The 56,017-nt window shown below is 41.1% G+C and carries 66 protein-coding genes (2 of these 66 only partly in view); 21 read left to right on the forward strand and 45 right to left on the reverse strand.

The genetic code is table 11. The features are described from left to right. The 4 genes from AC3WTB_RS10660 to AC3WTB_RS10675 all read left to right on the forward strand — a co-directional run. Nucleotides 1–1,352, forward strand: partial view of an aldehyde dehydrogenase family protein gene (locus AC3WTB_RS10660; protein WP_039179283.1) — the 3' portion only. The gene continues 133 nt to the left of window position 1, outside the view; the window shows 1,352 of its 1,485 coding nt (coding positions 134–1,485); the start codon falls outside the window, past its left edge; its stop codon occupies nt 1,350–1,352. A gap of 300 nt (nt 1,353–1,652) precedes the next feature. Then, a complete protein-coding gene (locus tag AC3WTB_RS10665; protein WP_126681688.1) occupies nt 1,653–3,527 on the forward strand; it encodes a terpene cyclase/mutase family protein in 1,875 nt (624 codons plus the stop codon). Next, a complete protein-coding gene (locus tag AC3WTB_RS10670; protein ID WP_492333710.1) occupies nt 3,520–4,341 on the forward strand; it encodes a superoxide dismutase in 822 nt (273 codons plus the stop codon). The genes AC3WTB_RS10665 and AC3WTB_RS10670 overlap by 8 nt, the downstream gene beginning before the upstream one ends. Before the next feature lie 149 nt (nt 4,342–4,490). Next, a complete protein-coding gene (locus AC3WTB_RS10675) occupies nt 4,491–5,441 on the forward strand; it encodes a bile acid:sodium symporter family protein (protein ID WP_039179291.1) in 951 nt (316 codons plus the stop codon). Between the two features lie 35 nt (nt 5,442–5,476). Here the strand turns inward: AC3WTB_RS10675 and odhB are convergent, their stop codons facing one another. From odhB to cdaS, 7 genes are all read right to left on the reverse strand, one after another. Continuing rightward, complete coding sequence (odhB, locus tag AC3WTB_RS10680; protein WP_039179294.1) at nt 5,477–6,733, reverse strand: 2-oxoglutarate dehydrogenase complex dihydrolipoyllysine-residue succinyltransferase; 1,257 nt, start codon at nt 6,731–6,733, stop codon at nt 5,477–5,479. 14 nt (nt 6,734–6,747) lie between these two features. Then, nucleotides 6,748–9,582: a 2-oxoglutarate dehydrogenase E1 component gene (sucA, locus tag AC3WTB_RS10685; protein ID WP_039179296.1), complete on the reverse strand. Its 2,835-nt coding sequence runs from the start codon at nt 9,580–9,582 to the stop codon at nt 6,748–6,750. Between the two features lie 224 nt (nt 9,583–9,806). Further along, nucleotides 9,807–11,723 (reverse strand): vWA domain-containing protein, encoded by a 1,917-nt coding sequence (locus tag AC3WTB_RS10690; RefSeq protein ID WP_064497476.1) that lies wholly within the window; start codon nt 11,721–11,723, stop codon nt 9,807–9,809. An 11-nt stretch (nt 11,724–11,734) separates the two neighbouring features. Further along, nucleotides 11,735–12,613: an ATP-binding protein gene (locus AC3WTB_RS10695; RefSeq protein ID WP_492333711.1), complete on the reverse strand. Its 879-nt coding sequence runs from the start codon at nt 12,611–12,613 to the stop codon at nt 11,735–11,737. A gap of 89 nt (nt 12,614–12,702) precedes the next feature. Next, a complete protein-coding gene (locus tag AC3WTB_RS10700; RefSeq protein WP_492333712.1) occupies nt 12,703–13,281 on the reverse strand; it encodes a superoxide dismutase family protein in 579 nt (192 codons plus the stop codon). A gap of 78 nt (nt 13,282–13,359) precedes the next feature. Then, nucleotides 13,360–14,682 (reverse strand): C40 family peptidase, encoded by a 1,323-nt coding sequence (locus tag AC3WTB_RS10705; protein ID WP_492333713.1) that lies wholly within the window; start codon nt 14,680–14,682, stop codon nt 13,360–13,362. Nucleotides 14,683–15,086: 404 nt separating this feature from the next. Then, entirely contained in the window at nt 15,087–15,713 is a 627-nt protein-coding gene (cdaS, locus tag AC3WTB_RS10710; RefSeq protein ID WP_044332896.1) for a sporulation-specific diadenylate cyclase CdaS, read from the reverse strand. Between the two features lie 82 nt (nt 15,714–15,795). Here cdaS and AC3WTB_RS10715 point away from each other — a divergent pair, with 82 nt between their 5' ends. Together AC3WTB_RS10715 and AC3WTB_RS10720 are read left to right on the forward strand one after the other, a co-directional pair. Then, nucleotides 15,796–15,921 (forward strand): hypothetical protein, encoded by a 126-nt coding sequence (locus AC3WTB_RS10715; protein ID WP_008359993.1) that lies wholly within the window; start codon nt 15,796–15,798, stop codon nt 15,919–15,921. A 59-nt stretch (nt 15,922–15,980) separates the two neighbouring features. Next, nucleotides 15,981–17,342 carry an MATE family efflux transporter gene (locus AC3WTB_RS10720; protein WP_048239424.1) on the forward strand — a complete coding sequence of 454 codons (1,362 nt, stop codon included), beginning with the start codon at nt 15,981–15,983 and terminating at the stop codon, nt 17,340–17,342. Nucleotides 17,343–17,385: 43 nt separating this feature from the next. Here the strand turns inward: AC3WTB_RS10720 and bshB2 are convergent, their stop codons facing one another. The 4 genes from bshB2 to rarD all read right to left on the reverse strand — a co-directional run bounded on the left by bshB2 (nt 17,386) and on the right by rarD (nt 19,688). Beyond that, nucleotides 17,386–18,051 (reverse strand): bacillithiol biosynthesis deacetylase BshB2, encoded by a 666-nt coding sequence (gene bshB2 / locus AC3WTB_RS10725; RefSeq protein WP_039179311.1) that lies wholly within the window; start codon nt 18,049–18,051, stop codon nt 17,386–17,388. Nucleotides 18,052–18,069: 18 nt separating this feature from the next. Continuing rightward, nucleotides 18,070–18,420 (reverse strand): YojF family protein, encoded by a 351-nt coding sequence (locus AC3WTB_RS10730; protein ID WP_008359999.1) that lies wholly within the window; start codon nt 18,418–18,420, stop codon nt 18,070–18,072. Continuing rightward, complete coding sequence (gene yoyC, locus AC3WTB_RS10735) at nt 18,417–18,698, reverse strand: protein YoyC (RefSeq protein WP_492333714.1); 282 nt, start codon at nt 18,696–18,698, stop codon at nt 18,417–18,419. Before yoyC ends, AC3WTB_RS10730 begins: the two co-directional genes overlap by 4 nt. A 78-nt stretch (nt 18,699–18,776) precedes the next feature. After that, complete coding sequence (gene rarD / locus AC3WTB_RS10740) at nt 18,777–19,688, reverse strand: EamA family transporter RarD (protein ID WP_059375535.1); 912 nt, start codon at nt 19,686–19,688, stop codon at nt 18,777–18,779. 86 nt (nt 19,689–19,774) lie between these two features. Between rarD and AC3WTB_RS10745 the strand changes: the two genes are divergently transcribed. Continuing rightward, the gene (locus tag AC3WTB_RS10745; protein ID WP_039179316.1) at nt 19,775–20,248 is read left to right on the forward strand and encodes an Hsp20/alpha crystallin family protein; all 474 of its coding nucleotides are present in this window, start codon (nt 19,775–19,777) and stop codon (nt 20,246–20,248) included. A gap of 40 nt (nt 20,249–20,288) precedes the next feature. Here AC3WTB_RS10745 and AC3WTB_RS10750 read toward each other — a convergent pair whose 3' ends face one another. Together AC3WTB_RS10750 and AC3WTB_RS10755 are read right to left on the reverse strand one after the other, a co-directional pair. Then, complete coding sequence (locus tag AC3WTB_RS10750; RefSeq protein WP_024422697.1) at nt 20,289–20,507, reverse strand: hypothetical protein; 219 nt, start codon at nt 20,505–20,507, stop codon at nt 20,289–20,291. 75 nt (nt 20,508–20,582) lie between these two features. Beyond that, nucleotides 20,583–20,915 (reverse strand): winged helix-turn-helix transcriptional regulator, encoded by a 333-nt coding sequence (locus AC3WTB_RS10755; RefSeq protein WP_024428324.1) that lies wholly within the window; start codon nt 20,913–20,915, stop codon nt 20,583–20,585. Between the two features lie 138 nt (nt 20,916–21,053). On the opposite strand from AC3WTB_RS10755, the gene AC3WTB_RS10760 reads away from it, so the two are divergent. From AC3WTB_RS10760 to AC3WTB_RS10770, 3 genes are all read left to right on the forward strand, one after another. Beyond that, the gene (locus tag AC3WTB_RS10760) at nt 21,054–21,671 is read left to right on the forward strand and encodes a nitroreductase family protein (protein WP_041085726.1); all 618 of its coding nucleotides are present in this window, start codon (nt 21,054–21,056) and stop codon (nt 21,669–21,671) included. A gap of 237 nt (nt 21,672–21,908) precedes the next feature. Beyond that, entirely contained in the window at nt 21,909–22,112 is a 204-nt protein-coding gene (locus AC3WTB_RS10765; protein WP_024422700.1) for a DUF3311 domain-containing protein, read from the forward strand. Then, the gene (locus tag AC3WTB_RS10770; protein WP_039179321.1) at nt 22,112–23,599 is read left to right on the forward strand and encodes a sodium:solute symporter family protein; all 1,488 of its coding nucleotides are present in this window, start codon (nt 22,112–22,114) and stop codon (nt 23,597–23,599) included. Before AC3WTB_RS10765 ends, AC3WTB_RS10770 begins: the two co-directional genes overlap by 1 nt. Before the next feature lie 95 nt (nt 23,600–23,694). On the opposite strand, the gene AC3WTB_RS10775 is transcribed toward AC3WTB_RS10770, so the two are convergent. Together AC3WTB_RS10775 and AC3WTB_RS10780 are read right to left on the reverse strand one after the other, a co-directional pair. Beyond that, on the reverse strand, nt 23,695–24,609 hold the full coding sequence (locus tag AC3WTB_RS10775) for a class I SAM-dependent methyltransferase (RefSeq protein WP_492333715.1): 915 nt from the start codon (nt 24,607–24,609) through the stop codon (nt 23,695–23,697). A gap of 303 nt (nt 24,610–24,912) precedes the next feature. Continuing rightward, entirely contained in the window at nt 24,913–26,298 is a 1,386-nt protein-coding gene (locus AC3WTB_RS10780; protein WP_268474792.1) for a S41 family peptidase, read from the reverse strand. Between the two features lie 150 nt (nt 26,299–26,448). Here AC3WTB_RS10780 and AC3WTB_RS10785 point away from each other — a divergent pair, with 150 nt between their 5' ends. Both AC3WTB_RS10785 and AC3WTB_RS10790 read left to right on the forward strand, forming a co-directional pair. Next, nucleotides 26,449–27,147 carry a class I SAM-dependent methyltransferase gene (locus AC3WTB_RS10785; RefSeq protein WP_492333716.1) on the forward strand — a complete coding sequence of 233 codons (699 nt, stop codon included), beginning with the start codon at nt 26,449–26,451 and terminating at the stop codon, nt 27,145–27,147. Between the two features lie 92 nt (nt 27,148–27,239). Then, nucleotides 27,240–27,491 carry a hypothetical protein gene (locus tag AC3WTB_RS10790; protein ID WP_268474789.1) on the forward strand — a complete coding sequence of 84 codons (252 nt, stop codon included), beginning with the start codon at nt 27,240–27,242 and terminating at the stop codon, nt 27,489–27,491. A gap of 50 nt (nt 27,492–27,541) precedes the next feature. Here the strand turns inward: AC3WTB_RS10790 and AC3WTB_RS10795 are convergent, their stop codons facing one another. From AC3WTB_RS10795 to AC3WTB_RS10815, 5 genes are all read right to left on the reverse strand, one after another. Next, nucleotides 27,542–28,372, reverse strand: coding sequence for a M15 family metallopeptidase (locus tag AC3WTB_RS10795; protein ID WP_268474788.1), 831 nt, complete (start codon nt 28,370–28,372; stop codon nt 27,542–27,544). Nucleotides 28,373–28,440: 68 nt separating this feature from the next. Further along, entirely contained in the window at nt 28,441–29,136 is a 696-nt protein-coding gene (gene deoD / locus AC3WTB_RS10800) for a purine-nucleoside phosphorylase (protein WP_012010274.1), read from the reverse strand. A gap of 112 nt (nt 29,137–29,248) precedes the next feature. Further along, on the reverse strand, nt 29,249–29,566 hold the full coding sequence (locus AC3WTB_RS10805) for a YodL domain-containing protein (protein WP_039179333.1): 318 nt from the start codon (nt 29,564–29,566) through the stop codon (nt 29,249–29,251). A 54-nt stretch (nt 29,567–29,620) separates the two neighbouring features. Next, nucleotides 29,621–30,229, reverse strand: a complete 609-nt coding sequence (locus AC3WTB_RS10810; RefSeq protein WP_492333717.1) for a phosphatase PAP2 family protein — start codon at nt 30,227–30,229, stop codon at nt 29,621–29,623. Between the two features lie 48 nt (nt 30,230–30,277). Then, nucleotides 30,278–30,448, reverse strand: a complete 171-nt coding sequence (locus AC3WTB_RS10815) for a YozD family protein (RefSeq protein WP_064497481.1) — start codon at nt 30,446–30,448, stop codon at nt 30,278–30,280. A 119-nt stretch (nt 30,449–30,567) separates the two neighbouring features. On the opposite strand from AC3WTB_RS10815, the gene AC3WTB_RS10820 reads away from it, so the two are divergent. After that, nucleotides 30,568–30,702 (forward strand): hypothetical protein, encoded by a 135-nt coding sequence (locus tag AC3WTB_RS10820; protein ID WP_492333718.1) that lies wholly within the window; start codon nt 30,568–30,570, stop codon nt 30,700–30,702. Here the strand turns inward: AC3WTB_RS10820 and yodN are convergent. The 7 genes from yodN to cgeC form a co-directional block, all read right to left on the reverse strand. Next, nucleotides 30,699–31,379: a germination protein YodN gene (gene yodN, locus AC3WTB_RS10825; protein WP_039179337.1), complete on the reverse strand. Its 681-nt coding sequence runs from the start codon at nt 31,377–31,379 to the stop codon at nt 30,699–30,701. The two genes, AC3WTB_RS10820 and yodN, sit on opposite strands and share 4 nt — an antisense overlap. Nucleotides 31,380–31,523: 144 nt before the next feature. Next, complete coding sequence (locus tag AC3WTB_RS10830) at nt 31,524–31,748, reverse strand: YozE family protein (protein ID WP_024422709.1); 225 nt, start codon at nt 31,746–31,748, stop codon at nt 31,524–31,526. A 79-nt stretch (nt 31,749–31,827) separates the two neighbouring features. Further along, entirely contained in the window at nt 31,828–32,109 is a 282-nt protein-coding gene (locus AC3WTB_RS10835) for a YokU family protein (RefSeq protein WP_012010281.1), read from the reverse strand. A 2-nt stretch (nt 32,110–32,111) separates the two neighbouring features. Further along, on the reverse strand, nt 32,112–33,512 hold the full coding sequence (kamA, locus tag AC3WTB_RS10840; RefSeq protein WP_151284360.1) for a lysine 2,3-aminomutase: 1,401 nt from the start codon (nt 33,510–33,512) through the stop codon (nt 32,112–32,114). Between the two features lie 117 nt (nt 33,513–33,629). Further along, nucleotides 33,630–35,006 carry a sigma-54 interaction domain-containing protein gene (locus tag AC3WTB_RS10845; protein WP_492333719.1) on the reverse strand — a complete coding sequence of 459 codons (1,377 nt, stop codon included), beginning with the start codon at nt 35,004–35,006 and terminating at the stop codon, nt 33,630–33,632. Between the two features lie 144 nt (nt 35,007–35,150). Beyond that, on the reverse strand, nt 35,151–36,446 hold the full coding sequence (locus AC3WTB_RS10850) for a glycosyltransferase family 2 protein (protein ID WP_492333720.1): 1,296 nt from the start codon (nt 36,444–36,446) through the stop codon (nt 35,151–35,153). A 17-nt stretch (nt 36,447–36,463) separates the two neighbouring features. Beyond that, complete coding sequence (gene cgeC, locus AC3WTB_RS10855) at nt 36,464–36,784, reverse strand: spore maturation protein CgeC (RefSeq protein WP_041085753.1); 321 nt, start codon at nt 36,782–36,784, stop codon at nt 36,464–36,466. 207 nt (nt 36,785–36,991) lie between these two features. Between cgeC and AC3WTB_RS10860 the strand changes: the two genes are divergently transcribed. Together AC3WTB_RS10860 and AC3WTB_RS10865 are read left to right on the forward strand one after the other, a co-directional pair. Beyond that, entirely contained in the window at nt 36,992–37,393 is a 402-nt protein-coding gene (locus AC3WTB_RS10860; protein WP_268465529.1) for a hypothetical protein, read from the forward strand. 15 nt (nt 37,394–37,408) lie between these two features. Next, nucleotides 37,409–38,371, forward strand: a complete 963-nt coding sequence (locus AC3WTB_RS10865) for a CgeB family protein (protein ID WP_058838904.1) — start codon at nt 37,409–37,411, stop codon at nt 38,369–38,371. Between the two features lie 29 nt (nt 38,372–38,400). Here the strand turns inward: AC3WTB_RS10865 and AC3WTB_RS10870 are convergent, their stop codons facing one another. After that, a complete protein-coding gene (locus AC3WTB_RS10870) occupies nt 38,401–39,123 on the reverse strand; it encodes an acylneuraminate cytidylyltransferase family protein (RefSeq protein ID WP_492333721.1) in 723 nt (240 codons plus the stop codon). 251 nt (nt 39,124–39,374) lie between these two features. Here AC3WTB_RS10870 and AC3WTB_RS10875 point away from each other — a divergent pair, with 251 nt between their 5' ends. Then, nucleotides 39,375–40,403: an SDR family NAD(P)-dependent oxidoreductase gene (locus tag AC3WTB_RS10875; protein WP_492333722.1), complete on the forward strand. Its 1,029-nt coding sequence runs from the start codon at nt 39,375–39,377 to the stop codon at nt 40,401–40,403. Between the two features lie 51 nt (nt 40,404–40,454). Here the strand turns inward: AC3WTB_RS10875 and msrB are convergent, their stop codons facing one another. Together msrB and msrA are read right to left on the reverse strand one after the other, a co-directional pair. Further along, nucleotides 40,455–40,886: a peptide-methionine (R)-S-oxide reductase MsrB gene (gene msrB / locus AC3WTB_RS10880; RefSeq protein ID WP_024422719.1), complete on the reverse strand. Its 432-nt coding sequence runs from the start codon at nt 40,884–40,886 to the stop codon at nt 40,455–40,457. After that, nucleotides 40,886–41,419: a peptide-methionine (S)-S-oxide reductase MsrA gene (gene msrA, locus AC3WTB_RS10885; RefSeq protein WP_024422720.1), complete on the reverse strand. Its 534-nt coding sequence runs from the start codon at nt 41,417–41,419 to the stop codon at nt 40,886–40,888. The genes msrB and msrA overlap by 1 nt, the downstream gene beginning before the upstream one ends. Nucleotides 41,420–41,557: 138 nt before the next feature. Between msrA and AC3WTB_RS10890 the strand changes: the two genes are divergently transcribed. The 3 genes from AC3WTB_RS10890 (at nt 41,558) to AC3WTB_RS10900 (ending at nt 43,092) form a co-directional block, all read left to right on the forward strand. Beyond that, nucleotides 41,558–41,989 (forward strand): MarR family transcriptional regulator, encoded by a 432-nt coding sequence (locus AC3WTB_RS10890; RefSeq protein WP_007500780.1) that lies wholly within the window; start codon nt 41,558–41,560, stop codon nt 41,987–41,989. A 54-nt stretch (nt 41,990–42,043) separates the two neighbouring features. Continuing rightward, nucleotides 42,044–42,304, forward strand: coding sequence for a hypothetical protein (locus AC3WTB_RS10895; protein ID WP_024422721.1), 261 nt, complete (start codon nt 42,044–42,046; stop codon nt 42,302–42,304). A 119-nt stretch (nt 42,305–42,423) separates the two neighbouring features. Next, entirely contained in the window at nt 42,424–43,092 is a 669-nt protein-coding gene (locus AC3WTB_RS10900; RefSeq protein WP_492333799.1) for a DUF4397 domain-containing protein, read from the forward strand. A gap of 30 nt (nt 43,093–43,122) precedes the next feature. Here the strand turns inward: AC3WTB_RS10900 and ypmT are convergent, their stop codons facing one another. The 7 genes from ypmT to ilvA all read right to left on the reverse strand — a co-directional run bounded on the left by ypmT (nt 43,123) and on the right by ilvA (nt 47,953). Further along, nucleotides 43,123–43,320 carry a protein YpmT gene (gene ypmT / locus AC3WTB_RS10905; protein WP_024422723.1) on the reverse strand — a complete coding sequence of 66 codons (198 nt, stop codon included), beginning with the start codon at nt 43,318–43,320 and terminating at the stop codon, nt 43,123–43,125. 24 nt (nt 43,321–43,344) lie between these two features. Next, complete coding sequence (locus AC3WTB_RS10910; protein WP_041085768.1) at nt 43,345–43,911, reverse strand: YpmS family protein; 567 nt, start codon at nt 43,909–43,911, stop codon at nt 43,345–43,347. 10 nt (nt 43,912–43,921) lie between these two features. Continuing rightward, complete coding sequence (locus AC3WTB_RS10915) at nt 43,922–44,683, reverse strand: SGNH/GDSL hydrolase family protein (protein ID WP_058838922.1); 762 nt, start codon at nt 44,681–44,683, stop codon at nt 43,922–43,924. A 69-nt stretch (nt 44,684–44,752) separates the two neighbouring features. Continuing rightward, nucleotides 44,753–45,343, reverse strand: coding sequence for an SCO family protein (locus AC3WTB_RS10920; protein ID WP_492333723.1), 591 nt, complete (start codon nt 45,341–45,343; stop codon nt 44,753–44,755). Nucleotides 45,344–45,366: 23 nt separating this feature from the next. Continuing rightward, nucleotides 45,367–46,209, reverse strand: coding sequence for a DegV family protein (locus AC3WTB_RS10925; protein WP_024428148.1), 843 nt, complete (start codon nt 46,207–46,209; stop codon nt 45,367–45,369). A 187-nt stretch (nt 46,210–46,396) separates the two neighbouring features. Next, a complete protein-coding gene (locus tag AC3WTB_RS10930; RefSeq protein ID WP_024422728.1) occupies nt 46,397–46,648 on the reverse strand; it encodes a YpmP family protein in 252 nt (83 codons plus the stop codon). A gap of 36 nt (nt 46,649–46,684) precedes the next feature. Next, nucleotides 46,685–47,953, reverse strand: a complete 1,269-nt coding sequence (ilvA, locus tag AC3WTB_RS10935; protein ID WP_025093104.1) for a threonine ammonia-lyase IlvA — start codon at nt 47,951–47,953, stop codon at nt 46,685–46,687. Nucleotides 47,954–48,134: 181 nt separating this feature from the next. Between ilvA and AC3WTB_RS10940 the strand changes: the two genes are divergently transcribed. Then, a complete protein-coding gene (locus tag AC3WTB_RS10940; RefSeq protein ID WP_492333724.1) occupies nt 48,135–49,088 on the forward strand; it encodes an AAA-type ATPase lid domain-containing protein in 954 nt (317 codons plus the stop codon). A 14-nt stretch (nt 49,089–49,102) separates the two neighbouring features. After that, nucleotides 49,103–49,741: a PAQR family membrane homeostasis protein TrhA gene (trhA, locus tag AC3WTB_RS10945; RefSeq protein ID WP_024428144.1), complete on the forward strand. Its 639-nt coding sequence runs from the start codon at nt 49,103–49,105 to the stop codon at nt 49,739–49,741. Between the two features lie 37 nt (nt 49,742–49,778). Here trhA and AC3WTB_RS10950 read toward each other — a convergent pair whose 3' ends face one another. The 8 genes from AC3WTB_RS10950 to ilvD form a co-directional block, all read right to left on the reverse strand. After that, a complete protein-coding gene (locus AC3WTB_RS10950) occupies nt 49,779–50,402 on the reverse strand; it encodes a lysophospholipid acyltransferase family protein (RefSeq protein WP_492333725.1) in 624 nt (207 codons plus the stop codon). Between the two features lie 19 nt (nt 50,403–50,421). Continuing rightward, nucleotides 50,422–50,907 (reverse strand): dihydrofolate reductase, encoded by a 486-nt coding sequence (locus AC3WTB_RS10955; protein WP_024422733.1) that lies wholly within the window; start codon nt 50,905–50,907, stop codon nt 50,422–50,424. Beyond that, on the reverse strand, nt 50,904–51,698 hold the full coding sequence (locus AC3WTB_RS10960; RefSeq protein WP_492333726.1) for a thymidylate synthase: 795 nt from the start codon (nt 51,696–51,698) through the stop codon (nt 50,904–50,906). Before AC3WTB_RS10960 ends, AC3WTB_RS10955 begins: the two co-directional genes overlap by 4 nt. Nucleotides 51,699–51,799: 101 nt before the next feature. Further along, nucleotides 51,800–52,327 (reverse strand): phosphatidylglycerophosphatase A family protein, encoded by a 528-nt coding sequence (locus tag AC3WTB_RS10965; protein WP_047203262.1) that lies wholly within the window; start codon nt 52,325–52,327, stop codon nt 51,800–51,802. Between the two features lie 18 nt (nt 52,328–52,345). Then, the gene (locus AC3WTB_RS10970; RefSeq protein ID WP_330545230.1) at nt 52,346–52,963 is read right to left on the reverse strand and encodes a YpjP family protein; all 618 of its coding nucleotides are present in this window, start codon (nt 52,961–52,963) and stop codon (nt 52,346–52,348) included. Between the two features lie 285 nt (nt 52,964–53,248). Next, nucleotides 53,249–54,037, reverse strand: a complete 789-nt coding sequence (locus AC3WTB_RS10975) for a class I SAM-dependent methyltransferase (protein WP_492333727.1) — start codon at nt 54,035–54,037, stop codon at nt 53,249–53,251. Between the two features lie 66 nt (nt 54,038–54,103). Continuing rightward, entirely contained in the window at nt 54,104–54,538 is a 435-nt protein-coding gene (locus tag AC3WTB_RS10980) for a BrxA/BrxB family bacilliredoxin (RefSeq protein ID WP_039179382.1), read from the reverse strand. Nucleotides 54,539–54,619: 81 nt separating this feature from the next. Beyond that, nucleotides 54,620–56,017, reverse strand: partial view of a dihydroxy-acid dehydratase gene (gene ilvD / locus AC3WTB_RS10985; protein WP_024422739.1) — the 3' portion only. Its footprint extends 279 nt past the window's final position; the window shows 1,398 of its 1,677 coding nt (coding positions 280–1,677); the start codon falls outside the window, past its right edge — the gene reads right to left on this strand; its stop codon occupies nt 54,620–54,622.

Below are 56,017 nucleotides of genomic sequence, written 5' to 3' on the forward strand. Positions count from 1 at the left end.
GCGAAACCCTTATTGATGTATATGAAGCAGGTGAAAAAGATATTGATGAGGCAGTAAAAGCTGCAAAAAAAGCCTTTCATGGTCCTTGGCGCTCAATGTCTGCCGCTGAACGCGCCCGCCTCATGTTCAAGCTTGCTGATTTAATGGAAGAAAATCAAGAAGAGCTTGCACAGCTTGAAACTTTAGATAATGGAAAACCAATCAATGAAACAACAAATGCAGATATTCCCCTCGCTATTGAGCACATGCGCTATTATGCGGGCTGGACGACAAAAATGAATGGACAAACCATTCCTGTCAGTCAAGGATATTTTAATTATACCCGCCATGAGCCGGTTGGCGTTGTAGGACAAATCATCCCATGGAACTTCCCGCTGCTCATGGCCATGTGGAAAATGGGTGCCGCACTTGCAACAGGATGCACCATCGTTTTAAAGCCAGCCGAACAAACTCCACTCTCTGCTCTTTATTTAGCAGAATTAGTGGACAAAGCCGGCTTCCCAGAAGGCGTCATTAACATCGTTCCTGGATTTGGCGAAACAGCCGGAAATGCCTTAACTGAACATCCTGATGTGAACAAGCTTGCCTTCACAGGGTCAACAAGCGTTGGAAAATTAATTATGGAGAAAGCGGCTAAAACTATTAAAAGGGTCACATTAGAGCTTGGCGGAAAATCACCGAATATTATTTTACCTGATGCCGATTTAAAGAAAGCCATTCCAGGTGCTTTAAATGGCGTCATGTTTAACCAAGGCCAAGTATGCTGCGCGGGCTCCAGAGTCTTTGTTCACCGGAGCCAATATGATGAAGTGGTCGATCAAATGGCCAAATATGCAGGATCCCTCAAGCAAGGCGCTGGTCTTCATCAAGATACACAAATTGGACCTCTTGTAAGTAAAGAACAGCACGAACGCGTATTAGGCTATATTGAAAAAGGTAAATCCGAAGGGGCAACAGCCGTTGTCGGTGGCGATTGCCCTTATGAGGCTGGCTATTTCGTCTCCCCTACTATTTTTAAAGATGTAGAAGATGAAATGACCATTGCCAAAGAAGAAATCTTCGGACCTGTTTTATCTGCAATTCCTTACGATTCCATTGATGAAGTGGTCGAACGGGCCAACCAGTCTGAATATGGATTAGCAGCAGGACTTTGGACAGAAAACTTAAAGCATGCCCACGATATTGCTGCACGTCTTGAAGCAGGAACAATTTGGGTCAACTGCTATAATGTCTTTGATGCCGCCTCCCCGTTTGGAGGATATAAGCAATCAGGTCTTGGCAGAGAAATGGGGTCATATGCCCTTAACAACTATACAGAAGTTAAAAGTGTATGGATTAATCTCCAAGACTAATGACGCCAAGAAAGCCTTTGACCCTGTCATCGGCTCAGATCGTTGACAAAGTGCTAAAATGATTTTTATTTTAGCACTTTGTCTTCTTTTCAGCGTGATAGAAAACCTTTGCAGTCTAGGAAGGACGAGCACTGGCGCGGAGCGAATTGACATTCGTGAGCACCAGCGCACAGACCTGACACCGAATGCGAGGGTTTGTCTACACGCTGAGCCGGTGACCCTGTCATCGGCTTTTTTTGTGTTTGCATGTGACAGGCCGGCTCCTGAATATAGTATGAAAGGAAAGGAGCATGGCCGCATATGCAAGATTTTCAATTGAAAGTAAACGAATTTATCGAAGAATTGCACATACAAATGCAGCGAAGACAACGAGATGATGGCGCCTTTGTTTTCTGCTTTGAAGGTCCTATGATGACAAATGCTTTTTTGATTATGCTGTTAAAGGCTGTCGGTGATTCGGATCAGGCGTTGGTTCATCAATTAGCAGAAGCGATACGCGAAAAACAAAATGAGGATGGGTCTTTTTCTTTGTATCATGATCAAACAGGACATGTAACTGCCACTGTGCAGGGCTATTGCGGAATGCTCGTATCAGGCAGGTTTCAACAAGATGAGCCTCATATGGAAAAAGCAGCGCAATATATACGTTCAAAAGGCGGATTAAAGAACGTTCACTTTATGACAAAGTGGATGCTCGCTGTCAACGGCATGCACCCTTGGCCGTATTTCTATGCACCACTTTCCTTTTTACTCATCCCTACATACTTTCCGCTGCACTTTTATCATCTTAGTGCATATGCAAGAATTCACTTTGTACCAATGATGATTGCACTCAATAAACGATATACCTCTCATGAGACATTTCCAAGTTTGGCACACCTTGATGCAAACATGTCTAAGAATCCATTTGACTGGTTTATGGCAAGAGAAGAACGTTCCGCTCAACACTTTCTGACTTACATGCGGTCGTATACAGCACTCGACAGCCGGCTGGACTTTTTCGGATATGAAGCAGCAAAGCGATATATGTTTGATCGCCTTGAAAAAGATGGCACGCTGTACAGCTATTTAAGTGCCAGTATTTTTATGGTCTATGCACTTATGAGTCTTGGGTACTCCCCGGGACATCATCTCATTTTAAAAGCAGTCAAAGGCATGAAAAAGCTAGTCACTGTCTGTCAGGGCAGAATGTATGCAGAAAATTCCACATCCACAGTTTGGGATACAGCGCTTGTCAGTTATGCTTCTCAAAAAGCTGGCAAAAAACAAGAAGACCCAGTCATCACTAAGTCTTTCTCATACTTGCTGAACCGGCAGCAAATGAAGAAAGCAGATTGGGCGATTCATAACCGTCATGCTGCCCCGGGAGGCTTTGGTTTTTCAGATATCAACACAAATAACCCTGATTGTGATGATACGCAAATTGTCTTAAAAGCCATTCCGCGAACATACGCACCAGTTCAATGGAAACGAGGATTTCATTGGCTTCTTTCCATGCAAAACCGTGACGGCGGATTCTCTGCTTTTGAAAAAAATCAAGATCACTTCCTGCTTCGACATCTGCCGCTTGAATCTGCGGAGGATGCAGCGATCGATCCATCGACTCCCGATATTACAGGCCGGGTGCTTCATCTCATTGGTCTTGAAGAGAAAAACATGTCACCACCCGTTCACAGGCAAAAAGATCAATGTGTCAAGTGGCTCCTAGATCATCAAGAGAAAAATGGATCATGGTTTGGCAGATGGGGTGTTTGCTATATTTATGGAACGTGGGCAGCATTAACAGGACTAAAAGCTGCCGGCATCCCCTCCACCCATCCTGCTGTTCAAAAAGCGTGCCAATTTTTAAAGCAGATTCAACGAGAAGATGGCAGCTTCGGAGAATCGTGTAAAAGTGCAGAGGTAAAAACGTATGTCCCCCTCCCGTTTGGCACAGTGGTTCAGACGGCTTGGGCAGCAGAGGCACTTTTACAATATGAGAAGCCAGATGACAAAGCGATTTTAAAAGCCATCTCATTTTTGATCCATCATCAGCACACGAGTGAAGCCTTGCACTATCCAGTGGGCATTGGCCTGCCAAAGCAATTTTACATCACCTATCATAGCTACCCATTTGTCTTTCCCATGATGACTTGTTCTACATTTTTAGATGAAATGAGGCGTAAGAATGAATAAGGAACAGTATCGAATGCAGCTCAAAGAGTGGCTTAGCTCCATTCAACCCGCGATTCAAGATGACAACATCCGTCAAAAAGTAGACCATTTATGGTTTTCAATGGATGATGAACATTCCAGTGAACAAGAGTGGTACGAACTGGCAGAACGTATTTCTGAGGACATGAAACCACAAGAAGACATGCGAGAGGTAGCAGCGGGAAATCATAAGCTACCTCCTCTCCCTTACCGGTATGATGCACTAGAACCGTTTATTTCAAAAGAAATTATGTATTTGCATCACCAGAAGCATCATCAATCATATGTTGATGGTTTGAACCAAGCTGAGCTTGCATTAAAAAATGCAAGAAGAACCAATGATTTTAAAATGATCAAGCATTGGAAAAGAGAGCTTGCCTTCAATGGTGCGGGGCACTATTTACATTGTATTTTTTGGTTTTCCATGAGTCCTTCAGGAAAACGAAAGCCCACTGGACAAATGCTTCGTCTCATTGAACAATCATTTGACAGCTATGACGCATTTAAATCTCAATTTTCAGCAGCGGCCAAACAAGTAGAGGGTGTCGGCTGGGCCATTCTCGTTTGGGCGCCCAGATCCCAGCGATTAGAGATTTTACAAGCAGAACGCCATCAATTTTTGTCACAATGGGACGTAATCCCTCTTTTAGCCCTTGATGTATGGGAGCACGCCTACTATCTTCAATATCTGAATGAAAAACCGAAATACGTAGATCGTTGGTGGAATGTAGTTGACTGGCGTGAGCCAGAAGCAAGGCTTAAGCAAGCACAGCAAGTGAAGTGGACCCCTTTTTAAGACGATGCTCCATATAGGCTCATGCTTATATGGGGTATTTTTAGTTTACATAATTAAATTATCAACACCTTTATAAAGAACGGGTTGTTTTTTCAGAAAATTCGTTTAAAATAGGAAAGATATGTGAGGAAAGTGAGATGAAGCAATGAATGAACATTCTTTTAACCATTAGTCAATTTGCAGGAAGAACCTTCGCAATCTGGGTCATTATCTTTGCATGTCTTGGATTTGCTTTTCCTGACGTATTTTCTCAGATTGGACCGTATATCCCTTTTTTACTAGGAATCATTATGTTTGGGATGGGGCTTACGTTATCAGGTGAAGATTTTAAGGAGCTTTTTCGTAAACCTCTCTATGTGCTAATCGGGGTTTTGGCGCAGTACACACTCATGCCGCTGATCGCCTTTCTATTAGCTTACGGATTACGGCTGCCATCTGAAATTGCAGTAGGCGTTATTCTTGTGGGCTGCTGCCCAGGCGGTACTGCATCCAATGTCATGACCTTTTTAGCAAAAGGCAATATGGCCTTATCCGTAGCGGTCACAACTATATCGACCCTTCTTGCTCCCTTTTTAACGCCTCTTTTTATTTTTATCTTTGCAAGATCATGGTTACCTGTATCACCGGAGGCATTATTTTTGTCGATTGTCCAAGTTGTGCTTATTCCTATTATCTTAGGGGTTATTGTTAAGGTGTTTTTCAAAAAACAAGTAAACTATGCGGTTCAAGCATTGCCGCTTGTATCTGTTGCTGGAATTGTGGTGATCATTGCAGCGGTTGTCAGTGCAAATAAAGAGCAGATTCTTCAATCTGGTTTGCTGATATTGGCCGTTGTCATTTTACATAATGGGCTCGGTCTTTTATTTGGTTACCTGATCGCAAAATGGTGCAAAATGGATATCCCTTCTCAAAGAGCGATTTCGATTGAAGTAGGCATGCAAAACTCCGGGCTTGGTGCAGCCCTTGCAACAGCACATTTCTCGCCGCTCGCAGCCGTACCAAGTGCGATTTTTAGTGTGTGGCATAACTTATCTGGTTCCTGGCTTGCGACGTATTGGTCAAAACGAGGACAACCTGACAGTGAAAAGAAAAAAAGCTAGCACCTTAACAGGTGCTAGCTTTTTATAATAGAAGATTATCCTTCAAGCAATAGCTGCTCTGGATCTTCAAGCAGGTTTTTAATCGTAACGAGGAATCCAACTGCTTCTTTACCATCGACAATACGGTGGTCGTAAGAAAGAGCTAAATACATCATCGGACGGTTCTCAAAACGTTCTTCATCAATCGCCACCGGACGAAGCTGAATTTTATGCATTCCTAAAATTCCAACTTGCGGGCTGTTTAAAATCGGTGTTGAAAGCAGAGAACCAAATGTTCCGCCGTTTGTGATCGTGAATGATCCACCTTGTAACTCACTAAGAGCCAATTTGTTATCTCTTGCTTTTTTTGCAAGATGACCAATTTCTTTTTCAATTCCCGCAAATGACAATCTGTCTGCATCACGGACAACCGGTACAACAAGTCCTTCGTTTGCAGCAACAGCGATGCCGATGTCATAGAATTTCTTCAAGACAAGCTCATCACCTTGAATTTCTGCGTTAAGCAGCGGATATTTCTTCAGTGCTGCTACAACTGCTTTTGTAAAGAAGGACATGAAGCCAAGCTTGACATCATTTTGTTCTAGGAAGGCATCTTTACGACGCTTTCTTAAATCCATCACAGCTGTCATATCGACTTCATTAAATGTCGTCAGCATCGCAGCCGTTTGTTGAACTTCAACTAAACGTTTTGCAATTGTTTGTCTGCGGCGTGACATTCTTTCACGTTCAACTGGCTTTCCTGGTTGTTCAGTTTGCACCGCCGCATTTGCTTTTGGCGCGGCTTTCGGTGCACTTGCAGGTGCTTCATTCTTTTGATAAGAAGCGACATCCTGCTTTCGTACCCTGCCCAGCGGATCTACGGTTGGAATCTCAGATAAGTCTAATCCCTTCTCTCTCGCTAGTTTTCTAGCTGCAGGAGAAGCGATGGTTCTGCCATTACCAGCTTTCGGCTCTTCTTTCACTGCTTCTTCTTTTTGAGCAGCTGCCGGTTCTTCTTTCGAAGCTGGTGCAGAAGCTTGCTCAGGTGCTGGAGCTGCGGACTCGCTTCCGCCAGCTTCACCTGCTGCAATTGTTCCGATGACCTCTCCAACTTGTACAGTGTCACCAGAATCTTTGAGCACTTCTTTTAATACACCAGATTCTTCAGCAGTCAGTTCGACATTGACTTTATCTGTTTCAAGTTCCAGCAGGTACTCCCCCTGCTCCACATAATCGCCCGGCTGCTTTAGCCATTGAGCAATCGTTCCTTCCGAGATTGATTCCGCTAATTCAGGTACTTTAATTTCCGCCATTTTTCATTTCCCCCTTAGTTTTTGCGAGTCAAGCTATCAGATACAATTCGTTCTTGTTCTTTTTTATGCACAGTTGGATCACCCTCAGCCGTACTTGAACGTCTTCTTCGGCCGATGTAACGTACTTTTACTTTTTCAGGCGCAATTTCACGTAAATATGGCTCAATGTATCCCCAAGCTCCCATATTTTGCGGTTCTTCTTGCACCCATACGATTTCTTCTAAGTTTGTCAGCTTTGTTAAAATTCCTTTAATATCTTTGGCTGGGAACGGATACAGCTGTTCCACTCTTGCAACGTGAAGCCAATCTTTCGGCTCTTCCATTTGAGTAAAACGATCACTAATATCAATGGATACCTTCCCGCTAGATAGCACGAGACGCGATACTTTTTCGTGATCATGTACAAGACCTGGCTGTTCAAGAACTGGACGGAACTGTCCATCCGTTAATTCTTGGACCTCAGACAATGTGTTCGGGTTACGAAGCAGACTCTTCGGTGTCATAATGACAAGCGGACGAATCTCTTCACGAAGCAGCATTTTCGCCTGTCTTCTAAGAATATGGAAATATTGCGCTGCACTTGTCAGATTCGCAACTGTCCAGTTATTCTCAGCAGCTGATTGCAGGAAGCGCTCTGTTCTTCCACTTGAATGCTCAGGACCTTGTCCTTCATATCCATGAGGCAGCAGCATCACTAAACCTGATTTTTGTCCCCATTTTGCACGGCCAGCTGAGATAAATTGATCGAAATACACTTGAGCCGCATTTGCGAAGTCTCCGAATTGAGCTTCCCAAATCACTAACGTTTCAGGAGAATAGACATTATAACCATATTCAAATCCGATGACTGAGCCTTCTGACAGTGGACTGTTATGAACAGTAAACGATGCATTTGCATCACTCAGTTCATGAAGAGCAATAAATTCATCACCCGTTTGACTGTCGTGAAGAACAAGGTTTCTTTGAGCGAAAGTACCACGCTCTGAATCCTGTCCGGTCATTCGAATTGGCGTACCGTCTTTTAATATAGATGCAAATGCGAGTGCTTCCCCAAGTGACCATTCTACTTTACGGTCATCTGTAAACACTTTTGCACGTTTTTCAAGGATCCTTTTCAGCTTACCAAATACTTGGAAATCATTCGGCCAGCTGATCAATTCTTCATTCAGCTTTCGCAATACATCAAATTCTACTGATGTATCCACTGCTGGGAAGCCGTTTGATACAGGCTCTGGCAGTTCGATTTCTTGAATCGTATGCTCTTTCTTTGAAGGCACCTTTTTATAGGCTTCTTCTATTTTTGCCGTCACAGCCTGCTCGATTTCTTCACGCTGCTCTTTTGTCAAAAGACCTTCTGAGACAAGTTTATCTGCAAAGATATTCTTGACCGTTTTGTGCTTTCTGACCGCATCGTACAGCATTGGCTGAGTTGTAGAAGGCTCATCCATTTCGTTATGACCGTATCTGCGGTAGCCGATCAAGTCAATAAGGAAATCCTTCTTGAAACGTTTGCGGTATTCTACAGCTAGCTGAACAGCCGCTAAACACGCTTCTGGATCATCTGCATTGACGTGAACAATAGGAATCTCAAACCCTTTTGCAAGGTCACTTGCATATTTCGTCGAACGAGATTCATTGCTTTCCGTTGTAAACCCGATCATATTGTTGGCAATAATATGGATGGTTCCACCCACTTGATAGCCGACAAGTTGACTTAAATTTAATGTTTCTGCCACAATTCCTTCTCCAGGGAATGCTGCATCCCCATGAATTAAGATGGCTAACGCTTTTTCAACGTCTTGAACTGGATAGCCTTTTTGAGTACGTGATTCCTGAGCGGCACGCGTGCTTCCTTCAATGATTGGATCAATGAACTCCAAGTGACTTGGGTTATTGGCAAGCGTGACTCTCGCACTCTTTGTATCTTCGTCTTTGATTTGACGGTCAGCTCCAAGATGGTACTTAACATCCCCTGTCCATCCATAGCTGATGCCGATAGAGCCTTCTGATGGAACAAGCTCTTTATTTGGCGCATGCTGGAATTCTGAGAAAATGATCTCATATGGCTTCCCTAACACATGTGCTAATACATTTAAACGGCCTCTGTGTGCCATTCCAATGTTAATATTTGAAGTCCCTTGTGTAACGGACTCTGAAATAATTTCATCAAGTACTGGGACAAGTGCGTCTAAACCTTCTATAGAAAAGCGCTTTTGCCCAACAAATGTTTTATGAAGAAACTGCTCGAACTGCTCAACTTCTGTTAATCTCTTGAATACAGAAACTAGTTTATCTGATGGTTTTTTCTTAAATAGTTCACCAGACTCGATTGATTTTGAGAGCCAGTTTCGCTCTTCGAAGTCATGCACGTGATCAAACTCAAATGAAATGGTACGCTTATACGTATTTCTCAAATGGTTAATGGCTTCTATGCCGTTTGAAATGTGTTTTGGTGCATCCGGACTAATAATAGATATCGGAATATTCTTGACATCTTCTTCTGTTAAACCGTACTCCTTTAAAGGAAACAGTTCTTGTAATTCCTTTTCTTTGCGAAGAGGATTGACGGAAGCATTTAAATGGCCATACGTTCTGATGTCTTCTGCCAGTTTAACGACTGATGCTATCTTTTGGATTTGTTCAGAAGTAACTACGCTATTTTCTTTTTTCCCAATTTCCTCCTTCATTTCACTCGGTGGTGCACCAAGTTCATCAAATATGCCTCTTAGATCTTCATCAACACTAGTAGGATCCTGGACATACTGATCGTAGAGCTCGAGCACATAGCCGAGGTTCGGACCATGAAATTCTTCCCAACTCAACGGTTGTTTCACATCATTTTGAAACATTTTGAACACTACCCCCAACTTTGATCATCAAGTGATTGAACACTATCTCGATATAACTTCCAGAACACAATGACCAAATTTATGTAATAAAACGCTTCCAATAATATTCTACCACTGTTTTGGATTACTTTCTACATTCTTTGTTCAATTAAAGATAAAAAATTCACAGAAAAACAAAAAATTTAAATCATTCCGAAAAATAATTTGAAGAAAGGGGCAAAACCTTATGCCCCAATGCTTTTATGCAGCAGTTTCTTCAGTAGTGGATATAAAACATCTGGCAATGTATCGACATCTGGTACAAAAATGCTGAACTTGCCATACATATCTTGAATGGTTTTCATCTGTGCTTCTTCTATCGGCGAATTGGATAAAAACACATTGATCACCTCAATGCCCTTTTTCCTCGCTTCAAGAACTGCTTCATGCGTATCGACAATCCCATTTTGTTCGTAGCTGAACGCAGCTGGCTCTCCGTCTGAAAAGACAATCAGAAACTTTTGCTCTTCTCTTCGCTTTAAAATCATCTTTGTCATTTGGCGGATCGCATAACCATCCCGGTTATCCTCTTCTGGCTCAAGAGACATAATAGAAGGCCCTGCATCAAATAAAGAGTCTTTGAACGACACGACTGTGTTGAAGTAGTTTGGCTGACTTGTTTCTGTTGCGTCGTTTGTATCTTCCCAAAACCCAACAATTTGATGTGGGACTTGTACGGATTTTAACGCTTCATGAAATAGAACAATGCCTTTTTTCGTCTCGTCCATCTTGTCAAACATGCTCGCTGAACAGTCTACTAATAAGGTGAAAACAGCATCAATCTGAGAAGACGGTGCTTGTTTTTTATAGAAAAGACGCGGATTAGACTCTGTAAAGTAGCGAATCAGCTTTTTGCTGAGACGTCCCGCATGAAGGTCCGTTTTAGGCCAAGATTTTTTATGTTCAAGAGTTTTTTGGATCATTTGTTTTAAGCGTTTTTGGTAAGGCTCAATTTCCTTCGCATGCTGCTTGTATACATTGATTTGTTCTGGCATAGGCGGATCTGGTGAAATCATGACTGGAAACGCATATTTGTTCTCTTTTCCATTTTCATGACCGTCTGCTCCGCTTTCTTCACCTTCAGCCTCTTCCAGCGCCTCAAGCTTTGAATAATCTTTTCGGTGTGTTTGCTTTGCAGAGCCTTGTACAGTTCCGAGTGCCTGATCTCCGTCATCGCCTTCTCTTGCTGCATCCTTACCAAGATCACTTTTACCGCCATGCTCTAAATCAAATTGAAGGAAGCTTTTTGATGGCGCTTCGGTTTCTCGATGCCATACTTCCATGTACTCTTGGTGAATGTCTTCATCGCCTTCTTTTTCCCGGTCGACTTTGATGTCCTCACTTAATTTAGGTTTTCTTTTTAAGTCATGGAACAGTGGTTCTTTTGCCGCTTGTTCATAGTCCAATTCAGGGAAGAAAAAGTACGTATTCAGCATGTCCTTTTCAAGCAGCTCATCAAAGCCTTCCATCAATTCTTTGACAATAGCTGCAATGTCTGCTGTTGAACCCGCATCATACACACGTTCAAGACTTGACTCAATAAACGGAATCATCGGATTGATCTGCTCATGAAGAGGCGGAATCTCTTCGAGCGGAGAATCAGCTGTCAGCTTCACATAAATCGCACAAAAGAGTGCATCCGTTAATATGCTTCGTTCTTGGTTAATCGTTAATTGTGTCTTAAAGTGACGCCGGTACAGCTCTCTTCTTCGTTTAAATACCTTTTTTGTTCCTGGGCGGCCATGTTTAATCCGCTCTTCAATCCGGATATCTTCAAACAGCATAAACAATTGTTTACATACATCAGGAATGGATAATGTATGCGCATAGCGAACGATCTCCTGAAATACAGTAAGATCACTATAAACGGTCCCTACTGCACGAAGGAACACATCACTTTTCAGCCCTGCTAGCATATCTTCTTGTTTACGATCATCCCAAAAATGACTGATAAAAATTTTCTTTTCAAACGGTTCATAGTAGGACTGCACACCGTATTCAAGCTCGACATCATCACTTTTTGCTAACGTTTTAGCTAAATCCGTTAATTCCATAAATAGAAATGAATCGATTCTGCTGTCATTAAATTTGATAAATTTCACAAGTCAGAACCTCACTCGAATAATGTTTGGGTGATATTTCTTACCGCTGCTTTTTCCCGGTCATCTTCCAGTTTTTCAACAATCCCTCGTTCAACGGCACGAAGCGGCGGGATGTATTGCGCAAGATCACAAGTATCTAGGAGCGCGCGGATGGATGCTGCTTCTTCACTCACCTGTCCGTTATGAGCTTGTGTAATAAGGTCTGATGAGAGCTGAACGAATTGATCAATTAACCGCTCATCCTTTAAAACAGATTGAGATTGCAGCACATCTTTCAGGATACCGCCGCCGATATATGGAACGTCAATGACAACAAATCGGTTTTTTAACGCTTCATTTAGAGGCACTGTGCCGACATACCCTTCATTGATTGCCGCAATGACGCCAAAGCCTTCCTCTGCTCGAACAACCTCACCTGTAAATGGGTTTGTCATCATTTTTCTGTAGTCGAGTACACCATTTAAAATAGGAAGTGTTTCTGGCTTCGCCATGTTAATTTCATCAATATATAAAAGATGGCCTTTTTTCATTGCTTTTGTCACAGGTCCTTCGATGAATTCAATCGAAGCCACCTGACCATCATTATGAATGGTTTTATAGCCAATCAAGCTTTCTGCATCAAGATCAACCGAGCAGTTCACACTGTGCATCGGCTGCTGAAAGAAAGCGGATAATGTTTCTGCTAGTTTTGTTTTACCTGAGCCGGTCGGCCCCTTTAAAAGAACGTTTTTTCCTAGTGCTAATGCAATCATGGCATCTTGAATGATAGAAGTATCCTGTGATTCATAGCCGCCTGTTCCAATAAGTGGACGAAATTCTTCTTCCAGCCCTTTTGCTTTTGCTTCAATCATTGCTTGAATTTCTTCTGGGAGTGATTGTTCGTTAAACATGTATGATTAATTCCTCTCTTCGATCATTTTCCTCACCAAGTATACTAAAAAAACCTTTATGCACTCAATACATAAAGGTTAGACTTCTGTTATTTTACCATTTCTTTTGTCATTGATCCGCAAGCGATGCGTTTCCCTGAGTTTCCAGAAGGGTTACTTAAATAATCATCTGCTTCTGCATGAATAATAAAGCTTCGCCCATTTTGATCGATTAATTGATTTGGGCCTCCCTTTAACGTCACATTTGGTACGTTCACGACAACATCGATTTGTCCATCTGCCCCTACCTCTAAATTAGGCATATCTCCAGCATGGTGCCCTTTTGGATTGTCAAAACCATGTTCTCTATGGGTTGGATTAAAGTGAGCTCCTGCCGTTTCAAAATCTGGCGTTTCACATATTCCTGTTTCATGAATATGAAAACCGTGAGGACCTGGCGGCAGCCCTTTCGCATTCACATGCAAATCCAGCCCATTTTCTGAGGATTCTCTGATTTCAATGCTTCCTATTTTTTGCCCGCTTTCGTTTATGAGTGACGTCGTGACTGGTGATTGTTTAGGTGCGGCAACTTCGCTTGTTTCTTCTGTCATTTCTTTTTTCGGCGGTGCATGACATGCTGACGCAGTAAAGACCAAACATATCATGATCATCCACACTGACTTTTTCATTTATGACTGCCCCCTTTTGTTATCAGTATGGACAATCACAGCAGCAGGCAAACAAAAAAAGCCGAAAATCGGCTTTTTTTAGAAGAAACGTTTTGCACCTAAGTAGGCTTTTTTCCAATATGGGTTGCTTAAGTTCGAGATCCCTACTCCATTGTCACTTGCATGAAGGAAATCTCCCCCGCCAAGGTATAGTCCCATATGAGAAGGGCCCGCTTTATACGTTGTAAAATAAACAAAATCTCCAACTTGTGGTGTGCTAACAGAAGTCATCATATTCCAGTAGCCTGCTGTGCTTAGTCTGGATACAGATGAAACTTTGTTAATGAGATAGTAAACAAAGCCGCTGCAGTCAAATCCTGCTGGAGTATTACCACCCCATCTGTAAGGAACGCCTGTCAGCTTTTTCCCCTCTTGGATCATTGTCGTGATCTTTGCGTTCATTGGTACATCGTTTTTGTTATTGTTGACCGGAGTTGTTGAACCGTTAGACGTAGATCCGTTCGATCCAGTTGAGCCGGAAACTGCACCATTAATTTTTAATACTTGTCCAATTCTAAGCACATCACTTTTCAAGCTGTTGGCTGTGCGGATGGATTGAACCTGTACTTTGAATTGATTCGCAATTTTCCATAACGAATCGCCTGATTTTACAGTATAAGATGTTGTTTTCCCGCTAGAAGACTGGTTACTGTTTGAATTGCTTGGTTTAGTAGGTTTTGACTGACTTGGTTTTGATGCAGCCGTCCCTTTGACTTTCAATACTTGATTCGGATAAATCATATCAGATTTTAATCCGTTCAATGTTTTGATTTCACCAATCGACATATTTAGCGAATTCGCAATTTTCCAAAGAGAATCCCCTAATTTAACCTTGTATGTACTTGAAGACGATGAACTATTTGAGTTCGTTGTCTTATTGCTTGAGCTGGAGTTTGAAGATGAGTTTGAATTTGATGACTGGCTTCCGCTCGTCTTCGTGCTGCCAGATACCTTTAGCTTTTGACCAGGACGAATCAAGTCGCTGTTTAAGCTGTTTAGGCTTTTTAAGCTCGCAACTGACATTTTATGATTTTTTGCAATCAGCCATAAAGAATCTCCAAGCTTTACAGTATAGCTGGAAGTCGTTGAAGCACTTGATTTCGTTGATTTTGAACTTGTTGATGAGCTCGATTTTTTGCTTTTTGCACCAGGAATTTTTAAGCTTTGGCCTGCAAAAATCATCGTTGTTTTTAATTGATTAAGAGATTGAAGCTCCGAAATACTTGTATTGTACTGTTCGGCAATCTTCCAAAGTGAGTCACCGCTTTTCACCTTGATCGTCTGTGCTTCTGCCGGTGCAGCAAACACAGCTGAGCCAGCGATCGCTGAAACTGTGAGGCCGGTTACTACTTTTTTCTTCATAAAGAAATCTCCGCCTTTCGTAATTTGGTTCATTAAGACTTATGTACTAGTTTCGAGTTTAGCATTTAATGTTTCTGCTTCTCTTGCACTATTTTATCTTTATTTCTATTATATTACTCGACATGAAGACGTTGGGCAATAACAAATAGGCTAAAGCAGCCAACTCAAAATGCTAAAAAGCAAAGCCATATCGTTTCTATCGGCTGTTTGTTTTATTTATAAACATTTTTTAAGGAATTTTTAAGTTGACGTTTAGAAATTTGTCAAAACAAGCACGCTGCTAGTTTCATAGTTCTATTCTACATGACAAATTTTTCTGTATCAAATGACTTTTTGCTTAATTGGCTATTTTTTCTCCACAAATAAAAAAGCATCCTTCCGAATGAAGAATGCAGCGTTCGTTTTTATTTTCTTATTTCCGGATCTTTTACGGTAAGCGGATAAAGCACGCCTTCTTTCGCAAACGACATTTTTCCCGTTTCTTCTGATACGACAAGAACAAGTGCATCGGTCATACCAGAGAGTCCGATCGCTGCCCTGTGCCTTGTGCCGAGCGACGGGCTCACTTTTTTTGATGTAAGCGGCAGCACATTTGCAGCAGAAACAAGTGTATTTTCTTTGACTAAAAGAGCACCATCATGAAGTGGATTTCCCGGGTAAAAAATGCTTTCTATTAAGGAAGCACTAATTTTCGCATGAAGATTTGTCCCTTTTTGAATAAAATCCTCAACCTCATCCCTTCTTTGGATCACAATGAGTGCGCCATGCTTTTGTTTTGATAAATTCTCGATAGCTAAAGAAAATTGAGCAAATCCTGGTGTGAATTCTTCCATATACGCTTGTAAATAAAACGACGAAGCCTCAGCATGCATTTCATTAAACTGATCATGCAATGATTCGAGATCACAAAGTAAGCACTGCTCTGTTTCATCAAGAGAATCAATGATGTCACTTGCATCCTTCATAATGTTCATCAAGTGTGTTCTCATTCCTGCTTTAAATATGACTTCTTCGTTCGTCCGGTGGATCATCTGACCTTTTCCCTCCTTCTTTCGCTTGTTGTTATAAAATAGCAAATTGTGCACATTCTATTTGTATGGAGGTGAGCTTAATATGACCATTCAGAAAATCATCCAATATGCTTGCAGCATTTTAGGTGTTGTCAGTCTTTCTTTTATTTATGCCCAAATGTTTAAAAAAACGAAGCCATCTAAGAAAAATAATCCGACGGAGAATTGATTTTTTTACATAGCATGATATAATTCCTCTCGTTATTTCTGTTCAGAGAGGAACTTATGATGAGAGAAACGAATAGCATTCGAGCAAAGCTGACACTATTTTTAACCATTTTGATTCCGATTTTAATCACCCAAGCAGGTCTTTCACTTATTACCTTTTTAGATACGGTGATGTCTGGAAAAGTAAGTGCAGAAGACCTTGCGGGGGTTGCGATCGGTTCTAGTATTTGGACACCTGTTTATACAGGACTTGCCGGTATTTTGATGGCTGTTACTCCGATTGTGGCTCAGCTGATGGGAGCTGGGCATAAAGAAGATGTTCCCCGGGCTGTCTTTCAGGCGATCTATTTGTCCTTTCTTTTAAGTATCGCTGTGATTGTCATTGGTACGATCAGCGTTCCTTATATACTCGGAGGACTTGGACTCGAGCAATCTGTAGAGGATATTGCCCGGCATTTTCTCAGCTTTCTTGCGTTTGGCATCATCCCGCTGTTTGGTTATTCGGTGCTAAGGTCATTTATTGATGCGCTAGGGAAAACACGTGTGACGATGTTCATCACGCTCACAGCACTTCCTATTAACTTTGTTTTAAATTACGTATTGATTTTTGGGAATTTTGGCTTTCCAAAGCTTGGCGGTGCGGGTGCCGGCCTTGCATCTGCAATGACGTATTGGGCGATTTTCATCATGAGTATTTGTATTGTCATTAAAGCAGAGCCATTCGCCTCATTTCGTTTGTTTCAAAAACTGCCTCGAATCAATATCTCCCGTGTAGGGCAAATACTGAAAATTGGCCTTCCTATCGGGTTTGCGATCTTTTTTGAAACGAGTATCTTTGCAGCAGTGACGCTGTTAATGGGTCACTTTGATACCATTACAATCGCCAGTCACCAAGCAGCGATGAACTTTGCTTCTATTCTTTATATTTTACCGCTTAGTATCTCAATGGCGTTAACGATCGTTGTTGGGTTTGAAGCGGGGGCTAAGAGATATAAAGACGCGCAAAGCTACAGCTATATCGGCATTGGTACGGCGGTATTATTCTCATTATGTACGGCCGCACTTATTTTGTTATTCAGACCTGAGATCGCTGGTTTATATACAGCTGAATCAGCTGTTTTACAAATGACACAGCACTTTTTGATTTACGCGATCTTCTTCCAGCTGTCAGATGCAATTGCTGCACCCATTCAAGGGGCTCTGCGCGGCTATAAAGACGTGAATTATACGCTGATTGCTGCTTTTGTCTCTTACTGGGTCATCGGTCTTCCTGCCGGTTATCTCATTGGCACATATACCTCCTTTGGTGCGTTTGGTTATTGGATAGGGCTGATTGCCGGTCTTGCCGCAGGTGCCATCGTCCTCTTTATCCGTCTTAGGTTGATTCAAAAACGTCAACTTCGATATGTATCAAATCACTAAATACAAAACAAAAGCAGCTGATATTTGTCAGCTGCTTTTGCGTTTAATCATTCCATTGGTACGTCCAGAAAATTTCTTCATCAAACCATTTTTGGACGACTGGTTCTTTGTTTTTCAGTTTTTGTTCCAGTTCTCTCAGCATGCCTTCTGTTTGCGTTCTATGCGCTCTCAGTGCATTTAATTTGATATCTGCAACATCTGTAATATCAATGACAATATCCGCATTTCCAAGCACTTCTTCTCTATTTTTCGTAATGGCCATGCAGTATGTGACAGGCCGGTCTTCTTTTTTCTTGCGGTATAGAGCACGAATCACAGCTTCGCCTGTCGCATCATGATCAGGGTGTACACCGTGTCCTGGATAAAACGTCACAATGAGTGTCGGTTTGACTTCATCAATGATGGATTCCATCACATCTGCCAAATACTCGTCGTCTTCAAATTCCAATGTTTTATCACGCAAGCCAAGCATACGTAAGTCTGTGATATCCATTTCTTTGCAGGCATTGATTAATTCCTGTTTTCTTAATTCCGGAAGTGTTTCACGGTTAGCATATGTTGGGCTTCCCATATTTCTGCCCATTTCTCCAAGTGTCCCGCATGCATATGTGACGGGAATTCCGCGTTTTCTGCTTTGTGCAATGAGACCTGCAACCCCAAAGGATTCATCATCGGGGTGAGGCAGCATCACTAGTACATGTTCGTTCATGACTCGTCACCCTTTCTTCTACACCTGAAATGGTGTTTCACTAATTTGTAATGAGATCGCTAGTTTCCCGTCTGGCAAGTGCCCAGCTAAAAGCAGGCGGCCTTGGTCATCAAACACATAATCGGTTAATCCTTCTGCGTAAATCCAGCCGTCTTCTGTTTTCATTCCAACACGGTATGGACCTTGTCCTTTTATTTTCGCCTGTGAATAGACGACTTTCGCGTTGCGGATATATGCCACAACCGTCATATTTTGTTCGTTTACATGAGCTGAATAAGAACCAGTTGTCGTTTCAAGATGAACGAAGACTGGACGATTTAAAAACGATTCAAGATGTGCTGTGACATCTTCCGTTTGAATTGGTTTCATGAGTGGTTCCTTCCTTCATTTTGAATTAATTCTCGCAGCTTTTTTGTATGTAAGCTGATCAGCTGCAGCTGATGATCATGCTTAAGCTCACTTTCTAAAATTCTCTCCACAGCAAGCACATACTTTTTGTGTAATGATTTCCTCGCCCTCGGATGAGTTCGTGCATCAAGTAAATCATCACATATGGCCTCGTGTAAAGAAGACATATCATCAACATCAAGCTGACGATTTTTCCATAAAGATTGATAGGCGGCTGCAAGCTCATGAGCTGACGTCATATGATCACCTCTACAGTTTTGGTAACAACTTATTATGACATGATCCGCCTGCAAAAAAAAGCAAACTGCTCGTTTGGCTTAATGAGAATTGGCAGTTTTTTTCATGCGTAATTGAGAGGTGGTAAACAGTAAAATCGCCACCCAAATACAAAGAAACGTCACAATTTTAGCTGCGGATAAGTGTTCGTGATAGACAAACAGCCCTAAAAACAGCGTAATTGTCGGTGCAATGTATTGCAAAATGCCCACTTGATAAAGAGGGATTCTTTTTGCGCCTTCTGAAAATAAAAGAAGCGGCACGGCTGTAAAAACGCCTGCAAAAAATAAAAGTCCGAGCGATCCGAAGCTGTTAGGATTCATAGTCACAACAGGTTCTTTTAAGAAAAATAATAAGTACACTAGTGCAGCCGGTGCGAGAAGCAGCGTTTCAATCGTCAAACCAATCGCGCTCGTGAAGCTCATCCTTTTTTTAATCAGACCATAAAAACCGAAGCTAAAGGCTAATAAGAAAGCAACGACAGGAAATGACCCGTATTGAACTGTTGAAAGGATCACCCCAAATGCGGCAATGAGGATGGCAATGGTTTGCCATTTATTTAGTCGTTCTTTTAAGAAAATAATCCCTAATAGAACGGATACAAGCGGATTAATATAGTACCCTAAACTTGCTTCTAGCATAAGACCATGATTGACTGCCCAAATATATACATACCAGTTGACCGAAATTAAAATAGCAGATAAAAGTAATGAAAAAAATGCTTTACCATCCAGTATGAGACCCTTTACTGTCTGCATCGCTGGGCGGACTTGTTTTAGATACAAAAGAATACCGCACATAAACACAAATGACCATACAATTCTGTGCGCTAAAATTTCGCCTGACGAAATATGCTCCATCAGCTTCCAATATAACGGGAATAAACCCCAGAGTGTAAAAGATGCTGCCGTGTAGAGAACACCTTTTGAATGCTGTTCGTTCAATGTAACCATCCCTTTCTAAATCTAACGTATATTATAGCACGCACGCTGGCGAATGGGCATATACTAATTCAGGGCATTTAGAAAGGATGATTCGCATGTTCGACTGGAACCGATTATTCCCTTTTCAAAAGCAGTTCTCAAAAGAAGCCTTAAAGAATTCAGATCCTAAAGACGTTGAGCAGTATGTCAATCAAGTCATGGAAAGTGTATTCGGCTCCAATTATCCTGCTCAGTTCCCATTTCAGGACCCCCTATCTCAAAATCAAAAAACAAGAGAAACTGACGTTCAAAAAGAAAAAGAGCCAGAAGTCGAAGTGTTCGAGACGACTGATCATGTGTTTGTCAAAATTGAACTTGCTCGTCCGAACACAGAAAAAGTCAAAATCAAACATACAGCCAATCTGCTGTTTATTGATCATTTTCCTGAAGAAGGGGCGCAGAAAAAAGTCGTCCTCCCCGCTGCTGTGAAGCGAAAAGGAACGAAGGCGTCGTATCAAGACGGTATATTGGAAATTATGTTTTTAAAGCATGATGATCCAGGAATTTCTGAAATTGATATTCCATTATAAAAAGCCTGCTTTAGAATGGAAGCAGGCTTACTCTTTTTTCTTAATAATATGGTGGATATCCGCCGCCATAAGGTGGTGGAGCAGGCGGTGGTGGCGGGGGGTAATATGGACGGGGATAATTAAAAATCGCACTTCCTAGAAATCCGCCAAGCAGTCCGCCGACCAAAGGAGCGCCAAAACCAAAAAACAAAGGGACTCTGGATTCATATGGCGGAATGCCAGGGGCGCCGCCTCGAAAATACGGAGTATGAGGGTACATGCATTTCTCCTCCTTTGTCATGTGCCTAACATCAGCATATTCATCAAGAGTCAAAATGTTTGGGCAAACCTGAAACTAGGCTTGCTCCTTTTTGCCGTGAGAGTCTGTATACTCCCCTGCCCACCGAGATACCTCATGAAACACATCATGTAACGCATTCCCTTTTTCAGTTAAGCTGTAAATGACTTTGACAGGCGTCTCAGGCAGGACAGTCCGCTCTATAATTCCTTCTTGCTCGAGCTCTTTTAAACGCTCTGCAAGCATTTTTTGACTGATAGATGGAATCGTGTCTGTGAGGTCTTTAAAACGCTTTGGACCATCAAGCAATACATGTATAATAAGCCCATTCCACCTTTTGCCTAGGAGTAAAAAAGCTTGCTGAATGTGTGGACATAATTGGAATTCCATAAATTTCAGCCTTTCTTTTCATGATTGTTTGACAAACTAACGGTGTACAATTTAAAATATCTCTAGTTACAATAAGTAAGTTTCTCACTTTTTAGTTATTGTACCATACTATTTGCAAAAACGGGAGGAAATATCCATATGGCGACCGATCAAAAAACGATTGACATCTTAAAACAAAGAGCTTCAGTAAAAGAGTATGATACTACTCATGAAATGACAAAAGAAGAGTTAACAGAGCTTCTTGAAATCACAACAAAAGCACCTTCTGCTTGGAACCTTCAACATTGGCACTTCACTGTTTTCCATAGTGCTGAAGCAAAAGCAAAGTTACTTCCAATTGCGTACAACCAAAAGCAAGTATCACAAGCATCAGCTGTTATTGCAGTTTTAGGTGACCTTGAAGCTAACCAAAATGGCGAAAAAATCTACAGTGAGCTGGCTGAACAAGGCTTTATTACTGAAGACATTAAAGAAACATTGATGACTCAAATCAATGGCGCATATCAAAGCGAGCAATATGCACGAGAAGCAGCCTATTCAAATGCTTCATTAGCTGCTATGCAATTAATGATTGCGGCAAAAGCAATGGGCTATGATACGTGTGCAATGGGTGGCTTCAGTAAAGAAGCATACATCAAGGAATTCAATGTAAGCGGCCGCTACGACCCGGTGATGCTGATTTCTGTTGGTAAAGCAGCAAAAGAAGCTCATAAAAGCAATCGTTTCGACATCGAAGAAGTATCTGATTTCCTTTAAAAATTGGCAAGGTCTCAGCTTTTATGCTGGGGCTTTTTTATTTGTTTTAAATATTATTTCTACATACTTTCTTTCCCCTTCTCCCTCTTTACATCTTCACTCTTTCTCCTTTTTAAGAATGAAAGCGTTATATTAGTATGATATTCACCAAAATGATTGTTTTTTCTGAAAATGGTCTTGTGATCTAATCTGACAACTGCTATTATTATGAAATTACAAAATATTCAGGAGGAAATCATGAACAAAAAATTGATGCTGGCACTACTTATCGCGATTCCATTCATTGGACAGCTCGCATTACTGCCATTTGCGAACCGCATTCATCCATTTGTCATCGGCCTGCCCTTTTTCCACTTCTGGCTCTTACTATGGATTGTACTCACACCAATTTGCACATTTATCATTTATAAGATGCAACATTCAAATGGAGGAACTGACTAATGCAAGGAAATTTAACAGCTTTATTGATTACTGCAAGTATTATTTTCATCGTCGTGGTCATCGGTTTTGCCGCTGGTCGTGACAAATCATCAAGACAGTCAGTAGAAGAATGGTCTGTCGGCGGGAGAAAATTTGGCGGACTGCTTGTCTGGTTCCTGGTTGGCGCAGACTTATATACAGCTTATACCTTTTTAGGGCTTACAAGTACAGCTTATACAGCTGGAAGTGTCGCTTTTTTCGCTATTCCGTATTCAGTCCTAGCTTATTTTATTGCTTATTTCTTTTTACCGAAACTATGGACGGTAGCGAAAAGTCACAACCTTACAACACTTGCCGATTATGCACGTGAGCGGTTTGACAGCAAGCTGTTATCTAGTTTGATTGCGATTGTTGGGGTACTTATGCTGATTCCTTATATTTGTCTTCAGCTGAGCGGGATTCAAGATACGTTAACTGTCGCTGGAACTAATTATATTAATGTCAATGCAGTTGTTATCATTTCATTTATTTTAGTCGCACTTTATACATTTTTCAGTGGTATTAAAGGTCCTACATATACAGCCATTATTAAGGATATTCTCGTTTGGGTGATCATGCTGTTTATGGTGGTATCACTGCCAATTATTCATTTTAACGGCTGGACACCGATGATGAACACGTTAGCCAAAGAAGCGCCTCAGCTTCTCACGATCCCTGAAGGCGGCCCTAAGGGGATTTTATGGTTCATTACTGCTTCAGGCGTTTCTGCCCTTGCTTTGTTTATGTGGGCACACGCGGCAACTGGGGTTTTTACAGCCAAAAGCGCAGATGCCATCCGTAAAAACAGCATGTTTTTGCCTCTTTATAATATTGTATTGATTTTGGTCATCTTCCTTGGATTTATTGCCTTTTTAGTCTTACCAGAAGATACAAATCCAAGATTTGCTCTTCTTCATTTAATTCAAACATCATATGGCGGCGTGATGCAGGGGCTTGCTTATTCAACGATTGCCTTGGCTTCCCTGATTCCATGCTCCATCATGGCTATTGGCGCATCGAATTTATTTGCCAATAATTTATACCGTGACTTAATTCATCCGAATGTGTCACCTAAAAGATTGACCATCATTACACGTTCGATGGTGTTTATCGTCATCGGGCTCGCTCTTTTATTCGGAATGCTGTTCCCAACTGCACTTGTCACACTTCAGCTCATTGGTGTTTCAGGAATGGTCCAAATCTTCCCTGCTATTGCCATCAGCTTATTCTGGAAAAAACAATCGAGAGAAGCAACGATTGCTGGGTTAGTCATTGGAATCATCGTCACCTTTACAGCGAATATCTCACAAGTCACGTTCGGCCTTTATGAAGGTTTTCTTGGTTTACTAGCAAACGTCGTAGTCATCTTGATTTTAAATCCATTCTTCCAAAAGAAGGTCACATCCAATTCTGTCATGAATGAACTATTTGAAAAGGATGATGAAAAAACAGAAGCGATCACAAGATAAGAAAAAGCAGTCCCCTGATGAGGACTGCTTTCATCTTGTAGACAAAGTCTACAAGATTTTTTGTATAACACAATTCCAATGTACATGCTGGTGTTTTATTTTTTTACGGCATGAATGTAATGAATGGTCTCAAAAGCTGATAGGTAATCTTCTCTATTGTTAAAATACAGTTTATTAATTTTTTCAGGTGATAAATGTTCACAAATGAGTAAATCTGATTTCTCTAACACCTTTTCGATTTCAAAGTACGAAAAACATGATTTCATCGGTTCTCCGCCTATTGAAGCCATTTTCACCATATTTTCAACTCTATTAGAGGTTCCTTTTTCTTCAAATAGTTTTTCATCTGCATAATCAAAAACGATTGAACTTCCTGATGGAACCTTGGTGAATAAATAATCTATTAAGCTTGAAACTTCCTCTTTCGTTAAATAGTAAGAAACCCCTAGAAGACTAAAGAACGTCTTTTTGTTTTCAAATCCTTGACCTATTAGGTTTTGATAGGACAAATTTTTGGTGAAGTCCATAGAAACAAAATGAAGATTACTTGGGATTTTTAAGTTAGCCTCGTCCAATCTTTGCTTTTTAAATTCCTGTGTAGTGGGATGATCAATTTCAAATATTTCTAAGCTGTTTTCCAATTCTGAATGTCGGAAACTAAAAGTATCTAATCCAGCGCCAAGTATGACATATTGTCTTAATCCTAACGTTACCTCATGAAGCATTACTTTTTCGCAATACGCAGCACGTGATAAGGTTATTGGAGACAGCTGGACTTGTGTAATCCATTTTAATATTTCTTCTGTATTTCCCTCGAATTTTTGTGCGATATCTTTGTTGAAGAAATGTATGCCTTGAACCATATTTTCTTTGATGTCATTGAATTCTTTTTCAGAAATTAATTCTTTAGCTATATAATCATTAAAGATTTTAGGCGTATCAAATTGACTATGATAGGATCTAGCAAAAGCCGATATTAACGAAGTGACACTGGGCTCATCTTTCTTCATACAAACACACTCCTTTATTTTAGACAAAAAAATAGGATTCTCCTGGCCAGGAGAATCCTATTATATATTCTAAAAACAAGAAAGTGAATTATAGCATAATTACATTATTTTGTCAAGTTTAAAATAGTCTTTTTTCATCCCAATATTAACACCTAACAGCGTTACATGGATCAAAAATGAAAGTATGCTTACTTTCACTACCATGAATTTTAAAAGAAAGCAAACTAGACATGGAAAGAACCTGTTCAGCATAATGTTTTTATACAAACTTAAAGCAGTCCCCTGATGAGGACTGCTTTTTCTTTATTTCATTTCTTTTTTCAAGACCTCAATGGCTTTTTTCATTTGTGTATCGTTGTTCTTTAACTTATCTTGGATCTTTGTCATCAGAACGGTCGTTGTATCTCCTGTCAGAATACCGTCTGCCTTTAAATCGTTGTCTGTTTGGAAGCTTTTGACGATAGACTGGAATGCTTGATCGTACTCACCGTTTGCTTTAGCTTTGTAGCCGAGCGCTTGGAACATTTTTTGAGCAGCTTTGACTTCATCTCCATTGTCCTTTAGCTCATACGATTTTTTCGGGCTTAAGTACGGCAGCTTTGCATAACTTGGAAGAGCTGCTTTGACCTGTGGTTCGATTCCTTTTTTGTGAATCCAAGAACCGTCTGGAGTCAGCCATTTTGCAATGGTTAACTTGACACTAGAACCGTCATTATAGTTTTGCGCATTTTGAACAGTTCCTTTGCCGAACGTCTTTTCACCCACAATTTGAATGCCTGAAGATTGGTGCAGAGCCGCCGCCATGATTTCAGCAGCGCTGGCTGAGCCGCCATTTACAAGAACAACTGCCGGCTGATGGACTTTGCGTTCTTTTTCAGCCTTGTACACTTGTTTCTTCCCTTTTTCTTCAACCTGCATAATGACTTTCCCTTTATCGATAAAGTCATTGCTCATTTCAATGGCTTCTGTCATAATGCCGCCTGGATTATCTCTTAGGTCAATGACAAAACCTTTCGCCCCTTTTTTCTCGAGGTCATCAATTGCTTTATCCAGCTCTTTCGATGTAGTTTCAGCAAAGGACGTAATTTGGATTTCTCCTATTTTGTCTTTTGTGAGTTTGGCATACACCGTTTCAAGCGGAATCGTGTCTCTTGTGATGGTCACATCTACATCGCCCACTCCTTGACGGTTGAGATGCAGCTGGACATCCGTTCCTTTTTTTCCTCTAATGAGAGAGACTGCTTTATTGACCGACATTCCTTTGGTGCTTTTTCCATCCACTTTTAAAATATGATCATGAGGTTTCAAACCAGCTTTTTCAGCAGGAGAGCCTTTAATCGGTGCGACAATTAAAATTTGTCCATCCTTCTCTTCTACTTGTGCACCAATTCCTTCAAATGATGAAGAAATGGTGTTGTTAAATCCTTCGGCTTCCTCCTGATCCATATATGTAGAGTATGGATCATCAAGTGATGCAATCATTCCTTGGATCGCACCATCTACTAGTTTTTGATCATCCGTTTTTTCGTAATACTCATCCTTTACCTTCGTATACGCAGCCATGAGTTTACTAAACTTCTCGTCTCCAGAGACGCTGACAGCACCTTGTTTTGTGATCACAAATGTAATCGCAGAGGACAGTGCAGCAGTCACCAGAATGGCTACCACGAACTTCATTTGTTTTTTCAAAAAAACACCACCTTTATCTCCTTTCATTATTATCAAGGACGATGCTTCATCCGTCAACCAAAGGATCAACTTCTACTTGAAAAGATAAGCCATTTGCTCCTTTATTGCATAATCTTTAGAGAGGAACAGGATAAGGAAAGAAGGGATGATATGAGTGATTATGTAGAAATGCTTGCCTATTTTGGCGTATCAGGTGCCCATCCTGGCGGAATTGAGTTAACAAAAACGATGATTGAGCATATAAAACTGCCGCCTCATGCACGTATACTGGATGCCGGATGCGGTACAGGACAGACGGCCGCCTATTTAGGAAATATAGGTTATCAGGTGGAGGCCATTGATACGCATCCATTGATGATTGAAAAGGCGAACCTGCGATTCAAGCGTGAGGAACTGCCAACCCGCGCCTTAGAGGCATCCATTGAGCAGCTGCCCTTTCCAGATCAAGCGTTCTCTCTACTCATCAGTGAATCTGTTTTAAGCTTTACCAAGCTGCCTGCTGCACTTGCTGAGATCAAACGCGTCCTTGCTCCTGGCAGTCAATTGATTGCAAATGAAGCTGTGTTAAAAGCCCCTCTTACACGTGAAGAGATGGCAATTGTTCGAGATTTTTACGGTTTTCACTCGCTCTTGTCGCTTGAAGAATGGAAGGAGCAGTTAACAGCAGCTGGCTTCCGTGACATTCAGATTCTCTCATTCGATGAACACATGGTGCAGGAGGAACCAACAGAAATGGAATTATCTGAACACATACCACCTTCTCTATACGAGACGCTGCAAACACACTACGATCTCATTCAAGCACACCGAGAGCAGCTAAGTCACATTCTATTTGCATGTACCGTATAAAATGAGCGAATCTCCTATATGTTTTGTCCAAACTCTATGAGGTCTCTCGCATAGGATAAGAGTGAAAAGAGTTTGTCATAAGGAGGAAAAACATGGAGCGCTATCACAAGCTTTGTCAGCAGCACATGGGGAAAGTCGCTAGAATCACAGATCGTAACGGCAAAGTACATGTCGGACGCATTGAGCGTGTGACAAACCGCAAAGTTTATATTCGTCCAGTCGGCGGGTCTCGCGGGGGCTTTGGCTTTGGCTATTGGGGCGGATATTATGGCTGGGGTGCAGCTTATGGCATCGGACTCGGTTTCATTACCGGCTTCGCATTAGCAGGATTGTTCTTTTTTTAAAAGAAGAATAAAAGAAGGCCTCCCGAATAACTGGGAGGCCTTTTACTTGTTTAGATTTTCTTTACTTTGTTCATGTATTCTTCAAATGTTAAATCGTGATCATGCATCGCTTTTGCGGCTTCTTTTCCCACATATCGCAAATGCCACGGCTCATATTCGTATTTCGTAATGTCTTCTTTTCCTTTTGGATAACGGATGATAAAGCCATATTTATAGGCGTTTTTAGCCACCCATTTGCCATCTGGTGTTTCACCAAACTTTTCAGAGATCTCAAAGCCGGCACTTTTTGAGGAAATGTCCATGGCAAGACCTGTTTGATGTTCACTTTCCCCTGGTAAAGCAACTGCTTCTTGTGCTTTTTCTTTGCCTTTTAATTTGACCTCACTATCAAAAATGACTTTTTGACGATCATAGGAGCGATAGCCAGATACTGCAGCAAGCTCGAAGTTTTCCTTTTTTGCACCTTTGAATAACTTCTCAAGCGCTTCCGCTGCTTCTTTGCGAATATATCGCTTTTCAATATCTTCCGAAAAAGAGAATTCTACTTTTGGCACAACGAGATCAGAAGGTTTATAGGTTCCTGGCAATGCATAATCTTTGTTGACAAGTGCTAGCACATTTTCAGGATTTTGAATGGTTTTTAGACCACTCACAACCTTGATGTCATTGAAATATTCACTCTTTAACGTCAGCTCTTGATTCGATGAATCTGCCTTATCGTTTGAGTTGTGCTGGGGAGATGAACTTGCTGCGTTTTTTTGTTCGTTTGTTTTGTTTGATTCAGATGTACCGCTTTTTTGATCCAGCAACTGGCAGCCTGATAGTGCGGCTGTCAAACCAAGAATCGATGCGATTGAGAGTATTTTGTAGCTTTTCTTCATGACATACCTTCCTTTTGCTCTTCTAAAAAAATAAAGATGCGCTACATAGTAGCACACCCTTTATACTATTATAAAACGGAGTCTAGCGCAATTAAGATCATTTCATCAAACGTTGTTTGACGCTCTTCAGCCGTTGTTTCTTCTCCTGTTAGAACATGATCACTCACTGTCAAAATGGATAACGCTTTTCGATCAAATTTAGCTGCAAGAGAATAAAGAGCGGTTGTCTCCATTTCGATTGCTAGGATACCATATTGAGCCATGAGCTCAAGTGGTTTTTCATTGTAAAATTGGTCTGCTGTAAATACGTTTCCGACACGTACAGCGACATTTTTTGCTTCAGCAGTGTCGTACGCTTTCTTGAGCAAACCAAAATCAGCGCATGGCGCATAATCAATCGGTCCAAATGCCACACGGTTCATCTGTGAATCTGTTGATGATGTCTGCGCTAAAATGACGTCACGTACATTGACATCCCTTTTGATAGCTCCGCAAGATCCAACGCGAATTAAGTTTTGAACATCATAGCTTTGAATGAGTTCATTCACATAAATTGAAATAGATGGTACGCCCATCCCAGTGCCCTGTACAGAAACACGCTTTCCTTTATAGGTTCCAGTATAGCCATACATTCCACGCACTTCGTTATAGCACTCAACATCTTCTAAATATGTATCTGCAATATATTTCGCACGAAGCGGATCGCCTGGCAGCAATACCGTTTCTGCAATTTGTCCTTTTTCTGCTCCAATATGTACACTCATTTTTTAGCCTCCACTTACGTTTACTATGTATTTTATCCTATTTATTATAAACGATAGAGCTTAAAAAAGAAAATACCAGCTGGATCTCAAGCTGGCATCATTCATCATCTATTTAGCCTATCGTCATTAGTCGTTCACTGCGTTTCCATCCTGCCGGAGAGAGCTGATAATAGCACTTCCCCTTTTTTCTATCATCAATCACAACAATATCGCCAGTTGTGATAAACCGCGCATTGTAATCATTAGGGACTGTATCATGTACATTAAATGTCGAGAATGCTTTTTCCAGTACATCAAGGTGTGTTCTGCCGCCAATCTTTGTCCGGTACACAGGCTGATGCCCACTTGCAGCACCATATTCAGGTGTTTGATAAATGGTTAAGTGAAATGCTGAAGGTTTCTTTTGAAAAAATCTCAACGTCAATTGCATTCAAATCCCTCCCCTTTTATATAAAATTGGCTGGGATCTGTCAATTTCCTTCTTCTATTTTTGTCGAATGACAGGCAATCTTTCGTCAATCTTTTTACAAATAAGAAATAAAGCGAGTCCTATCGCAAAGCCTCCAGCGACATCTGTCAAATAATGCACGCCAATATACATCCGGCTGATGCCGATGACTAGGACGCCCAGTCCTGTGAGCAAATAGACGATTTTCTGTCTTTCTTTCAGCCATGGAATCATCTCAACTAATAGATAAGCCATAAAAGGATAGATGGAGGCTGCATTCATCGAATGTCCACTCGGAAAGCTGTAATACGTTTCACCTACAAGGTGATCAAAGGCCGGACGCTCTCTAGCAAACAACCCCTTTAATTCATGATTGATTGTTTTTTCTGTAAGATATAATAGAAAAAGCATCATGATAGAGTAGTAGCGCTTATACATAAACAATACCACACTAAAAATGAGCATGATTGGAACGAGCAGCGCGCTGATGCCAAGGTCCGTCAAAGCCAGCATGACATCATTTAAAAAAGGGAGTCTGATGCTTTCAAACCATAAGATGATCTGGTTGTCCAAATCTTGAAAAGCCCCAGATACCATGAGCGCAGCAATGGCGCCAAATAAAATGAAAAGAAATAGGATGTACACGCGAAGGATTCCCCTCCCTCTCTTCAGAATCTCTTCAAAGTATAGTGCCTACCACGCCTCTTCTTCAACTATCATTGCTTTTTTCAGCATATATTCAAATGTAATGTCAGCCAGCTCAAATGTTTCAAGCTCAGCAGGTATGTACCCTCTTTTGATCAGCTCCATGTAGAAGAACTCCGCAATTTCCTCTGTATCAATCACCAAATCTGCTTCTTTCATTGCATTCCGCCTCCTTTTTTATGATGTATGAACGCCAGCTGTTTTTTATTACAGTTTGTCATAATGGCTCATTCCATACATATAAATGCAGTAAACAAAAAGAAAAGGGGCTTGAAGCAATGAAATGGTTAAGCATATTAGATGGAGAAACTTATGATCAGGTGATGGGCCGTATCTTGAGGGGATGGTTTTATGTGATTGCATTTTTCTGTGTGCCTTATTTTTTATTCGTGTTAGGACAAGTCTTTCTTTAACCAAAATGTTCGTGTAAACTTTCCAAAATAAAATCCATCATATCCTTATATTCTGGATCTTTGAAAAATTCGTAGAGAATTTTATAATCGTTATAAATATCAAGAAGCTCATCCACTATAGATACAGCGAGAAATTCAAGTGAAGCTTCGCTTTCTTGTTTCTCTTCTAGCTGCAATAGAGCCGTTTGAACCATATCTTCTTCTAACTCTTTTGAGGTTTCTCCGACGTAATGCACAAAAAGAAGCTGATGAACAAACTGATCCATCTCATATTTCCTTAGGACAAGCGTTAAATCTTCCTCTTCTGTTTCCAGCCACTCTCCGTCTTTCAGCCTCGTAAGTTCGTAAATGACATCCTCCCAGCCATCTTCAAGGTAGCGCCAAATTTCAGTCCGATGACCGATGATTTTAAATAGCTCTTTTCCGTAATCTTTTACATATACAACATCGCCAATGAGGAACTCATATTCAATGTCCAGCTTTTCTGTATCGACAATCACCCCGCTATACTCATCGTAAAGCTGAAGTGATGTTTCAAAATAAAGCACCTCATTATGATTGACCTCATATAAATAGTGCTGGTCAATTTGATGGACTTTTGTAATCGTTCCGACTGTGCCGTACATGACAACGACGACAATATCCCCTACTTGATATTTTGGTGCTTTCGCCTTCATTCTGTCTCCCCCTTGCCCGACTTTTGGTCTTAACGTATCGTATGCCGGCGCAAGGAATTCTGCATGGGCAACCACACCATGCAAAACGCCATTTTATTTCTCATGAAAAAACCGCTTCTCCCATATGGAACAAGCGGTTGTGTGTTATTTTTTTTTGACTTCTACTTCGTATTGCTCAAATGCTTCGTCAAATGTTGTCATTGAGCTTAAATAATCACCATTTAATTCTAAATAAGCACACAGCTCATGATAATCTGTGGAAGCTTTAGGAAAGCTGTGATCCTCATACGCAGCATTTGCAAAATGGCTGATTTCATCTTTCGGTTTTGGATGTCTGAACTTCATTAAATAATGGTAAAACGACTTCACCTGTTTTTCCCTCCGCGACACACTATTTTGTTGTTATATTATACAGTAATTTGATGACTTGTATAGGCGGAGGTACAACTTATGAAGAAAAGTCAAAGTAATTTCGCTTTAATAACCGCTCCATGCTCATTAATTCTTCATAGGAGATTTTTTCTGGAAGTTTTGTCTGGTCCACTAAAATTAATTGATCTTCAATCTCTTTGACCGTCTCATCCTTTTGATAGGTCATACCGCAGTGCGTGCAGGAGATGGACGGCGTTTCGATGATTTCAATTGATTGTGTGCCCGTGATCAGTTCCCAATAGACTGTTGTCTGCTCAGCATTTGCTTTGTTTTCCTCACACCAATCACATGTCAACAAGGCTATTTCTCCTCCTTCACGGTTTGTTCTTTTTTGAGCTGCGCTTGATATTTCTTCTCTTTTAATTCATCCCGTTTTTCACGTTTGTTTTTGAGTGTGTCATGCTCAGGATTTGTCTCATATGCTTCTCTACGTTTCATTCGATTTAAATTCTCAGGCGTAAACGATCTTGCTTCATCCTCAAATAGTGCGGTAATACCAATTGCTAGTTCTTGTTTTTCTTCATAAATTTCATTGAAATACGCATCTGCCTGGCCTGCGACGTAATGCTCTGGTTCTGGATAAGAGGTAATGACACCTTCAAAGTTACGAAGGACGACTTTGTCAGGGCTTTGCGATAATAAATAATTTGGCTGTAAGGCAATTTTCCCTCCGCCTCCTGGCGCATCTACCACAAAGCTTGGCACTGCATAACCACTCGTATGTCCTCTTAAGCCTTCGATGATTTCAAGCCCTTTTGATACCGGCGTTCTAAAGTGGCCAATGCCCTCAGATAAATCACATTGATAAATATAATATGGTCTGACCCGAATCTTCACAAGGTCGTGCATCAGCTTCTTCATAATCGGCACACTGTCGTTAATACCTGCAAGGATGACGGCCTGATTCCCTACAGGGACACCGGCATTCACAAGACGTTCGCACGCTTCTTTTGCTTCTTTTGTAATTTCAATACTTGTGTTGAAGTGAGTATTCAGCCAAACTGGGTGATATTTTTTCAATATCTCGCACAGCTCATCTGTTATACGCTGCGGAAAGACAACCGGCGCGCGGGTTCCAATCCGAATGATCTCAACGTGCGGAATGTCACGTAAGTTTTTCAAAATGTATTCAAGCACTTGATCATTGATTAACAGCCCATCTCCGCCAGAAATTAATACGTCCCGCACCTCAGGTGTTTCTCTAATATATCCAATGGCAGCATCTAACTGCTTTTTCGGCACACCCATACCAATCTGACCGGAAAAACGTCTTCTCGTGCAATAGCGGCAGTACATCGAGCACTGATTTGTCACAAGAAACAGCACGCGATCTGGGTACCTGTGTGTGAGCCCCGGGACAGGTGAGTCCTCATCTTCATGCAGCGGGTCTTCCAGATCATATTTTGTTTTATGAAGCTCTTCTGCAATTGGCACAGATTGCATACGTATTGGACATCTTGGATCGTCTGGATTCATCAGTGAGGCATAGTAGGGTGTAATGTTGAGTGGAATGGTTTTGGTGGAAATCTTCACCCCTTCTCGTTCCTCTTCTGTTAAGTTTACGATTTTTTCTAAATCCTCAAGCGTTTTCACGGTATGCGTCAGCTGCCAAATCCAGTCGTTCCACTTTTCCTCAGGTACATCCTTCCAAAGCTCAATGTCCTTCCAGTGACGTGCCGGTTCATACAATTTCTGATTCATATCCATTCCCCCTATCAGCATTCACTTTATACTATGCAAGTTATGTGCCAACATGGGAAAATGCCCCTATTCTTTATAAAAGGAGCTTTACCCGTCATATTCAATTGGATGCTGTGCCTACATTTCGGCATCTGCATATTTCTTCAGTTTATATTGCAGCGTTTGTCGAGGGATTTTTAAGGCGGCGGCGGTTTTTTTAATATTCCCATTATGCTGATGTAAAGCTTCTTGAATCAATGTTTGTTCAAATGAAGACACTTGATTTTTTAAGGAGGATTCAGATGTTTCCTTTTTCAGCTTTTGCTCACGTAAATGAGCCGGAAGGTATAGAGGGGTGATCTCTTCCGCTTCCTTTGGCATCATCAACACGGCATGCTCTATCGTATGTTTTAATTCTCTAACATTCCCAGGCCAGTGGTGCGCCATAAACAATCGTTCCGTTTCTTCAGAAAGGCGTGTGACGTTTTTTGAAAACTGCTGATGATAGGTTTGAATGAAGTGGCGGGATAGCAGCGTGATATCTTGCTTTCTCTCACGAAGCGGCGGAATATGAAAAGATGATACATGCAGTCTATAAAATAAATCTTCTCTTAAAATTTGCTTTTTCACTGCTTCAAATGGGTCCATATTGAGCGCAGTAATGAGCCGAACATCCACTTGAATGGACTTTGCATCACCGATGCGGCGGACAACGCCATCCTCTAACACACGTAATAATTTCGTCTGAAGCGTGAGCGGCATCGCTTGGAGCTCATCAAGAAAAAGCGTGCCCCCATCAGCCAATTCGAAAAGTCCCTTGCGATCAATTGCGCCCGTATAGCTCCCTTTGACAGATCCAAACAATAGACTTTCAAGTAATGTTTCTGGGAGTGCTGCGCAGTTTTGCGGAATAAACACTTGGTTTTTTCGGTCAGATTCATGGACAATGGCCTGAACAAGCACTTCTTTTCCTGTCCCTGTTTCCCCATAGACAACAACTGATGACGGATAAGCAGCTGCTTTTTTTGCCCTTTCAAGCATTTCTTTTAAAAGCGGATCATTTGTTAAAAATGAAGCAAAATCATGCATTTGTTCTACCCCATCCACGTCATATGTTCGCTTTTTTTGATCTAAACGATTGGAAAGGGCTGACAGCTTGGATACATCTTTTGCGACTTCGACCGCACCTATTAACTCGCTATCTTCAATAATAGGCAATGTCGTGTTCACTGTTTCAATTCTTTCTCCGTTTTTATTCAAATAGGTTTGCAGCGAATGATAAATGGGCTTTCCTGTTCTCAATACATGCATGAGCGTACTTGTTTTTTCAGTTAAAGAGGGATACACATCAAGGATGTACTTGCCAATCACCTCTTCTTTTTGTAAACAGTCAAACTTAGCGGCATTATGATTGTAAAAAATCGTCATCCCTTGATCATCTACAACGTGAATGGCTTCATCGATGGCTTCTAAAATTAATTCAAACCAATCTGCTCTTTCGACAACTTTCCCCATTCTTTCCCCCTCACTTTCAGTGCCAAAAAACCGGCATCAATTGCCGAGTTTTCAGCGGCTTGATCATTTCTAAATGCTTCCCTGTCTTTTCAAGTTTCGCTTTTTCCTTTCTACTTCCTGCAAAAATTTTAAAAAGCACCCCTCTTATGAGGAGTGCTTTCGCCCGGATGTTTGATAAAGAGACATATCGAATTCTTGCAGCGATTCCCTATACAGCGGCACAATCGGCTTTCCTTCCTGAAATAACGTAAATTGGGACGGGTACAGCTTAATCGGCTGATGATAAAAAGCAAACCGCTTCACCACCTCAGGATCAATACGGCAAAAGGCATGATGCACAAGTAAATAAACATCTTGTTTCCATTTAAACAGCCGCCTGTTTGGCGGACTGAATACAGGAGAAACTTTGATGATATCGCCATCCTCAAATGCTTGAAGCTGGTCATTTGAAATCGTATAGATCTCCTTTGGGTGAAACTGAAAATATTGCACGTCACGTTTTGAAGCAAACCTTCTTTTTTTCTGTTTTTCAATATAAAAGAACGTTTTCCCCTGATCTGCGGTGACGACTGTATAATTGGGTACTGATAGCTTCTCTTTTATTTCATATTTCATCTCACATAATAGCGGAACACGGATCGCACGCCTGTTCTTTTCATTGATCCAGCGCTTTTCAATTCCATGAAGTTTCCCGTCTGCGATTTGATAATAATCCCCTTCTTTTTCAATGATCGTTCCGTCAATTAAATCATACGGCATACTCGAAAACTGATGATGAAAGGAATGGGGCGTTTTATACGTTGTATCCAGTACAGCTTTTAATGGAAAAAACGAAGCGAAATGATTCAGCCTCATCCAAAAAACAGAATCTGCATGATGCCAGTGCTTTGGCTCATCATCCCAATATTGTCCGTATTTTTCATGAATCAGTGGAAGCAAGCGGCTTCTGTGCATGACCGAACAATGGTCCACTTGAAAGGACGCATGCTCTAAGATTTGATCTGCTTCTCGAACAAAACTCATCGTTTCCACTAAATGCTGATTCACATGCACGACCCGCTGCGAGGAATACACAATATCTATATGAGGCTTCGACCGAAAAACATCCACCATTTTAAGCAAACGATCTTTATGGTACACGGTATCATCGGTTAAATAACAAATGAGCTCACCTGTTATACGGGTTAATGCATCATTAATAAGCGTCGCATATCGTGCGGTTAACAGCCGTTTTGCCGGATGAACCGTGTGCGAATACAGCTGAATGCGTCCATCACTCAAATAGGGCTGGATCTTTTGAATGGTGCCCTGTTCTGAGCCATCATCCATAATCAAAAGCTCCCAATGCGGATACGTTTGTTCTACCATACTCTTTAACACACGATCAATGAAATCTGGTTTATTGTAGCTTGTTAAAATCACCGATACTTTCATGATCATTATCCTTTTTGATTAGTTTAAAATGCCCCCCAGCTGACAATGTTCACAAAAGGAACACTCACTCTTAGCTGATTTGTCGCGTTTTTAAAGACCGCGACCGTATCAAACAATTGCACGACAACCACGTTTTGAAGTACATCTCCATTGACCAAATGAACACGCGGCACTGGAATGCCAAGCTCAAGCCATGGACGAAGTAATTCTTTGATGTCTGACACATTCTCTTCCTCACTTTCTTCTAAAAGGCGAAGAAGAAGTAAAATCAAGATGACTTCAAGCACTCCTTCCGACTCTAGTAATTCTTCGTTCCAACCATCTAATAATTGTTCAAATTCCATTCATAATCCCTCTCTCTTCACATTTAATCTTTACTAGAGTATGAGCGCCACTTCATTTAGCCTCAGCATTTGAAAACATTTTTAAAAATGTGTGAAGTGATTAATTGAAAAAAAGAATCAGGAATCAGCGTTCTGCTTATGCCAAAAAAAATGAACGGCATATACATAGTGGTGAGTTTGAATTGATGAAGAAAGGATGGGGAAAAAATGAGCGACAAGCGTGCTGAATTAAAAAAAGAACTATTGAAAGTGTTTTTCAAACCAATTACTCATGCATTAACAGCTAATCTCGAAGAAGGAGGAGTTCAAGTGGAAGAGAAATTGAACGATTTATTAAGTGAAGTGGCAGCTGAGGCATCACCTTCAGATTCTGCTACAACACTCGATGTATCTCAGCCAGCAAGATGGATCTTTGCAAGACTTGCACCAGGAACAGTCATTAGTATTGTCACTGACTCAGGAGATTTAATTGGGCCAGTTCAATTTGTATCATTCGATGCTTCAACAGGTGTTGTATTTGTTACACAAGAAAGCTCTGTCACACCTACCGGCTCAGCAACGACTCTTTTAGATGTAGATAAAGTTGAAAGTGTTACATTCACATCTTAATGTGAGAGGGTCATCATGAAGCTTCTTTATATCAGTTCTGGCTACGGCGGAATCTATCACATGTTTGATCAATGGGTAGAAGAAAGCTTCATTGATTCCCCCTTTTCATGTGTAAAGATTGATAGAGAATCTCTACCCACTAACATGCACAAAATCCGGACATTTTCTCCGGATTTTGTTTTGATGATGATCGGTGATCATGTTCCGAAAGATGTACTTCATCAATTCAAACAAGAAAAAATCCCGATCGTTCTGTGGATGACAGAAGATCCCTTTTATGCAGATGTATCAGCTGCTTGCGCACGTGATGCTCAGCTTATCTTAACGATTGATGAAGGGATTTTGCCATTTTACAAACAATTAGGCGCCGAAAATACACACTACTTTCCCATTCCGACAAATACACGTGTCTTTCAGAAAAATGAATCGCCAGATGAGATGTGCACGTTTGACATTGCACTCATTGGCTACCCTTATCCCAACCGAATCAAAGCCATCGATACACTCTTAAAGCAAAACAAATGGCGTATTCTCGTTGCAGGTAAGGAATGGCACCGTCACTTAAATAAATCACGCAGACATTATCGTGATTTCACCCTTATAACGAATTGGCTGAGTCCTCAGCAAATGGCGGACATCTATCAGCAGACAGCGATTGTCCTGAATCCGCATAGGCCGTCTCAATTTGTATATAACAAAAATAAAGCCATGATTCAAAATATGAGCCTCAATAACAGAGCATTTGACATTGCTGCAACTGGAAGTTTTCAATTGACGGATCTACATCCGCCGCCTACTTTTTCAAGCTTTGCTTTTTACAAAGATGAGGACGATTTGATCAAACAGGTGGATTACTATGGGTCAAATGCAGGTGAAAGAAAGGCGGCCGCACTGAACAACTACGAGCAAGCCGTTCGCTGGAATACATTTGATACGATGCCGCAAAGGCTTTATGAAATCGTAAAAAGCGCCCTATAACTGGGCGCTTTTTCTTGTTGAAGGTTAGCTTATGCATGATCTTCTGCATCTCGGCGAGCCAATAAGACGTGCTCTGCCTTTTTCCGGTCCGCCTCCTGTTTCACCACAAGCGACCGCGTGTGATCCATCATATATGCTCCGACAGATCCTTCTAAAAAGGAATGAATGCATTCTTTGACATAATGAGCATGAAAAGCATATACCGCACCATTTAGCCGGCCATACTTATATGGCTGCTCATGCTTTGGCATGAAAAAGTAATGATTGTCCTTATATAAAGTAGCTTCATTGTTTTCATGCAGTGTCCAAGTTTCATTTGGGTTTTCTAACGCCTCTGTAAAAGATGCGGTGCAGTCATATCCCCCCTCCACTAAAAGCTGCAAGCACTTCTCGATATCTGCCGTCTGTCTTAGAGGAGACGATGGCTGCAGATATAGCACAATATCAAAGGTTTTCCCCTCCCGCTCTAAATAAGCAAGCGCATGCTTCACAGCTAACAGCGACGGCGTTTGTTCTGTTACATGTGTACTTGGCAGTTCAATCACATTTGCTCCGTAGTGAGATGAAATGATTTGCGTATTGACATCCTCTGAGGAGACGATGACTTCATCTAACTCAATCATTTGCAAAAGCGGCTGAATGGTCCAATAGATAAGCGGCCGCTCTGCCAATATGCGTATATGTTCATCATGCTGGCCGTCGGTACTTCTGAATGCAGGTATCATGGCTAAAATACGATTTCCCCTATACATGTCTTCTCTTCTCCCCTCGCGCACAGCTCCCTTACCATTTTCTTCTCTGACCGAGCTGATCGCAGTACTGAAGTATTCAGGTCTCTCGTTTTTCTAGTTAATCTCTTATCTCTCCATATTCTATTAAGACGGTAAGCAGATGGTTATAATTTGTTCACCTAATTTATACATGAAGTGGTTCTTTTCCTCAAACGAATGCCGCTCTTTCACATATGATGCAAAGTAGAGAAATGAGAGTTGGGGGATTAGATATGTCCAATCAGATAGAAACGACTTTGAAGACCTTTTTTCGTGACAAGACGATATTAGTTACAGGCGGTACAGGATCCATCGGCCGGCAAATCGTGAATAAATTAACAAGCTGCTCTCCAAAAAAGGTAATCGTCTTCAGTAAAGATGACAGCAAACAATACATGATGAAAAATGAGTACACAGATCATCCAGAGGTCGTATTCGCTTTAGGAGATGTCCGGGATGCAAGCCGCGTGAGACAGCTCGTCAAAGGTGTGGATATCATTTTTCATGCAGCGGCCTTAAAACAAGTACCCACTTGTGAAGATAATCCGTTCGAAGCCGTTCAAACGAATATCATCGGCGGGCAGCACGTCATTGAAGCCGCCCTCGAACATGAAGTGAGTCATGTTGTCAACATTTCAACTGACAAAGCAGTTTCTCCGACTAATGCCATGGGTGCAACAAAATTAATTTCAGAAAAACTATTTTCCCAAGCAAACGAAAGTATTCCGAATCAAAAAACCAAGTTTTGCTCTGTACGCTTTGGCAATGTGCTTGGATCTAGAGGTTCCGTCATTCCGATCATGCTCCAGCAGCTATTAAATGAAAAACCTTTAACCGTGACTGATCCTCATATGACACGTTTTTTTATGTCCATTGAAGAAGCTGTTTCCCTCACACTTCAAGCAGCAATCATGATGAAAGGCGGCGAAACCTTCATTCTCAAGATGGAGTCCTTACAGCTTGCCGATCTCTTAAAAGCATTTCATGAATATGCCGCCCAAATCAATGCTAAATCTCCAGATATTCTCGTTGTCGGAAAAAGACCTGGCGAGAAGCTTCACGAGGAGCTCACATTCCCGCACGAAGCAGATGCACTCTTTGAACATGAACAATTTTATGCCATTTTACCGAGACCACATTTGCACCCTTCCTTTCAAAAAGTCGACTTAACGAATTACACCTCAAAAGAAGCACCGCTCATTACAAAAGAAAAGCTGTTCACCATCATCGAACAATTACATCATACACATCATAAAAAATAAAAAATCGTCACACGGAAGCAAATGCTTTCCATGTGACGATTTTTAAATGGATCAATCAAATAGATGTTTCAAATCCCCGTAACCTTCTTTTTCAAGATCATCCTTTGGGATAAACTTCAAAGCGGCTGAGTTAATACAATACCGAAGACCGTTTGGCCCTGGTCCATCAGGAAAAACATGGCCAAGATGAGAATCAGCTGTTTTGCTGCGAACCTCTGTCCGCACCATTCCATGGCTCGTATCAACCTTCTCTGCTACTTCTTCCTCTTCAAGCGGTTTTGTAAAACTTGGCCAGCCGCAGTGGGCATCAAACTTATCTAAAGAAGAAAACAACGGCTTTCCTGAAATGATATCCACATAAATACCTTCTTCTTTATGATCCCAAAATTCATTTTGAAATGGCGGCTCTGTGCCATTATTTTGCGTGACTTCATACTGCATGCGGTTTAATTCTTTTATACGCTTTTCTTTTTCATTTGCCATTATTTATCACTCCAATGGGACTCAATAAAACCGGCTCTGCCCGAACCGACATGATATCGTTCGTAGTGCATTTTGTTTTTCTTATAATAGTGCTGATGATATTCCTCTGCTGGATAAAAAGGACCTGCATCTAAAATTTCTGTCACGATTGGCTTTTTGAAAATGCCGCTTTGGCTCAGCTGCTCTTTCGATGCTTCCGCTAGCTTTCGCTGCTCGTCATGATGAACATAAATACCAGTACGGTAAGATTCTCCTCTATCACCAAATTGCCCGCCATCGTCTGTTGGGTCTATTTGCTGCCAATACAGTTCTAGCAGCTTCTCATACGGGAACACGTCAGGATCAAACGTAATTTGAACCGCTTCTCTATGTCCCGTTGTATTTGTACATACTTCCTCATAGGTCGGATTCACTGTATGTCCGCCAGTATACCCTGATTCAACTTTGATAATGCCCGGCTGTTCATCAAAAGGTTTAACCATACACCAGAAGCAGCCTCCTGCAAATGTGGCTAATTCTTGTTTTTCAGACATATTAGTGCCCCCTTCATTTAAAAAATGGTATCATCATATTATAACATGATAAAAAATAATGAAAATGATACGACTTGTATACCTAAAATAAAAGAAAGCATTCTGTCGTATCTTTAAAATATAATGGGGGTTTAATGATTGGAACAAAGAAAACAAATGATGTACGAAATGGACACTTTACTGAGAACCGTATTTAAGCAGATCCGTTATGAAATTAACAGCCTGCTCGAAAACGAATTATCTCGGAATGAATTTCTTATTTTAAATCTGCTCCGTGAGCAAGGTGCAAAAAAAGTAACGGAATTCGCTTCCATTCTTGGAGTGTCAGCAAGTCATATTACCGCTGTGACTGACACACTCGTAGAAAAAGGCTGGATTACCCGTATCCGTTCAAAAGAGGACCGCCGCATCATCAAAATCCACTTAACCGATAAGGGTAAGGAAATTACTGAGCATTTTGAGAAAAAGAAAACAGAATACTTTATGGAGCGATTTGAGTCATTTGATGACGAAGAACTCAAAACGATGATCAAATTATTTAAAAAGCTGGATAAAAGTCAAAAGGATTAAGCATAGATTTTAGCGCTTAGGACATGCTACGGATAAAAAGAGGTGGAATGAACCATGACAAGCCCTTATCTTTGTCCAAACTGTAAAACAAACAGAACGCGCTTTAATCTCATTGAGCAGCTTTCAGAACCTGTCAAGCTAGATCCAGCGACAGGAGCAGTTGTTGAAAGATACGAAGGAGAGCAGCTGTCTCCTTTTCACTTGAGCTATCAAGGTCCTCAAATGAAAGTCCAGTGCGGCGTTTGTGGTTTAATTGAGGATGAAAAAACGTTCATTAAACTAGCTGAATATCATCAATATTCTTCTCCTTCTTAAATGCCGGCCTGACGAAATACGTCAGGCTTTTTTCTTTGCTTCTTTTGCCTATACAGATCGTCTTTTTCATGCATACGCTACAAAAAACACCATTGTATGAGAAAGAAGGGATTGATGACATGCAGCAGCTCTTTTATCATGACTTTCCTTATCGGCCATTCACTGCCGCCTATGAGCAGCTTCAAAGCAGCCCTTCATCAAAAGCCTTTATTCGATTATTTCACGCTGCACCAGATCTCAGTGAGCTCGCTGTTTATGTGAACCAGAAGCAGCTGATGAAAACAATGCCTTACAGCCATTTGACCGCTTATATGGAGTGGGATGAGGGAATGTATGAAATAGAAGTGTTCAAACTGGCTACAAATGAAAAAATTCTTCATTCTCGCATTCAATTTAAGAGCGGCCAGGTCTATACACTCTGTATCACAGGTGCTCGTGCAGGCTTTGCACTGCTGACTGAGCAGCAGACTACTTTGATCGAACAAGAAGAAAACCTGTCAGCACTTACATTTGTACAGCTGTCTCCAGACCTTCCTTCCATAGATATATATGAACGAGACCAAGGGATCATATCGAAGGGGCTTGATTATGTAAACAGTACCCACATTCATCATTTCTCCCCGAATAAATATCATTTTGAATTGAAAGCCGCCGGCACTCAAAGTGTACTGCTTGATATCCCCAAAGTTCATTTGCAAACAAAGCGCGCATACCTGATTCTGCTTCATGGATTTGCTAACGGAGAGCCAGAACTTATGGCGAAGGTCGTCTTGTCTCGGCAAATATAAAAAAGAGCCTTTCCCAATGGAAAAGGCTCCTTACGAGACATCTTCAGCTTTTTCTTGCTTTTGAAAATCAAAAGCAAGAATCATCGTGCCTAGAAATAATGCACAGTAGGCAATATTTAAGTAAAACTGATCGATATTTTCTGCTTTTAAAGCATTGGCAGCTGTTATGCCAAAGTACGCAGCAAATAAAAACGACAGTAAACTAAAATATTGATAGACTCGCTTCATGATTTCACTCCTGACTCACACGTTCTATTGCTTTGGATGATAATATGAGAATTCAATTTCATCGTTTTGTAGATCAATTTTGTTCGCTTTGACATACATATCATTCGTCAGCGGCATTTCAGAAAGGCGCACTTCAACCGTTTTTTGATCCGGTTTTACATGAACGAATTCTGGTAGCTCATAGAACTGACCCATGTAGCTTAAAACAAAACTAATTGGAATGCTCAATTGTCCAATTGAAAAGTCATCCACTTTCAAAAGCACATCACCATTATCTTCAACAGTTGGCGTAAATGAGACGTTTGCATCAATCGTTGAAGAGAAAGCTTTAATTGCGCCTGTTACTTTCACATCTTGATCGATCGCTACATGAAAGTCTGGCATATCATTTGATCCTTGATTTTTCAAATAATCATTCACAAAACTGGTGAGCGATTCTTTTGAGCTGGATATATTAAAAGCATATTCGCTTTTCACTTCTTTGGTTGAAGCGGATTGACCGCCTGGCAGTAGCATTAAAATACCGCAGGCAATCACAATCAATAGATTGATTGCAAGTAAAATAAAAAATAAGCTTTTCCATTTTTTCATCTATTTCACCCTATTCCTTCGGCAGTCCTTCTTTTTTCACTTCGGAGAATAAACGATTTGCCATAAGAGAGTACCCCTTTTGGTTTGGGTGGAAATCATCATCTGCCAGTAATTTTTCATCAGAACCCTCTTCAAATAAATCTGCTACATTGATCATATCCGCATTGCCGTCTTTTTTGAGTTCCTTTTTGGCAGCAGCATTCCAGTCTTTGACGACTTCATCAATATCTCGCAGCTCAGACAAACTGAACTTAAAAGGATTGTACATGCTGACATACATAATTTTCGCATGGCCATTCTGTTCTCTCAGTTGAGCAAGAATGGTTTTAAAGCGCTCCTCAAAAGGACCCTGCTCTTTTTTAAAAGGAGCAAACGTCAAATTAAGCACATTTTGACGGACAACATGCATGAGATCATTCCCGCCGATTGTAAAGAAAATATAATCAGCGTCTTTCAGTCCGTCCTGCACCTTTTTTTCTTTTAATCTTTTTAACAAATCTACTGTTCTACTGCCTTTAATGGCATAGTTTTTTAATGTGACAGATTGCACGCCGTCGACCGCTTCTATCTTGTCACGGGTCATGCCTGCATAGCCTTTTTTATCTTGATCTCCGATTCCTTCTGTTAAGGAATCTCCAACCGCTGCGATGGTAATATGTTCTTTTACGTTTTGTGTGTCTTCTAGTTTATCCTTTATGCCAGCCTCTTGCGCAGAACATGCAGAAAGAACAAATGCTAGAGACATCACAATCAAAATCAAACGAGCCTTCAAACGATGATGTCCCTCCTTTTTCTGATTAAAAAAGTGTATCATGTTTTCGCCCATTTGAACATCCTTATGCTAGCTTCGGTTCAGCGTTTTGATGTCCTTGATGATGTCATCATAAGGTGTGTTTTGCACGCCATCATAATTTTTCATCACTTTCCCTTCTTGATTAACAAGGAAAAACAGGGACTGATGAATCACTTGGTCTTCATCTTCAGGTTTTTTGACAATGGTCTTAAAGCTTTTCATTGCGAATTTTTCGATTTCTGACTGTGAATACCCCGTGAGAAAATCCCAATTTTTAAAGGACAATGGATAGGCTTTTGCAAATTCTTTTAGCTTTTTCGGTGAATCGACCTCTGGGTCCACACTAAAGGAAATGATATGCGCATCCAATTTTTCTTCTTTTAACCGTTTTTGCAGCTCTGTCATATGAGCGGTCATCGGCGGACAGATCGTTTCACAGCTTGTGAAAATAAAATCTGCGACCCATACTTTCCCCTTCAAACCTTCCAATGACACCTTTTGACCATCTTGGTTTTCAAACTCAAACGGTTCTATTTGATAATTTAACGCATCTTTGATTTGTCCATTTGAACATGAGACTAAAAGAAGCACGCTTATGATCATAAGCGCACCAAGTGAGGCTCCCCTTTTTCTATCCATGATATGTCCATCCCCTTTTTCTATCAATCGGTATAAAAAGTAAAGCCTATTGCGCCCTTTCCGGTATGACACGAAATAATCGGTGTTGTGTAGGCGATGTCAATCAATGCTTCAGGTGTATGATCAAGCAGCGCTTTTTTTAGCTTTTCAGCGAGTTCTAATGCATCTGCATGTGCGATCCCAATGGCTTGAACTGTTTTTCCCTTCACCGCCTGTACATACTGTTTTGTCAGATGACGGACAAGCGCAGAATAGCTTCTCACATTCGCTTCTGGCGTATATACCCCGTCTGTTAAGCTGGCAATTGGTTTGATGTGAAGAAGTGAGCCGATCAGCGCCTTTCCTCTTCCAATTCTGCCGCCTTTGACAAGATTTTCTAATGTATCGATTGTGACATATAGCTTTGTTTGAAGACGGATTTTATCTAATTCTGTGATAATGTCTTCACGGCTTGCACCCTTTTTGGCTAGTTCTGCTGCTTTGATGACTTGAAATCCTAATCCATAGGAAATAAAATTCGAATCAATCACCGTGATGTTTCCATCTACCATTTTCGAAGCGCTTTCAGCAGTTTGAACAGTACCACTCATCCCGCCAGTTAAATGGATACTGATCACTTCACTTCCATCTGCCGTCAGCTTTTCATATAATTCGACGAATTGACCGATCGCAGGTTGAGACGTTTTCGGCAGTTCCTCAGCGGCCTCCATTTTTTCAATAAATTCATCTGGCTGTATATTCACTCGGTCAATATAATCAACTCCAGAAATGGAGATATTGAGCGGAATCACGTGAATGGAAAGATCATTGATTTTCTCTTGCGGAAGGTCCACAGTTGAATCTGTTACAATTTTAATTTGTTTCACTATCGTCTCATCCTTGCTGTCTTAGTCTTTACTTATGATATTACCTTATTTCCTGCACACTTGAAAACAACTGACCTAACGTTTTTGAAATTGTCACATTTTCTTCTTGTCACGAAAAAAATCCTTGCCAAACTGAGTAGCAGCCGTTTCAAAATGGCTGCTTCCCCCTTTTGACAAAGATTCCTGCTTACGCATTGTGTTTCAGTGTAGGCTCCTGATAGATCTGTTCATATGTGCTCCACTTGACGTTACGTTTCACATCCTCTCTGAAAGAGTACACAGCTCTCTTTCCTTTAGATACATAGACTTTTTTCAAGAAAGCTTCAAGTCTAAAGGTGAGCATAAAACGATACGTCTCATCTCCCTTTAGAACAGGGACTTCTGTTACCTTGATCTGAGCTCCATCCATCCGTCTAAAACATATTGTTTTGAGCAGCACAAACGATCAATCCTCTTTTCCAATTATCTGTTAAGCCTAAATAAATAGGTGGAATAAATCTTGATCTTTATTTACTTCAACATAGTGGAAGCCTTTTTTATCCATCCGCTCAATCAGCGCGGCATAGTCATCTCTTTCTTTCAATTCGATGCCGACAAGCGCAGGGCCTTTGCTTCGGTTATTCTTTTTCGTATATTCAAAGCGTGAGATATCGTCATTTGGTCCTAACACTTCATCTAAGAATTCTCGAAGTGCTCCTGCTCTTTGCGGGAAATTGACAATGAAGTAATGTTGAAGCCCTTCATAGATCATTGAGCGTTCTTTGATTTCCTGCATTCTGCCGATGTCATTATTTCCTCCACTGACAATACAGACAACATTTTTGCCTTTAATCTCCTCGCGATGGGCATCTAATGCTGCGATCGGCAATGCGCCTGCCGGTTCTGCTACAATCGCACATTGATTATACAGCTCCAAAATCGTTGTACATACTTTCCCTTCTGGTACTAGACTGATTTTATCGACAACAGACTGAAGCGATGTAAACGTCTTTTCGCCAATCCGCTGAACCGCTGCTCCGTCCACAAACTTATCAATCGAATCAAGTGTCACAACCTCGCCCTTCTCATGTGACGCATGCAGTGAAGCTGCGCCAAGCGGTTCGACTGCAATGATTTCGGTTTCTGGTGAGATATTTTTGATATATGTACCAACACCAGATAACAGACCTCCACCTCCGACACTTGCAAATAAAAAGTGAGGCTCCACTTCGATATCGTTTAATATTTCGACAGCAGTCGTTCCTTGTCCTGCCATCACATCCAAATCATCAAACGGATGGATAAATTCGCGCTTTTCTTCATCTCCGCATTTTACGGCTTCATGATACGAATCATCAAACGTATCTCCGGTTAAAATAATTTCAACATATTCTTTTCCGAACAGCTCCACTTGGGATACTTTTTGCCTTGGCGTCGTAGCAGGCATAAAAATTTTCCCGTGGATGCCTAAATATTTACAAGAATAGGCAACACCCTGTGCGTGATTTCCAGCACTTGCACAGACAATGCCATTTTCTAGTTTATCTTTTGGAAGTTGGCTCATTTTATTAAAAGCGCCTCTTAATTTAAAGGAACGAACTACTTGAAGATCCTCTCTTTTTAAGTAGACATTACATTCATATCGTTCAGAAAGTCGCTCATTTTTTTGAAGTGGTGTATGAATGACTACATCCTTCAAATTTTGATGGGCTTTTAAGATGTCTTTCACTTGAATTAGCGTATTTTCTTTGAGCAACGGTTTCATGTACAAGATCCTTTCTCTTTAACCTTATTTAATTTGTCATTATAACATGAATATTCAAAAAATAAACCAATAGATCACGGATCCACCATAAATTTTATAAAATTTCTCGTTTTCCTGTACATTTGTTTTAATTGGGTGTTACAATTGAACCAATTAGAACCACAAAGAAAGGAACCACCTCATGGCCATACAATCGATCACGTCTATATATGGAGATCATCAAGACATCAAGCATGCCATTCATCTGGCAAAACAATTTTCGAAAAACGAACAGCCAGTCTTAATAACAGGAGACACAGGCACAGGCAAAACACTATTTGCCCAAGAAATGGCGAACACAGCAATGATACACATGTATTGCCCCATCTTGAATGAAGAAATCTTACAGAAAGCCTTCACAGAAAAAAACAATCAAATTCTTTATTTAGATGAGGTCGCCGCATTAAGTATTCCTATGCAGCACAAGGTCATTCACTTTCTAGAAACCTCACCTGCAACAAAAGTAATCGCTTCTTCGTCTTTATCAATAGAGGCACTCAGGGTTTCTTCTACCTTTTTACCCGAGCTGTTTTATCGTTTGAATGTTCTTCATTTGGCCCTTCCGGCTTTAGCTGAACGAAAAACTGACATTCCTGTGTTAACAAATGCTTTCTTTCAAGAGCTGAACATGGCTCCTGACATTGATCCAAGTGTTTGGGAAGCCTTGCAGCAGTATCCATTTGAAGGAAATGTGCAAGAGCTCAAAAATATCGTTCATTACGCTGCATCCATACTCGAGGGCCACACGGTATTTTTACATCATTTACCTCCCTTTGTGTTAGCACCTCTTCCATCAGCCGTAAAAGGTAAAAAGGAAGAACACCAGCTTACACTAATGGAAAAACAAGAGTTTGTTTTCTTGCTGGAAGCCATTAAATCTCTCAATGAAAAAGGAGAAGCAGCCAGCAGACGCATATTGTCTGAACTAAGCAAGCAAGGAGACATTCCGCTCACCCCTCAGCAGGTGAGAAACCGCTTAGATGATCTTGAGAAAAAAGCATACGTGACGAAAGGAAAAGGCAGGGCCGGAACGAAGATTACACTTGAAGGTCTTTCATTCCTGAAGTCACTTGATGGTTATATACCGGTTCAATAAAAGGAGGACATCCATTGTTTACTGTAAAAGAAGAAATTGCAAACGCCATTACACATGGCATTGGTGTTATTTTATCCATCCCGGCCATTGTGTTTCTCGTCTTATTCGCTGTTCAATACGGCACCGTCACAGACATTATCAGCTTTTCGATATTTGGCGCATCCATGCTGCTGCTCTATTTAAGTTCAACCTTGCTTCATAGCATTCGGCACAAAAAAACAAAAGATATTTTTGAAATCCTCGACCACTCGGCTATTTATGTATTGATTGCTGGTACATATACACCCTTTTTACTTGGACCACTAAAAGGGGCACTCGGCTATACGCTCCTTGCGATTGTATGGGCGCTTGCTGCTGGTGGGATTGTCTTTAAAATCTTTTTCGTCAAACGCTTTATTATCGTATCTACTCTCGTCTATTTATTAATGGGCTGGATGATTATCATTGCCATCAAACCGCTTTATATCCAATTAACAGGTGCAGGATTTGGACTCTTACTGTTAGGCGGCATATTATATTCAGTCGGAACCATCTTTTATATTTGGCGGAAAATCCCCTATCACCATGCGATTTGGCACAGCTTTGTTCTCGGCGGCAGTGCATCGATGTTCTTCTGTATTTTATTCTATTGCGTAAACATTCCTGCTGCATGAAAAAAACCAGCATCCACTATTCGGATGCTGGTTTTTTCTATGCACGCTTTTGTGCGTAATCACTGATCATGACAGGAGCTTTAATATGAATATCGACATTAACAGGACGCATTCTTTTCACAAACTTCCCCGTTAAAAGACGATCCGTTCCGCTCGTTTCAATCGGTACAAGCGGACAATCGAATTCTTCAGCAAGCGCCTCTGCAATATGACGATACTCTTCTGAAAGCAGTAGACTCTGCCCAGACATGATTCTTTCCTTTGCTGCTTCTAATAAGACCTCATCCGTTTGATTCTGGTGAATGACCGCCATTTTTTTCAGCCATTGTTTTAAAATCGGACACCGAAAGAGCTTCGGCTTTGCCATAAAAGCAAATGGCTGCTCAAGGTGGCCGATCAATAATGTCGTCGTGACTGGATTCAGCTCTTTTGTGACATAAATAACCGGGCAGTCTGGCAGCTTCTTTTGCTGATGAATGGTCATGACTGATCCTGATTGATCAATACATCCCCGGGCAAACCTTTTTGCATGCTCATGAATGAGATGCATTCGTTTCGTATAGGAAATGCGTGGATCCGTTAATTCATGATCGTACAAATGCCTCATACTTTTTAAAAAGGATACAACAACATAAATCGTTAAAAACCAATAACGAAACAACCGTACTCCTCCTACTCACTTATCCTTTTTTGTCATAGACGACAAATTCATAATTGTAGGGGTTCTTTTCGTCACGATGGCCTTTTTCGCGTGATACAATCGTCCATTCGTCTTCATTGTAATACGGGAAATAACGGTCTCCTTCAAACGCATGGTGAATGTGCGTGATATAGAGACGATCCGCATATGGCATCATTTCTTCATACAACTTAGACCCGCCAATAATAAATAGCTCTGTCTCGCTTTCCGCAATTGCCAAAATATCAGCAATTGAATGAACAACCTCGCATCCTTCTGCTTTAAAAGAAGAACTTGTGGTCAGCACAATGTTTCGGCGGTTAGGCAGCGCTCGTCCAATCGATTCAAAGGTTTTTCTTCCCATGACAATCGTATGACCGCCTGTGACTTTTTTAAAATACGCTAAATCTGCGGGTAAATGCCAAGGCATTTGATTATCTTGACCAATGACTCTGTCTTCTCCTGTCGCCACAATCATGGAAATCATACACTGACTTCTCCTTTAATATGCGGATGCGGATCATAGTTCTCAAGCACAAAATCATCAAACGTAAAATCAAAAATGCTCTTAACATCCCTTGTGATGCGAAGCTTAGGAAGCGTGCGTTCCTCACGCTCTAGCTGCATTTTCACCTGCGGAAGATGATTTTGGTAAATATGAGCATCTCCAAGTGTATGAATAAACTCGCCTGGCTCAAGATTTGTGACTTTAGCAATCATCATCGTTAGGAGAGCATATGAAGCGATATTAAACGGCACGCCTAAAAAGATATCTGCCGATCTTTGATATAGCTGGCAGGAAAGCTTCCCGTTTGATACGTAAAATTGAAACAGACAATGACAAGGAGGCAGCGCCATTTGATCAATTTCCCCCGGGTTCCAAGCACTGACGATCAGTCGTCTTGAATTCGGATTGTGCTCAATATCATGAATCAGCTTTGTGATCTGATCCACGGTCTGGCCGTCTCCACTTGCCCATGATCTCCACTGCGCTCCGTACACACGGCCCAGCTCTCCATTTTCATCTGCCCATTCGTTCCAAATCCGGACACCATTTTCTTGAAGATATTTGACATTTGTATCACCTTTTAAAAACCAAAGCAACTCATGAATGATTGATTTCAGGTGTAATTTCTTTGTCGTTAAAAGAGGAAATCCTTCCTGTAAATCAAATCTCATCTGGTAACCGAACGTGCTGATTGTACCTGTACCCGTTCTGTCACCTTTTTCATCCCCGTGCTGTAATACATGACGGCATAACTCTTTGTATTGTTTCATTTTTTTCATCCTTTATTTATGTTCTTGTTGTAGTTTACCTTATTTCGGCTTTTGTTGAAACCAAAAAAACATGCCTGCATGATGAGCAGACATGTTTTTTTTTATACTTGATTCACTCGTTCCTGCTCTTCATCTTTAATATCTTGGTGTGAGTGAGCAATGCGGCTTGCAGCTGCTGCGGCAAGTGCAGCGACTAGGTCATCAAGGAAAGTATGCACTTCACCTGGACGGCCCTCATCTAATTCACGAATAATACCAAATTTCTCTTTATCTAAATAACCGAAGTTGGTCAAACCGATTGATCCATATACATTGACAATGGAAAGCGGAATAATCTCATCAATTCCATATAGCGGCTCATCTGTTTCAACTAAGTGCTGTAAAGGTTCTGGCAAAAGCTTTTGTTCTGCCAGCTGATCAAGGGCAAGTCCTGTTAAAACCGCATGGACAATTTCTCTTTTATTCAGCACTTTTTCAACATTTTCAATACAGACACTAAGTGGAAGGTTTGGATGATATTTTTCTTGGAGCTTCAGCACAATGTGTGCGATATCTTCAATTTTCACTCCGCGGTCGTTTAACATTTGTTTTGTAATCTGCACCATTTCGTTCATTGTATATTTTTTCAATTGGCATGACATCTCCTTCTAGTGGCTCATCCAGCTCGGCGGGGTGTTTTTGTCCCAGTAAATATTACCGAGTTCATGATGCGTCTGGAATCCATCATCTGCTGTATGGTAATGAAAGTTAAACCAATATCCGCTGTGAGGCGGCTGATCTCTTCTGACATGGAAACGGAGTAAATCTTCTCCGGTCTTGCGGTTGTAAATGTGGAAGATTTTTTCGCCATTTCCGCTTGAAGGCTGATCAGTTAAAACAACATCTTGAAATTTTTCGTCATCTTTGAAATTTGTTAAATAGTCGGTTAACACTTGTTCAATCTTCGGCTGAATCTCTTCTCTGTACTCGTCCTCAATGACAGGTGTGATTTTACGGCCAAATTTGAGAAAGGATTGATTTTCTGCATTTGATAGCACCTCTTGCTTATATTGCTCAAAGGGATCTGTCTGCTCTTTGCTTTCCTGTTGCGTTAGTTCCCAGCTGCGCATTTCATCTGATGTATCATAAACAGCTGTATAAGGCGTTTTATCAGATGAAGAAAGTTCAGAGGGCTTGTCTGTCATCAAAGCCGACGGAGGAGAGACTAAACCAAAAGTTGCAATCGTAAAGAGCGCAACAAGCGTTTTTCTCATCCACATCTTCATGATATCTAATTCCTTCCATAAGTTATCATACTGCTATTCTAGCATATAATGAATTTTCAGTCATTCAATTTGGCCATCGATTTGAGACTTTCTTTTTCATAATAAAACGTTTACAATGGTAGCAAAGGGCGACTAAAATTTGGGAGGAATGGGTATGTTTGAAGGTTTTTTCATTACGGCTTCCTTGCTGACGTTATTTTATTTTGTCTATATGGAGATTACAGATTAAAAGCCCTAGATAAGGGCTTTTTTAGATGATTGACAAGGAATTCAAAGCATTGTCTATTAGTGAGGGCTTTTTTCTTTCTCAATATATCCATAATGAAATTGAGCTGTTTTTCGTTTTAAAACGTGAAATTGATAGGAGTCTGCTAGAAATCGGGTGCTTTTCCAATGATCTTTTAAAACTACCCTTTTTCTCGCCACTCTCAGCGCTTCTTGGACGGCTATTTCGTGGTCAAAGTGGTGCTCTGCTGCATGACGTAGCGGGGCGATACTTGCAGATTCTTGAATTGTCTCCTCAAACATCGGGTCAAAATAGACGACATCAAATGAACTATCAGAGAGCTTCTTTAGCTGCTCGATACTGTCTCCACTTACAACAGATATCCGTTTCATCGCTTCATCTGCCTCTCTTAACCCTGTCTCCCATGTGTTTAGTCCTTCTCGCACTAGCAATGCTGTCATGGGGTTCTTTTCGATACCAACGATCCTTCCCTTCGTACCTACTCGCATGCTTGCTGTAATGGCATCTGATCCTAAGCCAAGCGTACAATCTAAAAAGGAATCGCCAGGCTGAAGCTGCGTGGCTTCGATTAAAGGATCCTTTTCTCCGCGCATGAGCCGCTTCACCCTGAACATTGCTGAGCTTGGATGAAAGAAAAACTTTTCACCATTTGGCTGATACCATTCGAATCTTTCTTTCCCCACAACAAGGACGTCTCCTCGTTTTATCGCAAGCTGCTTGACAGATTGTTTGCGCCTCTCTACATACTCGCCATGTAAATCCTCTGCAAGGGCTTTTGCTGTTTCAATCGTTTGTTCATTTGCTCTAAAGCTTGTTGTGATAAGCATGCGGTTCCTCCATCATGATCAAGAAAAAATGCCCTGATGTGATCACAGGACATTTCAACATGTGTATTAGCAATGTTTTTCGAATGCAGATAAGACGTTGTTCATGATGTCTTCCATTTCATGACCTTCAATTTCGTCACGCGGAATAAAATGAACAAGTTCATTTCCTTTTAAAAGTGCCATAGATGGAGACGATGGCTCTTCGCCTGTGAAGTATTCTCTCATTTTTGCCGTTGCTTCCCTGTCCTGGCCAGCAAAAACTGTGACAATTCGATCTGGTGTTTTTTCTGCCTTCATCACAGCTTGAGTAGCAGCTGGGCGTGCTAATCCGGCAGCGCACCCGCATACAGAATTGACAACCACAAATGTCGTTCCTTCTCGTTCTTGCATCGTTTGTTCTACTTCTTCTTCCGTTGTTAGTTCTTGAAATCCTGCACTTGTCAGCTCTTGACGCATCGGTACAACGAGCTGGCGCATATATTCTTCATATGCCATTGACATAAAAAAGCCCCCTCTATAATCCTTATGTTGTGAATAAAGGATACTATAGAGAGAGCCAATTTTCAAATGTTCGATATCAGATTAAATTTTCATGATTCCGCCTGTATTGGCTGATGTCACAAGTTTTGAATATCTAGCAAGATAACCTGTTTTTACTTTTGGCTCAAAGCCTTTCCAGTTTGCTTTTCTTCTTTCCCATTCTTCCTCTGGAACATCTACGCTTAAAATGCGCTGCTCGATATCGACAACGACATGGTCACCATTTTCAACAAAGGCAAGCGGGCCTCCCTCAGCTGCCTCTGGTGAGACGTGTCCAATAGACAATCCGCGAGAAGCGCCGGAAAAACGTCCGTCTGTAATTAAAGCAACCTTTGGTCCAAGTCCCATGCCGACGATTTGTGAGGTAGGTGCAAGCATTTCAGGCATGCCAGGTCCGCCTTTAGGTCCTTCGTAGCGAATGATGACAACATGTCCTGCTTCTACTTTTCTATTAATGATGCCTTCAAGGGCTTCTTCTTGGGATTCAAATACGATCGCAGGTCCCTCATGGCGTGTGATCCCGTCTTGTACCCCGCCCGTTTTAATGATGGCTCCATCTGGCGCAAGGTTTCCAAATAAAACGGCTAAGCCGCCTTTTTCAGTAAATGGCTTGTCAATTGGATAGATGACGTTATAATCTTTTACCTCATGTCCCGCAATGTTCTCGCCGAGCGTTTTCGCAGTGACGGTCATTGTATCTAAATGAAGAGCGCCTTCTTTTTTAGACAATTCATTTAGTGCCGCTGTAACGCCGCCTGCTTCATGTAAATCCTCAATATAAACATCTGAAGCTGGAGCAAGTTTCGATAAATGAGGCACACGTTCTGCTACTTCATTGATACGTTCAAGTGAATATTCAACACCTGCTTCATTCGCAATCGCCAATGTGTGAAGAACAGTATTAGTTGAACCACCAAGAGCCATATCTAATGCAAATGCATTATCAATTGCTTTTTCAGTGACAATATCCCGTGGTTTAATATCTTTTTTGATGAGCTCCATGAGTTGTTTTGCAGACTTCTTCGCAAATTCTCTTCGCTCTGGTGATGTCGCCAAAATTGTTCCATTTCCAGGAAGAGCAATCCCGAGTGCTTCTGCTAAGCAGTTCATTGAGTTAGCTGTAAACATACCTGAACAAGATCCGCAGGTTGGACAGCCAAACTGCTCTAATTCATTTAATTCCTCTTCATTGATTTTACCTGACTGGTATGCACCAACACCTTCAAATACAGAAGAAAGAGAAATTTTTCTGCCATCACTTGTTCTACCCGCTTCCATCGGTCCGCCGCTCACAAAAACAGTCGGGATATTCACGCGCATCGCTGCCATCATCATTCCTGGTGTGATTTTATCGCAGTTAGGAATACAAACCATTCCATCAAACCAATGAGCAGATACAACGGTTTCTACAGAGTCAGCAATGATTTCACGGCTTGGCAA

This window comes from Bacillus sp. EB106-04-04-XG123, from assembly GCF_058791855.1.

Bases quoted from the DNA above. Each gene is read 5' to 3' on its own strand.
- AC3WTB_RS10665 (WP_126681688.1), top strand. From the start codon at position 1,653: ATGCAAGATTTTCAATTGAAAGTAAACGAATTTATCGAAGAATTGCAC.
- AC3WTB_RS10670 (WP_492333710.1), top strand. From the start codon at position 3,520: ATGAATAAGGAACAGTATCGAATGCAGCTCAAAGAGTGGCTTAGCTCC.
- AC3WTB_RS10675 (WP_039179291.1), top strand. From the start codon at position 4,491: ATGAACATTCTTTTAACCATTAGTCAATTTGCAGGAAGAACCTTCGCA.
- odhB (WP_039179294.1), bottom strand. From the start codon at position 6,733: ATGGCGGAAATTAAAGTACCTGAATTAGCGGAATCAATCTCGGAAGGA.
- sucA (WP_039179296.1), bottom strand. From the start codon at position 9,582: ATGTTTCAAAATGATGTGAAACAACCGTTGAGTTGGGAAGAATTTCAT.
- AC3WTB_RS10695 (WP_492333711.1), bottom strand. From the start codon at position 12,613: ATGTTTAACGAACAATCACTCCCAGAAGAAATTCAAGCAATGATTGAA.
- AC3WTB_RS10700 (WP_492333712.1), bottom strand. From the start codon at position 13,281: ATGAAAAAGTCAGTGTGGATGATCATGATATGTTTGGTCTTTACTGCG.
- AC3WTB_RS10705 (WP_492333713.1), bottom strand. From the start codon at position 14,682: ATGAAGAAAAAAGTAGTAACCGGCCTCACAGTTTCAGCGATCGCTGGC.
- cdaS (WP_044332896.1), bottom strand. From the start codon at position 15,713: ATGATCCACCGGACGAACGAAGAAGTCATATTTAAAGCAGGAATGAGA.
- AC3WTB_RS10715 (WP_008359993.1), top strand. From the start codon at position 15,796: ATGACCATTCAGAAAATCATCCAATATGCTTGCAGCATTTTAGGTGTT.
- AC3WTB_RS10720 (WP_048239424.1), top strand. From the start codon at position 15,981: ATGAGAGAAACGAATAGCATTCGAGCAAAGCTGACACTATTTTTAACC.
- bshB2 (WP_039179311.1), bottom strand. From the start codon at position 18,051: ATGAACGAACATGTACTAGTGATGCTGCCTCACCCCGATGATGAATCC.
- AC3WTB_RS10730 (WP_008359999.1), bottom strand. From the start codon at position 18,420: ATGAAACCAATTCAAACGGAAGATGTCACAGCACATCTTGAATCGTTT.
- yoyC (WP_492333714.1), bottom strand. From the start codon at position 18,698: ATGACGTCAGCTCATGAGCTTGCAGCCGCCTATCAATCTTTATGGAAA.
- rarD (WP_059375535.1), bottom strand. From the start codon at position 19,688: ATGGTTACATTGAACGAACAGCATTCAAAAGGTGTTCTCTACACGGCA.
- AC3WTB_RS10745 (WP_039179316.1), top strand. From the start codon at position 19,775: ATGTTCGACTGGAACCGATTATTCCCTTTTCAAAAGCAGTTCTCAAAA.
- AC3WTB_RS10750 (WP_024422697.1), bottom strand. From the start codon at position 20,507: ATGTACCCTCATACTCCGTATTTTCGAGGCGGCGCCCCTGGCATTCCG.
- AC3WTB_RS10755 (WP_024428324.1), bottom strand. From the start codon at position 20,915: ATGGAATTCCAATTATGTCCACACATTCAGCAAGCTTTTTTACTCCTA.
- AC3WTB_RS10760 (WP_041085726.1), top strand. From the start codon at position 21,054: ATGGCGACCGATCAAAAAACGATTGACATCTTAAAACAAAGAGCTTCA.
- AC3WTB_RS10765 (WP_024422700.1), top strand. From the start codon at position 21,909: ATGAACAAAAAATTGATGCTGGCACTACTTATCGCGATTCCATTCATT.
- AC3WTB_RS10770 (WP_039179321.1), top strand. From the start codon at position 22,112: ATGCAAGGAAATTTAACAGCTTTATTGATTACTGCAAGTATTATTTTC.
- AC3WTB_RS10775 (WP_492333715.1), bottom strand. From the start codon at position 24,609: ATGAAGAAAGATGAGCCCAGTGTCACTTCGTTAATATCGGCTTTTGCT.
- AC3WTB_RS10785 (WP_492333716.1), top strand. From the start codon at position 26,449: ATGAGTGATTATGTAGAAATGCTTGCCTATTTTGGCGTATCAGGTGCC.
- AC3WTB_RS10790 (WP_268474789.1), top strand. From the start codon at position 27,240: ATGGAGCGCTATCACAAGCTTTGTCAGCAGCACATGGGGAAAGTCGCT.
- AC3WTB_RS10795 (WP_268474788.1), bottom strand. From the start codon at position 28,372: ATGAAGAAAAGCTACAAAATACTCTCAATCGCATCGATTCTTGGTTTG.
- deoD (WP_012010274.1), bottom strand. From the start codon at position 29,136: ATGAGTGTACATATTGGAGCAGAAAAAGGACAAATTGCAGAAACGGTA.
- AC3WTB_RS10805 (WP_039179333.1), bottom strand. From the start codon at position 29,566: ATGCAATTGACGTTGAGATTTTTTCAAAAGAAACCTTCAGCATTTCAC.
- AC3WTB_RS10815 (WP_064497481.1), bottom strand. From the start codon at position 30,448: ATGAAAGAAGCAGATTTGGTGATTGATACAGAGGAAATTGCGGAGTTC.
- AC3WTB_RS10820 (WP_492333718.1), top strand. From the start codon at position 30,568: ATGAAATGGTTAAGCATATTAGATGGAGAAACTTATGATCAGGTGATG.
- yodN (WP_039179337.1), bottom strand. From the start codon at position 31,379: ATGAAGGCGAAAGCACCAAAATATCAAGTAGGGGATATTGTCGTCGTT.
- kamA (WP_151284360.1), bottom strand. From the start codon at position 33,512: ATGAATCAGAAATTGTATGAACCGGCACGTCACTGGAAGGACATTGAG.
- AC3WTB_RS10845 (WP_492333719.1), bottom strand. From the start codon at position 35,006: ATGGGGAAAGTTGTCGAAAGAGCAGATTGGTTTGAATTAATTTTAGAA.
- AC3WTB_RS10850 (WP_492333720.1), bottom strand. From the start codon at position 36,446: ATGATCATGAAAGTATCGGTGATTTTAACAAGCTACAATAAACCAGAT.
- cgeC (WP_041085753.1), bottom strand. From the start codon at position 36,784: ATGGAATTTGAACAATTATTAGATGGTTGGAACGAAGAATTACTAGAG.
- AC3WTB_RS10860 (WP_268465529.1), top strand. From the start codon at position 36,992: ATGAGCGACAAGCGTGCTGAATTAAAAAAAGAACTATTGAAAGTGTTT.
- AC3WTB_RS10865 (WP_058838904.1), top strand. From the start codon at position 37,409: ATGAAGCTTCTTTATATCAGTTCTGGCTACGGCGGAATCTATCACATG.
- AC3WTB_RS10870 (WP_492333721.1), bottom strand. From the start codon at position 39,123: ATGTATAGGGGAAATCGTATTTTAGCCATGATACCTGCATTCAGAAGT.
- AC3WTB_RS10875 (WP_492333722.1), top strand. From the start codon at position 39,375: ATGTCCAATCAGATAGAAACGACTTTGAAGACCTTTTTTCGTGACAAG.
- msrB (WP_024422719.1), bottom strand. From the start codon at position 40,886: ATGGCAAATGAAAAAGAAAAGCGTATAAAAGAATTAAACCGCATGCAG.
- msrA (WP_024422720.1), bottom strand. From the start codon at position 41,419: ATGTCTGAAAAACAAGAATTAGCCACATTTGCAGGAGGCTGCTTCTGG.
- AC3WTB_RS10895 (WP_024422721.1), top strand. From the start codon at position 42,044: ATGACAAGCCCTTATCTTTGTCCAAACTGTAAAACAAACAGAACGCGC.
- AC3WTB_RS10900 (WP_492333799.1), top strand. From the start codon at position 42,424: ATGCAGCAGCTCTTTTATCATGACTTTCCTTATCGGCCATTCACTGCC.
- ypmT (WP_024422723.1), bottom strand. From the start codon at position 43,320: ATGAAGCGAGTCTATCAATATTTTAGTTTACTGTCGTTTTTATTTGCT.
- AC3WTB_RS10910 (WP_041085768.1), bottom strand. From the start codon at position 43,911: ATGAAAAAATGGAAAAGCTTATTTTTTATTTTACTTGCAATCAATCTA.
- AC3WTB_RS10920 (WP_492333723.1), bottom strand. From the start codon at position 45,343: ATGGATAGAAAAAGGGGAGCCTCACTTGGTGCGCTTATGATCATAAGC.
- ilvA (WP_025093104.1), bottom strand. From the start codon at position 47,953: ATGAAACCGTTGCTCAAAGAAAATACGCTAATTCAAGTGAAAGACATC.
- AC3WTB_RS10940 (WP_492333724.1), top strand. From the start codon at position 48,135: ATGGCCATACAATCGATCACGTCTATATATGGAGATCATCAAGACATC.
- AC3WTB_RS10955 (WP_024422733.1), bottom strand. From the start codon at position 50,907: ATGATTTCCATGATTGTGGCGACAGGAGAAGACAGAGTCATTGGTCAA.
- AC3WTB_RS10960 (WP_492333726.1), bottom strand. From the start codon at position 51,698: ATGAAACAATACAAAGAGTTATGCCGTCATGTATTACAGCACGGGGAT.
- AC3WTB_RS10970 (WP_330545230.1), bottom strand. From the start codon at position 52,963: ATGAAGATGTGGATGAGAAAAACGCTTGTTGCGCTCTTTACGATTGCA.
- AC3WTB_RS10975 (WP_492333727.1), bottom strand. From the start codon at position 54,037: ATGCTTATCACAACAAGCTTTAGAGCAAATGAACAAACGATTGAAACA.
- AC3WTB_RS10980 (WP_039179382.1), bottom strand. From the start codon at position 54,538: ATGTCAATGGCATATGAAGAATATATGCGCCAGCTCGTTGTACCGATG.